Here is a 57,671-nt window from a genome sequence, read left to right as displayed (position 1 = left end):
TGTAGTTTGTTGATTCTCTTTTTAAGTTTTTTAAAGTTCGAAGATCCTTTTTTCTTTTTAGTTAATCGTTGTTGCAGCTTCGCTAAACGCGTTTGCCGCTTCTTAAAACTATTTTTGGCTTCGTATACTCGCCCATTCGAAAGAGTGGCGAATTTTGTAACTCCCAAATCAACGCCCACTATGGAAGTTGAGTCATGGACCGGTTTTGCCACTTCTTGTTCAGTTTAAATTGAAACAAACCAATGCTCACCTTTTTTCGATACAGTGGCATTTTTGATGGTGCCTAAAATATCCCGGCTTTTAAAAAATCCCACCCAACCGATTTTAGGCAAAAATACTCGATTGTCACTAACTTTGATGCCCTGCGGATATCTAAAACTATCGCATTGGCCTTTCTTTTTGAACTGAGGAAATTTCTTAGCGCTCTTTTTATTGAATGCGTCTTTAATGTCCCGGTCTTGAGCCATTAAAGTTTCCTGAAGGCTCTGCGATGGGCAATCACCTAGGAAAGTATGCTCTTTTTTCCATTCAAGCAAAAGCGGCGCCATTTTGTAATATGAAAGCGTATACTCTTTGTTCTCTAAACGTTCCTTTTGATATGCCAAAGCTTTATTCCAAACTAAGCGATTGCAACCAGCAATGCTTGCCAACTGCACCGAGGTGATACTATTGGTCTTAAGTCTGAATTTAAAAGCTTTTTAAATATTCATAGCTTTTATTTTTCAATAGGTCTGGTCTAATGTCAAGCGAAGTTCGTACTGGAAGACATGTTGTTTTTAATCTTCACGCTCATTTGGTTTTTGTGACAAAATATCGAAGAAAAGTGCTTAATAAAAATATACTTGATGATATGAAAAGAATTTTCGAAAAAATTACCAATGAACATCAGGTGATTTTGAAAGAATTTAATGGTGAAGAGGATCATGTGCACATGCTCATTCATTATCCACCAAAAGTCTCAATCGCTAAGCTAGTAAATAGCCTAAAAGGTGTTTCGTCACGGAGACTTAGGCAAAACTGGCCTGAGCTAGAAAAAAGATATTACAAAGGTGTGTTGTGGTCACCGAGCTATTTTGCTGGCTCTTGCGGTGGGGCGCCGGTCGAAATCGTGCGCAAATATATTGAAGCACAAAATTCTCCAGGCTAGAAACACTGTCGGTAAACGCGCATATTATCCTCTTCATAAATGAAGAGATTTTGATGCGCTAAGGGATAAAATTCCGCTTTGCTAGCAGCTTAAGCTAAGAAGGCAGATGAAGATGAATAAATTCCTTCCATTTTTCAAAAAATTTTCTATCCAGCCCATCTAAAAGAGCTCCTTTTCTGCCCATGATTTCTCCTACGAGCAAAAAATAGTGGCAGTTATTTTCGTTGTCCAATAATAGTTGAGCTTTTTTTTTCGCCATACAAAAATCTCTGACCTCAGATAAAATATCTTGAATTTTTTTCATATTTTTAATTTCTTTTTTAATTTTTTTGCCAAAGATATTTCTTAGAAACTTCAATTTATATAAATAATTTTTACTAATGATTCTTAGTTTATGTTGTTGTTCCGTAGAGAGCCCCCACAATGAGCGACTTTTATCAAGAAATTTTATAAGCGTAGTTCGATCCTGTTCTAATATTCGCCTGCAAGCATCCTTTATTGCTCTATCGATATTTCTTGCACGATAAAAGATTGTAAGTGACTCTATGAGGCCAGATATTTTTTTCAAAATATTTTCAGAGTATTTTTCATCAAAAATTTTTCTGATTCTATCATACTCTTTTAGATAAATTTGATTAATATCGTCTTCGATTTTTTTATACCACTTCTTTTTTGATAGAGTAAGTATTGGCACTGGGAACAGCATCTGCTTAAACACATCCCAATCACGTACAATGCTTAGTTCAGATCTTAGTTTTTTGAGTTCGTGGGTTATATTTTTATAATGAGCAATCTCAGGAAAAATATCAGTTTGCATCTCTATCAAAACATAGAGTTTTCTCAGTGAAATTCTTATACAATGGAGATTTTTCGCATGGCCCTTACTTTCCTCTAAAAGCTCAGCAAAGTCCTTGATATCCTTGAGGCATTGCTGCATGGGCCAAACAAAGTTGCGAATTGCCTGATTCTGATCCATATGCACATATCACCAACATTTTAATGACGTGTAAACGAGCACCTACTCAAAAAATTGAAACGGGCTTAGACGCACAATGAAATCCATGCTGTTTATTTTTAAAACATTATGCGCCCTGAAAATTTTTTACAAAACTAAAGATTCTTTTTTTCAAACCAAGAAAACAAGTAAATGACAACAAACCAGAAGGCTCCTATCATCAACCATTGAGAGATACCAAAAAATTCAGGAATGCTTATTTTTCCTAGATCTTTTATGCTTAAAATATTTGTTTTCACCCAAGGATAAATTTCGGCATAGATAGCTGCTCCCAAAATCATCCCTAAAACGGCAAAAATCGCATGCCACCGTCCTTCCCCTAACGCTCCGACTGAAGTTCCAGGGCAATAGCCCATAATTCCCCAACCAATACCAAAAAGCCCTCCGCCTATAATGATTCCTCCCACATTCATGGGTTTATGACTCAATGAAATAAGATTTAAATCGGAAAGGAGGGTTACGCCTACCATCCCCACCAAAATGGCCGATAACATAAATTTAAAAATGGTCATGTCTCGAAATAGTAATGCGCCAATCTGCTTTTCAAAGCGCAAGACGCGTCCTTTTTGCAACAAAAACCCAAAAATTATTCCAGTAATAAGTCCCAAAATAAGTTCTGTACTCATGAGGATTTTCTCCTATACACTAGGTGAGCAACTACCACACCACCCAAAAAGAACATGATGAGCGCAAGCAGGCCGCTCATCGATAGCTGCATAAGCCCGCTCAATCCGTGACCACTGGGGCATCCTCCAGCCATCCGTGCACCTATCATAGCAATGGCACCACCTACAATTGCCCATAGGGCGCGACGACTAACAGAATTTCCAAACCGTTCTTGCCAAATGGGAGGCACTTTTTCCCACTTAAAACTTTTATCTGACTTTGCTGAAATAAGCGCACCCAAAAAAATACCAATTACAAATATGAACTGCCAGTCAAACTTGACATGCTCTTCACTGTAATATTTATTGTTCTCGACATGTTCACCCGCAACACTCGATTCAAGTAGTCCTGCAGCTCTCACAAAAGTGGTAGAAGCTCCAAGGTAGTGCGTCTTTCCAAGCAGTTGGGTTGTAAAATAAGCAGACGCTATCGCCAAAAACCCAACGAGAGCTCCGGCTATGTAAGGACTATAGCCCCCTGCTTTTTTGTTAAAAGTTTGCATGTGCATCCCCTCTATGTAAACGGCACTGACAGTATGTCTATATTTGAGTTAAAAACCTAATTTATAACACTAGCGACCAGCCCGTGAGTCTTGAACCTTTTTCAATGCAGCGTTAAGGTCGTTTTTGTCCACATACTGAGCATTCCTGATGGTTGCATGTATTCTCGCTTCGTTAACAAAGGCTTTAATTTCTGCAGCAGACCAGTTACGCGTTGCTCTCACATAGTCTTGAGCTTTTGCATGGGTTATGGCTGGAGCCAGAGAAAAGTAATGTCCTAAAATTGCTTTTCGAGCAATCTCATCCGGAAATCCAATTTTTATTTTTCGATCAATACGTCCCGGCCTAATTACCGCAGGATCAATGCTACTTAACAAATTAGTAGCGGCAATAATAAAAATATCGTTTCTATCCTCTTTGCTAAATCCATCAAGCTCTGTGAGCAATTGATTAACGACCTGTGCATTTTTTTTCTCTTCGCTTCGAACACCTGCTACAGCATCAAATTCATCAATAAAAATAATTGCTGGTTTATTTTTCCTGGCAAGCTCAAAGAGTTTACGAACATTATCTGCCCCTACACCAACATATTTATTTTCAAAGCTAGCACCAGATGCAACAATAAAAGACACCTCTTTTTCCTTTCCAACTTCTCCAGCCAAGGCACGCGCCATGGCAGTTTTTCCCGTTCCAGGGGGCCCATAAAAGATAACACCGCTCGGAGGCTCTGCCCCCAAACGTCTAAAATCAGCAGGGTCTTTGAGATATTTTATGATATCTTTCAAAGACTCTTTGGGCTTTTCAAGTCCGGCAATATCGGCAAATGAACTTTTAATCTCTCCGCTTTTATAAATTTCAAAAATATTAGCTTCTTTAGGGAAATTCAAAAGTGGTATGTCAGAACCACTGTTGTTACTGAAAAGATCAAAAATATCTTTGCCTTCTGAATTATTTTTAAATTCAAATGGCTTACTTACTTCATGATTTGGTGATGAACCCCCGTATAAATCAAGTTTATCTGCAAGCCTATTGCTAGATTCTGGGATCGAATCACACGAAAATAGAACCAGTGCCCCAAAAAAACACGTAATTTTAATAATTTTTTGTAATAAATTACTTAATCTCATAATTAACCTTGAAAAACAATGTTAAAATATCTCATTTCAAAATATATCATCTTATCCATCTTTCACAATAGGAACACCTACATATAACAAAGAAATATACATCATAATTCTTTTCGCTTTAAATAAACCAAGGTTTCAATGTGTGTGGTTTGGGGAAACATGTCAAAGCTCTGACAATACTCCACCCGATAAAAACACGATAATGCACTGATATCACGGGCCAAAGTAGCAGGCATACAGGAGATGTAAATAATATGCTCTGGTAAATATTCAAGAATTTCTCGACAAACAACTGAGGCAAGGCCTGTTCTTGGCGGGTTAACTAAAACACAATCGGGCTGAAATTCGTTAAAGGCACTCCCTGCTAACTTTTCTACATCGCCCGCGATCCATCTTATGCCATAAAGCTTATTAGTTTTTTCATTTAGGCGGGCAAGACGAATAGATTCTGGGTTTACTTCAATACCGCAGAGCTCAATTCCCATGCTTCTTAATAAAATTGATGACGCACCGAAACCACAATACAAATCTAAAATTTTATTCATTTTATTTTTCTTGGCAAGCAAACTTATCTCATTATAAATGCCTTCGCTCTGCTGTGGATTCGCCTGCACAAAAACTTTTGGATTATAACTAAAAATTAAATTTCCCAAGGGAAATTGAATCACAACATTACCCAATTCAAAAAATTGATTACCTACTTTCCAAATGACTCCCTTAATAAGTTCGTTGTTTTCAATTTCCTTAGCAAAAATCTTTTTATAACTCCCCCGTGACCGCGAAAATTCAAAAAATAAAATAAATTGTTCACCAGATTTATGCACGGAAATTTCATAAGGAAGCTCTTCGCCCAATGAATGACATAACTTCCTAATTTTTGGTATTATCTCCCTTTCGCTAAAAATATGACAATTGCTAGCCTCAACAAGCGCATGGGACTTATTTTGCATAAATCCTAATCGCCCATTGTGCCAATGCAAACGAATATGGCGACGATAGTACCATTGTTCCTTTGAACTTTGAGGACCGTGCACACTAACATCTATTCTTCCAATTCTTTTTAAAGCATCCTCAACGAAATTCTTTTTAATATCGAGCTGAGAGCTATAATCAAGGTGCTGAAAGTGACATCCGCCACACTGAGCGAAAAATTCACATAAAGGTTGTATGCGCTTGGGTGAGGGGTTAACAACCTCAAGCAGTTGAGCACGGGCATAGGACTTTTTTTGTTGGACTAGTCTGATATTGATTCGCTCACCCTCAAGAGCCCCTGGTACAAAAACAACTTTTCCATCACAGCGCGCAATACCCTCCCCTCCAAAAGCCGTGGATTGCACAACACACTCTATCTGTCCTTTATTATTTATTGCCATCAAAAGAGTCTAATTTATTAAAATTTATGGTCAATCACCGATTATGCTTCCTAATTAAGCTGTTTTTTACTGCATCCACACGCTTAGTTGTTAGCATCAATTAATACAATAATATAAAACCAGTAAACACTGATAAATCATAGCGTTACTGTGTTTTTTAAATAAATTAGGTTGGAGAATTATTATGAAATATTTTATTTTTGCCTGCACTTTCAGCTGCTTGGCAGCAAATTTTGCTCTTTCAGCAAATAGCGATGAAGTGAATTACAATCAAGATAATATTGAACAATACGGCAACTACGATCAAGAAAATCTTAATTTACAAGATGGCAATAGCTCAAATATGGGTTGGTGGAATTTTGGCCGCCATAGAACAAATTTTTATAATGTTGGCTATGGTCATGGTTGCTGCCATCATCAATATACCAATTGTGGCTGCCCAAACTATCGCCGATACCACAGCTGCGGATTCAATAATTATAGCTGGGGATACTACAACCCAATGTATCTCTACAGAGTTCCTCCAATGGTAGAATAGTCTTTAGACTGTCTCTTCAAGCTGGAGCCCCAAGGGTTCCAGTTTTTTTTGCCATTTTTCAGCCATTCTCTTTAAAGAACTGGTAAACCGGGGCTCAACAATCACGTCTTTGATCTTTACCCAAGCTAGATTATGCGACTCCTCTGAAACCCAAAATTCTTTTTTTGGAGCTCTGAGCAAAAAACGCACATCATAATGCAAATGTTTAGGAACATCTTGATGTCGATCTATCGAATGTATTTCTAGATCAAAGATTCCTCCTTCAAGCGCTATGATTCCATCGATGCCGGACTCTTCATGCGCTTCTTTAAGCGCTACTTGCAAAACATCGCTCTCGCCATCTGCATGCCCACCAAGTTGTAACCACAATCCTATTTTTTTGTGATGAGTTATCAAAACTTCTTTATAGTCTGGACTTAATAGCCAACAAGATGCTGTTATATGGCCTTCTAGATTGCTGCGCAAAAAACAATCTCGATTGCTTTGAACAAAAGCAACAATAGCTTCTTGATCTTGTTGTTCTTTCTTATCGAGCGTTTTGTATTTCGCTAAAAGCTCTAGCAGTGCTTGGCGATGTGGCATGCATTTCATCCTTATCTTGAAAATTGTGTTAATAATCAACTTTGGTTCAATAAAAATGACCAAAGCTAACAAAAACACCACATCTGACAAGAAGCTCGAAGGCTCATAAGCAAATATGAGATAAAGCTAAGAGCTGTTCTTTGCGCTTTGAAAGCATAGTTTCATCTAGTTCCAAAACGCGATCAAAAGAGAACTTTTCAATGGCAAAACTAGACATTACGGTCCCTGCAACCATTGCTTCTTTAAGATGATTAATAGAAAAGCCATCTTTTGTATCGAGATATCCTAAAAATCCACCCGCAAAACTGTCACCAGCTCCGGTTGGATCAAAAACTTCTTCCACCAAAAATGCAGGCACATGAGCGACATGTGTGTCAAAAAATAAAAGCGCACCATATTCGCCACGTTTTATGACAATAATTTTTGCCCCAATTGCCAATGCGGCTTTTGCTGCTTTAATAATGTTATGTTCGCCAGTAAGACTTCTTATTTCGGCATCATTTACAAACAAAATATCTACCATTGAAATAGCTTGCTTAAGCTGATTTAATTTACGCTCAATCCAGAAATTCATGGTATCCAGAGCTTTTATTTTTGGCTTTGTCATTTGCTGTAAAACGTGAATTTGTAATTCAGGGTCAATATTTGCCAAGAAAACTGTTTCCGCATGACGGTAAGATTGTGGCAGCTGCGGCAAGAAGTCCTCAAATACATTGAGCTCTGTTTTAAGCGTTTGAGCTGAATTTAAATCAAAACCGTACTCGCCTTGCCAATGAAAAGAATATCCAGCTTTTTGAGCGATACCAGAAATATCAATATTTTTTTGTTTGAGCAGTTCTAAGTGGCTTTTTGGAAAGTCTTCTCCCACTACTCCAACCATGCAAATTTTTGTGTAAAATTGCGCGGCAATGGCAAAATAGTTAGCAGCTCCTCCAAGCGATTTCTCACGTTTTCCATGGGGAGTACTTACCGAATCAAAAGCAATCGATCCAACAACAACGATACTCATACTAGCTCCTACAACTCGTATAGCTTTCTTTGCCATGCTTTGGTGCAATCTGAGTTTTTTTATGAGGCTCAGTTGTCCTAATGCACTTTTTTTGCCATGGATGAGCTGATTTTCCTCTAACACACTGGACACCAAACCCATATGACATCTCGATTATTTGGTACAGATGGAATACGTGGGCCTATCACCTCTGCAAAGCTCGCCCCTGAAAACATGTGCAGGATTGGCAGAATATTAGGAGGATTGGCCCTAAAATCAGGAAAAAATTCCATCTTGATTGGGAGAGACACTCGTGCCTCAGGAAACTACATTGAATTGGCTTTAAGTTCAGGGATTACCTCGACAGGTATCAACTGCCAACTTTTGGGCATCATTCCTAGTGCAGCTGTTGCCCATGCAACTCAGGCGCAAGGTGCTGCCTTTGGCCTTGTTATCTCTGCTAGCCACAATCCAGCATGCGATAATGGAATCAAATTTTTTGGACCAGATGGATTTAAGATAGAGCTGCAACTCGAGCAACTTATAGAAGAGCAATACAATAATTCAAGTATCCTGCTTGCTCCTCCATCACCTTCCCCAGGCTTATGCATACAGAATGAAAGTGCTCAACAAAATTATTTAGAAGCATTGCTCTCTGGCATTGATCGTTGTGTATTAAGAGATAAACGAATCGTTATTGACTGCGCCCATGGGGCGGCATCATTTGTTGCTCCTCAACTTTTCTCATCACTGGGTTTAGATGTAAAAATTATCGGTGCTTCTCCCGATGGATACAATATTAATCAAGACGTTGGCAGCGAACACCCAAAAAACTTAGAGGAAGCCGTCATCGACTTCAGAGCAGATTTGGGCATTGCTTTTGATGGCGACGCTGATCGCGTTGTCTTTGCCAATGAAAAAGGAACTTTAATTAACGGTGATGCGATACTTGCATTGTTTGCAATATTTCTGCAAAAAAAATCAATGCTCGAAAATAACACCCTGGTGAGCACTATCATGAGCAGCGTAGCCTTAGATCAGGCGCTCCTACCTTTTAATATTAAAGTTGAAAAAACTCCTGTTGGCGATAAATATGTGGCTCGCCACATGCGTCAAAACAATTTTACTTTGGGCGGAGAAAATTCTGGGCATCTCATTATGTTCCCCCATACCTACACAGGAGATGGAATTTATTTTGCTCTTCAGCTCATAGAAATTATCTGTTCATCTGCTAGAACAATCTCTGAACTTACAAATTTTTATCAGCCTGTCCCAAGTATTTTAAAAAACCTCGACGTCTCAAAAAAAATTCCTTTAAGTGAATTGCCGTCAACTTCTAGACTCATAGCCGATTCCAATGAGAGCCTAGAAAATTTAGGCAGAGTGGTTGTGCGTTATAGCGGCACCGAAAATAAACTAAGAATCCTTGTTGAAGCTTCTTCTAGTCAAAAATGCAAAAATATCGCCCAAGACATTGCGGCTGAATATGAGCGGGAAGCTCGCCATTTTTTGAAAGAGTCTCTGATCTAGCGCTAGCAAAAAAATCAATCAACTAGCGCCCTAAGGTTAAGGTTAGTTATCAAGTAAAAACTGCTATATAAATACTCGAAAATGAGAAAAATGGTTAAAAAAAGCAAATAAGAGAATCTTAATAACACACCAATCACTCACTTGTTAAATTTTTGTTCCTTATAAAAAGATGAAAATTTAACAACTTGAATTGATTTTTAATCCCACTCTATCTTTTCTTGAATTTTAAATTGTTTATTTAGTGGCGCTAATGGTGCACGAACATCGTCTGGTTTTCGTTTTCTAATATTCTCTTCAATTATTTTTAAATACATTTTCTCTATTTTCTTTCCACTATACCCTTTTGCTTTATTATTTTTATTCCTTAGGCAATAATTAAAAATCTCTTCTATAAAAGATTTTTTTTCAGCACTCTCCATTTCCATATCAAATGCCCTTTGGGCAATTAATCTTAAATCTGATTCAAATTCATTTAAGTCATAACATGAACGATGCTTATGATTTATTAAAACACATATTTTTATAATTTTTAATGTTTCAAAATCAACAACTTCTATCAATAAATTAAAAAAAAACGAATTATTAAAAAACAAATCAGTTATTTGTTCAAGACTAAATTTGCCATATTTTTGCGGTGATGATTTCAATAGTTTATAGACTTCTTCATATCGCTCCTTACGATAATTCTCTCTGTTCTCAGGGTTTTCTATGAATTTAGACTGCAAAATAAGATTCCTAATTTCATTTATGTTTACTATTAGACTTTGAAAATCTGAATCACTCATGCATTGAGCATCAATTTTGCTTTCAGATAATTCAATTATTTCGGCAGCCCTTCCCTCAATGTTAATTAATGCAATTAAAATACCTGCCAATAATCCAAATAATTTCATGCAAATTTCCTTTTTTTTGAGTAAGCACATAAATTATTGATGTTTTTTGGCTCATAATAACCATGACAGCAATCTTCTCTTTTACCCATGTACAAGCTCCCCCTAAAAATTGCTACGAGGAGGTTTAGAGGGAGTAATGGAACCGGCAAGTCACTTAAGGGTTTACAAGACTCTTAACGGCCTTAATTCTTCTCAACATGCTTAGCGCAACTTTTCGCTTCAATGCGCAAAAAATAGGCTAAGACGAAGAAATATCTTTTTTGGCCTTTGATGAAAATAGAAAAATTATTGGCGGATTGATTCTATTCGCTGAAAAGCAGTCCATCTTCATTTATATACTCTGGGTTTATAAAAACCATAGAGGAAGAGGAATCGGATCTAAATTAATGAGAGCGGCTGAAAAAGAAGGTCGTCAAAGAGGAGTGGCCTATTCTACAACAGACACATTAGCTTTCCAGGCTGCCAATTTCTGCCAAAAGCTTGGATACCATGAAATAGGTATAATGAAAGACTACATAGAAGGCCATGACCGCATTTTTTTCCGTAAACTGCTCACAACAAAGTAGCTCACCTTCCCCAATGAATTGGGGCATTTCTTGGTCATTCCACATTTTATTGGGAACAGGCGAGAGGATAAGCAAGCAGTCTAGCTTAATTGGGAGTGTCTGTCAGTTCAAGTTTGAACCGTTACATTTTATAGCTTAAACATGCAAAACCTTACACTTCATAGATGTCTTTGTCAGAAACTTTAAAATTGACCTTCACTAAGCACAGGCCATGGGCGGGCGCCATAATACCAGCAGCCTGGCGATCTTTGGCATCAAGAATATTTTTTACATCAACGGGGTTTCTTAAGCCCGTGCCAACTTCTACCAAAGTGCCAACTATGTTGCGTATCATGTAGCGTAAAAAACCATTACCCTCTACTTCGATAACGACAAAGCACTGTGAAACTCGTGCAATGGTAATTTTTTTTAGATATTTGACAGGATTTTTAGCTCCACACCTTCTCCCTCTAAAAGATGAAAAATCATGCTCACCAATTAGATTGAGTACTGCTTTTTTCATGGCATCAATATCTATGCTTGGAGCGATATGCCAAGCTAAGTTCTGAGTTTCGGTATCAGCGCAATTATCCAAAATAGTGTAGCGGTATAGTTTGCCATGAGCATTTGCTCTTGCATGGACATGGGGCGAGACTCTTTTCACAAATTTAATAAAAAGACCTGGCTCCTGAGTTCTTAATAATCCTTCAATTGTTGAACTGGCATCACAAGGATTTCTAAGATAAAAGGTTACAAAATTATCTAAAGCCTGCACTCCTCTATCGGTACGGGCAGCTACACACATTGCACATGCTTTTTGCCCAGCCAATTGTTCAATGCGTTCGCGCAACGCACCCAAAACAGTTCTCAGACCAGGCTGTTCTTGTACTCCTAAGAAACCTTCTCCCAAATAAGAAAAACTCAGTAAAAAGCAGGTGCGTTCTTTAAATTTTTTGCTGTCCATTATCTAAACTTCGTTGCTGATGCTCAATGGGAACTTGGGTGCGAATATTTTTTAAATACTCTAAATCTATTTCTGCACAGGCTATATCGTTGTTATTGCCACATTGAGCAATAAGGGTTCCCCAAGGATCCACAATCACGGCATGACCGTAAGTAACTCTATTATTTTCATGATATCCACTTTGAGCTGCAGCTAGGACATAGCTTTGTGTTTCAATGGCCCGCGCTCTACACAAAATCTCCCAGTGGGCTTTACCAGTCGTATCGGTAAATGCTGCAGGCACAAGAATGACCTGAGCTCCCATGTTTCTAAGAGCCCAATACAAATAAGAAAAACGTATATCGTAGCAAATTGATAAGGCAACTTTAAAAAAAGGCGTTTGATGGCAAACTATAGCCTTCCCTGGGCGTACAGAACTATCTTCACGATAAGTACTTCCATCAGGTAGGCTCACTGAGAAAAGATGTATTTTTCTATAAACTTCAACAATGATGCCTTTGTCATCTATGAGCACATGCGAATTATAAAATTTTTTTTCACCAGCTATTTGCTCCTGAAATCCTCCTACAGAAATCCACATTTTATTTTTTTGAGCTAAATCACTTATGAACTTTATGCTCTCTCCGTTAAGAGGCTCTGCCATTCTAAAAGCATCGTGATTATTGCCAAAATAAACACAATTTTCTGGCAGGCTTAAAAATTTTGCCTGCCGTGCTCGAGCTTTTGCCACAATTTTCTCGATCTTTGACAGATTAACTTCCTTATCAGAACCTGAGGTCATTTGCCCTACAGCAACAATAACAGCCATATATTCTCCCTTCGTTTCACAAAGCACTGTCTAAAAATAATGACGTCTTTTCATAAAGGCCAGCTTCGAACAATAAAACTGTTTCATATGTGATGTTTTTTTGAGCCCATACCCAGGCTTGAGCAAGTTAGGTTGGAATAATTTTATCAAGCTTATTATTCTTATTGAGCTGTTCTTAATCCCTCACGAGAAAAAAATGATATTGAAATGGCGTTTTTTGCTTCTCTTGTTTGCATATCTTTTATCAATAAGTAGTTTTTCAGGACCCACTTTCTCATTAAAACCCCAAGGCCTGGGCCAACTAATAAAGCAAGCTCAGCTCAAAAACCCTCAAGCTCAGTATCTTTTGGGCACTTATTATATGACTCAAGTTTCGAATAAATATAGTCGCATGAAAACAAAATTTTGGTTTCAAAAAGCTCTGGAGAATAATTATGCTCCTGCGGGCTATTCGCTTGGTTTGTATTTACTGAAACAAGGTCCTAAAAAAAATAAACAGGCTATTGAGATTCTTTTAGTAAGTGCAAAACTTGATTGTCCCTTCTCTCAATATCTTTTGGGTACCTTAGATTCAAGTTATTCAAGCTTGCAAGAACAAGCCCAGAAGCAAGGAATTGACTGGGAAGCTTATATAAGGCACGAGGATTACATTCTTCATATGAATAGTGTTTTTCTAGAAAAAGAATAACGTACATTCTCTGCCAGCTGTGCGACGGTTCTTTTATTAAGCTCTAAAATTTTTCTGGAAGTTTGCATCCGCTAATTTTGTTAGCAGTGCATGGATAACCTTGAAAGGCTAAGAATGTTTCTTAGCAACCCGATCGAATTATTAGATAGCTTGGCTCGTTCGGGGCCAGGTATTCAACGATCTCACATCGGCCACAAAGCATTTATATTTGTATTTAACGCTCAAGCTGCTCGTGAAATTTTAGTCACCTATGCAGATGCTTTTGGTAAAAACGATACTATTTTGAAAAAAATAACTCCTATTACCGGTGAGCATGGACTGGTACAACTCGAGGGAAAAGCTTCACAGGAAGTACGAAAAAAATCTCGCGCAATTTTTAGCCAAGATAATTTGGCTCATCTGCAAGCTGTCATCGAAGAAATTGCTTTATCCTATGTCAGCTCAATCCCTAATGATAGAGCAATTGCTATCGATGAACTCATGACCGAACTTATTCTTAATACGGCTTTTCGCATTTTTTTGGGTGTGAACTATAAAGATTCTTCTAAAAAAGTTGGACAAGAGTTTTTACGGCTCAACCATATTTGTGGCAATCGCATCAATCAGCTCATATCACTACCGCTTTGGTTACCATCAAGACAGAACAAAGAAATAATTGCGCTTAAAAATTCCATCAGAGGCTTTATTCTCTCAACGCTCAAGCAAGAGACATCCAAACAAGAAAAAAACATTGTAAATTTATTTTCAAAGAGCCCTCATATTATTGATCAATGCATGACCTTTTTATTTGCAGGACATGAGACTACAGCTTCATCTTTGGCTTTTACTTTTTTGCTGTTGACCCGGTATGCGCATTATCAAGACCGTATCGCCAATGATTTTATTTTCACCAAAGCTATCTATCAAGAAAGCCTTAGGCTCTATCCTCCGGCCTACATGGTGACAAAAAAAGCTAAAAAAAATACTTCTATACAAGGATTAAACATTTACAAAGGCGATCAAATAATCATTGCTATTAAGCAAATTCATAACAGCCACACTTATTTTAAAGACCCTCATATTTTTGATCCCAACAGATTTATTGATTGCCACCATAATCCAGCTTTTATGCCATTTAGCCTAGGAAACAAATCATGTGTTGGAGAAAGACTCGCCTATCTTGAGGCATGCATTATCTTACAAATTTTTTGTAAAAATTTTTACATTGAGCCGGTCGGCCACTCAATAGAAACAGAGCAGCTCATCACGCTTCACCCCAAAAGTGGTCAAAAGATAAAATTTAGCAAGAGATGATTAATGTCCAAAGCAAACAAACAAAAAATCGATACTATAGAAGTCGATATGCTCATCGATCATTATGTGTCGGTCATAGATAACCGTCCAAAAGCTCTGTTTTCTCGATTTCTTGTCAAGGGTTATACCTATACAACACTAGATACTGTTAATGAGAGCTATTTTAAATCAGCACTCAAGGCTAAAATTTTATTGGGCATGCTCATCACTTTGCTCGACGATATGGCCGACAATCCACATTATTTTAATCCGAGCTTATTAAAAATTTTATACAAAGTTGGCGGTCCATGTCAGTGCGGATACCAGGAAGTACAAAGTGAAAAAGAAAAACAAATTATTGAGCTTACTCAACTTCTCATCAAAAACATTCAAAATATTCTGCACGGTTTGCCCAATTGGCAAGCATGCCAAGAAATTTTTCTCTTTGATGTGTGGCAGATTTATCTTGCTAATCGTTATTCCGAACTTATGACAGCCTTTCCCTCGATCAGAAACATGACCGAAGCCAAAATCTATGGTCCTTTCAATATGGGTATGGTTGCCGCTGGCATGATCGATCTTATGGCGCTCAATAAATTTAACGAAAAAGAACTGGGAGTATGCCGTGAGATTTTTTTAATAGGTCAAAGGCTCGGCCGTATCGGCAATCTTATCGCCACCTTTGAAAGAGAAAAAAAAGAATGTGATGGCACTAATGAAATGGCTCTTTATCTAGAAAAATTTCCTCACACTCAGCACAAATATTTATCTACGCTCAAAAAAGAGCACCATAAAGGCATAAAAAAAATCAAAAAGAAAAAAGCATTGCTCCGCAGTTTTAATACAAAACGCTACAGTCGCGGTCTAGAAAAATTATTTAAACTTCATCTTTCTATGATGGGCACTATTTGAATTCTATTTTTGCGCACAGATAAGATCCAGCTTCATGAGAGCGCTTACAAGTCTTTCTATGGCAAATTTATAATTGGTTTTGAATTGTTCATGGGTAGAAATATTTGAATCTACAAAATCTGAAATAGCTTTGAGGGCAAACATAGGTGTATGACACAGAGAAGCAACTTCAGCGACAGCAGCAGCTTCCATATCCTTAGCATCGGTATTAAAGAGCTGCATTTTTTTATGGTCATCAATCGATGCAAAAACAGCATCTCCACTTGAAACAATGCCCGCTTTAATAGCAGGAGGAACTTTTATATCTGCAGACAAAAATGCCCCTTTCTCAAATTCATGATAAGCCTCAACAGGAATGTGCCGCCCGTGGTAATAAATTGGGCCGCAACTTAAAAAAACATCCCCTATGTGAGCTCCCTTAGATTTAAAACCACCAGCTGTGCCAACACTCGCCAAAGCTTTAGGGTTTATCACTTTGATGGTTTCCCACGCGGCAAGAGTTGCAAATTGAGTGCCGATTCTATCGACTTTATACTTTGGGCACTTACCAAAAAGCACCAAAGCGGTTTTTGAGTCTTCTGATAGAAAAATTCTCAGCCCAAGCCTCGCATCAAAAACGTCGAACGATTCCCGCATATCAAGAGCATCTATGATCGGCTCTGCCTCTAATGAAAGTGCACACAAGATAGCAAGAGAAATATCCATTTCACCCTCTATAAAGGGAGCTTCAGCTTTTTTTTAGCAAACCATCAATTTTAAAGGCATGCTCGGTATTTTTATCAAAGAAAAATTCAATCTTGGGCGTCTTTCTTAGATTCAGCTTTTGAGAAACTTCATGACGAAATTCAGAGCGATGAGTTTTCATTACCTGCTGCGCACCGTTTTCATCAATATTACCAAACACTGAATAGAAAATTTTGGCCAAACCATAATCTGGTGTTACCTCAACTCGGTTGATGGTAAGCACGCAAGATGGAATAAGCGAATGATGCCGTGACATTTTTTCACACACAACTTTCCTAATGGCTTCACCCATTCTTTCTTTTCTAAACGTCGGCATCATTACTCCCCAAACTATGCTGAGTGGCTATTCTCAACATCTTTATTCTTTCCTTCGGAAGCTGAAATAGATTCCGATAATTTTGCTTCAACTTCCTTAAGCTCAAAGCATTCCAAGATATCGCCTTCTTGGAAGTCACTGAAACCATCCAAAACAATTCCGCACTCATAGCCTGAACCAACTTCTTTGACATCATCTTTAAAGCGCTTAAGACCAGCAATGCTGCCAACAAAAAGCTCATCATTCTTACGTTTGAGACGTATTTTTGCAGAGCGAACAATCTTGCCATCAAGCACATAGCTTCCGGCAATCTTGCCATGTTTGGATACAGAAATAATCATTCTCACTTCGGCTTTACCCAAATAGCGTTCTTCAACTACAGGAGCTAGTAATCCGGCCATTGCTTTTCTAACATCATCGATTGCTTCATAGATAACAGAATAATAGCGAACATCTATTTTCTCTTGAGCGGCCAAGGCCTGGGCTTTTCCATCGGCCTTAATATTGAAACCGATAATAATGGCTTGCGATGCCATCGCCAAATTCACATTACTTTCCGTAATCGTGCCAACACCAGAGTGAACAATTTCTACTTTAACTTCTTTGGTTGATAAATTTTCTAGGGAAGCGGTCAAAGCCTCTGCTGAACCGTATACGTCGGCTTTTACAATCAAGCGCAAAGTCTTAGCTTCTTCTCCCGGAGCCTGTGCCAAAAAGTTTTCCAAAGAAAAGTTTTTAGTTTTAAGCAATTCCTTCTCTCTGTTTTTCTGAGCACGATGATTAGCAATGGTTTTTGCAGTCTTATCATCTAAAACAGCATTCACCTGATCACCTGCGGTTGGCACACTCGAAAGCCCCAACACCTGCACAGGAATCGATGGACCAGCTTCTTTAAGCAACATACCATTGGAGTCATACATAGCACGCACACGTCCCATGCATTCACCAGCTACAACATAATCACCTTGTTTTAGGGTGCCTGACTGAGTCAGAATTGTTGCCACAGGACCTCGACCTTTATCGAGTTTTGCTTCTACTACGCATCCGGATGCTGGCTTATTTGGATTTGCTTTTAATTCCAATACTTCAGCTAAAGCGGCCAAACCAGCAATCAGATCATCCAAACCTGTTTTCTTTAGAGCTGATACTTTAAAAAACTGGGTATCACCGCCCCACTCTTCTGGTTGAAGACCAAGTTCTGATAACTGTTGCATAACCCGCTCAGGTTTAGCATCTGGTAGATCCATTTTATTAATGGCAACCACAACTGGCACTTTAGCGGCTTTGGCGTGATCAATAGCTTCCCTTGTTTGAGGCATCACTCCGTCGTCTGCTGCAACAACAAGCACCACAATGTCGGTAACTTCAGCTCCGCGGGCTCTCATAGAAGTAAAAGCTTCATGTCCAGGAGTATCCAAAAACGTTACAGCACCGTGTTCAGTCTCAACAGAATAAGCACCTATGTGCTGGGTAATTCCCCCTGCTTCGCCCTTAACAACGGAAGTCTGTCTCAATGCATCGAGCACACTTGTTTTTCCGTGATCGACGTGCCCCATAACCGTTACAATCGGTGCTCGTGGCAATAGGTTTTCGGGCGAATCCTCACTCTCTTTAATCAGGTTCGCCTCTTCAAAGGCTACGTTTTTGATTTCGAAACCAAATTCGCTGGCAACAATGGATGCTGTATCGAAATCGATCGCCTCATTGATAGTAACCATCATTCCCATGGAAAGAAGTTTACTTACAACCTGACCAGCCTTGATCGCCATTGCATGAGCAAGATCATGAACCGTAATCGCATCGGTCATTTCAATAACGCGTTTATGAGCAGCAGCCTGAGTAAGAGTAGTTGCTTTGCCCTGAGTTTTTAAAGCTGATGATTTTTTCTTACGTCCAGGGGCAAGCCATAATTCTCTGCCGCCAGAGGACGTATCTCTCATTTCACGCGAATAGTTGGTTGACCCCTTTTTCTTTTTAGAAGGCCTGCCTCCGGGTTTTTGTGATGCGTCAGGCCCCGCCGGAGGTTGAGGAGAAACTGCTTGCGGGACATAAGGCTCACGTTCTGTCGCGCCGCCAAAATTTCTACCAGCACCGGCAGCTCCTGAACGAGGACTACCTCCGGATCGTGCGTGAGCTCCTCCGCTATACCCCCGTCGCTGAAAAGAGCGACCTTCTGAGGCGAGTCGTGCCTTAATAGCATCCGCATCGATTACACGCACAACATTACTCGGAGGAGTTTCCTTTGTTGCACTGGTTGCATTGGAGGGTTTGTCAGTTTTCACAACTTCAGGACGGAAACCAGCATCGAATCGTGCTTCTTTTTGCGCTGGGGCCACTTTTTCTTCCTTATCAAGCGTTGGTTTACTAACAACCTCTTTTTCGCTTGCGGATGTAGTAGGTTGTAACTCGATCTGTTTTTCAACAGGTTCACTTTCTTCAGAATTTTCTACTACTGCTAAGTTTTTCTTTTCTTCAGCAGCCGTCTTCAATTCATCGACGGGAGATGAAGCTGGCGAAGCATTAAGCTCCTCCGGCAGGTTTTCTTCAGCTTGATCTCTACGTCTTCTTAATACGGTTCTTGGCCTACTTGTCACAGCTACTGCGTCTCCACTAGGTGATAGTCCCAAAGCTTTGTATGCCTTCTGCTCATCGACACTGCTTGAATGGGTACGAACTTCGACACCATTGGCAATGAGCTTGGCAATAACTTCCTGGTTGGACATATTTAATTTTTTTGCCAATTCATGCACTCGTAATTTACCCATTCAACATCCCCTTACCACTGCTCGTCAGCGCTTTGTCGATGAAAATAAACAACTCAACAAAACTCGCAGTTTTGCGATACAGCATATTGTCCGTTTCCTTATTGGCTCACAGACGCCAACTTATTCAATTTCATCAAAATTTCTTCCGTTATACGACTTTTATTCAGGGCTACAACACCCGTTTTCTCACGCCCTAAACAATTTCCTAACTCGTCCATTGAAACAGGTACCTTCACAATTGGCACCTGCCAATCAAACCTTCTAGAGTTTTCTTGAATTTCCTTCAATGAACGCTGAGAAAAATCAGAAGCGTATAAAACCATAGCCATATTCTGAGAAAGCATCGAACTTTTCACAGCATCTCGACCGACTTCACAGTGGCCAAAACGCCTTAACATACCCAGATTTCCCAACAAGCTTAGTTTTAATCGTTTCGTCACCTGCTCTAAAATTTCTTTAGAGTTTATCGGTAAAACTTTTTCTTTCCGAAATAACAACCTCTTATCAAAAGCTTTTGTTAAACACAGTCTGGTGGCACAAATCCAAGCGCCACGTGAAGGCGCTATTGCTTTTTCATCAAAAGCAATCTCCCCATCAAGAGCGCGCACGAATCTCAGCAAGCTCTGCCTGCTCGCCTTTTTCCTACACACTAAACAACTGCGAACACTTTCCATACGATTTTCACTTAGCAGCTAATGCGGGAATCAAGAGCAGCCAATTTCTTCTTAGCCACTTCAAAAATCACCTTTGCAGTATCTAAATCAAGATCAGCACTTTTAGCCAAGCCTTGCGCATCTTTGCACAGGAAGACATCTACTAGATCGCTAAAACCTACAGCTTCCAATTTTTCTTTTGATTCTATCCCTAGGCTGTCGAGAGCTAATTCAGACTGACGATCTTCCTCGGCAAGTTTGCTACAAACTTCATCAATAACCAACAAAACCTTAGCAAAAATACGTACTAATTTTCCCTGCTCAACTTTTCGTTCTTCTTCTGACTTTTTCACATTTTCAGCTTCCGCTTTTAAGGCAACAAAGTCAGATTCTTCAAACCCAGGAATTGTTTCTAAGGTATCGTTATCAGTTTCCAAAAAATCTGTGACGCTCTTAATTCCATAGTTAAACAAGGTTTGGAATTGAAGCTCAGATAACGATTTAATTTGGGAAAGTGATACCCAGGCCTCTTCTTTTTCAGCAGCCGCCTTCGACTCAGCCTGAATGTCAATTTTCCACCCTGTCAACTGTGAAGCCAAGCGCACATTTTGCCCTCTTCGTCCAATCGCCAATGACAATTGTTCATCAGGAACAACAATTTGCATACTGCGTTCTTCTTCATTGATCAAAACACGAGTTGCCTCAGCTGGAGCAAGCGCATTACAAACAAAACGAGCTTCGTCCAAGTCGTAAGGAACAATATCGATCTTTTCTCCACGCAACTCTTGCACAACCGCCTGGACCCGAGCTCCCTTCATCCCGACACACGCTCCAACAGGATCAACATCCTGATCTTTGGATCGGACAGAGATTTTGGTTCTAAACCCTGCTTCTCGTGCAGCGCTCTCTATGCTGACGATTCCCTCGGCAATTTCGGGTACTTCTTGTTCAAACAATTTCACTACCAGATTTGGATGTGTCCGAGAAAGAATAATCTGCGCTCCTCTTGCTACCTCAAGCACATCCACAACGTACGCAACAATACGATCGTGAATACGAATATTCTCTTTAGAAATCTGTTCTGAGGTCGGCAATATGGCTTCTGCTCTACCCAAATCAACGATCACATCACCACGTTCAAAACGCCTCACGGTACCTGTAGCAATCTCACCCTTACGATCTTTATACTCGTTATAAACCATCATTCGTTCTGCTTCACGCACTCTTTGAACAATGATCTGTTTGGCATTCTGAGCAGCTATTCGACCGAACTCACTAGACTCAAGTTTCACACCAAGATCTTCACCAAGAGCTTCCTCAGTTAGATCAGGATCCAGTTTTTTTGCATCTTTGAAAAAAATTTCCCCAGACTTTTTTACTTCGCCATCTTTTATGATACGCAGAAATTCATAAACTTCGACCTCGCCGATTTCTTCGTTATAGCGAGCTTCAAGGTCAGCATCCAAACCAAGCTTTTTGCGAGCGGCGCTCAGCATAGCATCTTCAAGCGCAGAAACGAGAACCTCTTTACCAATATTTTTTTCTCGACCAACTTGCTCGAGCACTGCACCTAAATCTAATTGTTCCAGCTTCATTCTCTTCTCCCAAATTGGTTAATTGAGCTTCTTTTTGGGCTTACTCATATTCGTAAAATCAAAAACTATATGGGCTTCAGCTATTTCTTCGAAAGAAATCTTAAGAAGCTCATTTTTTCCTTCAACTTTCAAAACAATAAAACCTTCTAAAGCCTCTTGAAGATTTCCTAACAATCCTCGTGTCCCATGCCGTTCAGCAGAATGCAGGCGGATTTTCACACGCTCTCCAACAGCCTCACTAAAATGGCGAGCTTTGGTTAATGGTCTATCAACTCCAGGAGTAGATACTTCAAGATCATAGCGACTATTTAAAATAGTTTTTGCTTCATCTTTGGCATCAAGCACATCAGACAAAAAACGAGAGATAAACTCAAGATTCTCTAAAATAATGCCGTTCTTCTGAGCTTTAGTATCAACAAAAAGAGCAAGCAACGATTTTGCCTGTGAACGTTTCAAAGTCAAACGTATAAGTTCAAAACCTTCACTATCGAGCAATGGCTCTATAATATTTTTAAGCTCTTCTTCATCCAAGCTTAGTCTAACAACAAAATTTTCCATTTAACCTACCAAATTTTCGATAAATTCCAAACCACCAAGTCCAAAAGCAATAAGCTCTCAAACCGGTACCAAGGCAAATAATGCAAAGGCAACTTAGCGCTTGTGAAAATATCGAAAGATTAAGCTGTTGTGCGCAAAGACGTACTCTAGCCGGTACCAAACAACTAAAGCTATAACAAGCTAAAATTAGCTTGTAAAGCGCGGTTCACCCCTTGAAGCGTCCATCGAATTCCACATTTATACTAGGCTCCCCAAGAGACTTTTTACCCTCTCTTGCGCTCATTTTTTTGATAAAAACCAGAGAGTTAAGACATGCATCAATCAAATCAGAAAGCCCACTTCTGTCTGTAGCAGAAATTTTTATAACGTCTTTAATTCCAATACGTTTCCCAAGAGTGAGTTCATCTAATTTGTCTATCTTATTAAAAATGAGAATGCGTTTTTTGTCTTTTAAGTTTAGTTCTAGCAAAACCTTCTCAACTACAGAAATTTGGAGTTGATAATTTTCATCAGAACAATCCACCACATGCAAAAGAATATCTGCATCTTCTAATTCTTCGAGCGTTGCCATAAAGGCTTTCATCAAACTTTCCGGCAAATGGTTAATAAAACCAACAGTATCGGTCACCACCACTTCTTGCTCATGAGGAAAACGCAGGCGCCGCGAATATGGGTCGAGAGTGGCAAATAATTCATCTTTTGCGTATATCTCGGCATTGCATAGTGCGTTAAGCAACGTGGATTTTCCAGCATTGGTGTAGCCAACAATAGCAAAAGTAGGAAGCTCATGATTTTTGCGCGACTGCCTACGCAAAGCTCGCTGTTTTTTAATGCGCTCAAGCTCTGTACTTAGCTTCGCTAAGCGATCCTTTACTCGCCGCTTATCAACCTCAAGCTTGGTTTCCCCTGGACCGCGCCCACCAATTCCCCCGGTAAGGCGGGATAATCCACTTTGCTTTTTAGCTAATCGTGGCAACGAATAGCTCAACTGCGCCATTTCAACCTGCAGTTTACCTTCTCTGGTAACGGCGCGTTGAGCAAATATGTCAAGAATAAGCATGCTGCGATCAAGGATTTTCAGGTCGGTGAGATCAGTAATATTATTCAACTGCGATGGTGAAAGATCGTGGTCGAATATCAACATCTCAACCCCTAAAGCCAAAGCTCTTAAACAAATTTCTTCAAGCTTACCCGTACCAATAAAAGTTTTCGGATAAAAACGAGCCCTAAACTGGTACACGCTTTCCACTACTTGAACACGAGCAGAGCGAGCCAATTCCTTAAGCTCTACCATTGAGCTCAAGCCTTCTTTTTTGCTGCAGTTATAAACACCGATAAGCAAAGCTTTTTCTAAATATTTTTGAGTTTCCCCTGAACTTTTTATCAAGCCTGATAGGGCAAGATCTTTGACTATCTCATCTATCAAGTGCGAAAAATTTATATCGAGCTGATGAATAGAACGAAACGACTCTTCTTTGACAGTGATAACATTAGCTTCGTTTGAACGCTGTGTTGCTAAATGGGCTACGATCAAGGGACCATCTATATTATCGCGACTTGCATCAATCTCTACCACGGCATCAAGGCGCAATTTTTCCAAGTCTGTTTTGAAGTCGCTCGTCAAACAATATTTTTTTTCACCACCACTCGAAATCATAAAATGTGGCGGTGTAGGTCTGGCAACGATTAACCGCAGTCCACGCAAACGATCTTCAGTACCTCGTAAGCGGCCTATATTTGGCAAATAGAGTCGAGTAACATCGCCCACCATCACCGAACGCACTTCACCTTTGCGATCCAAAAAAACAGCTACCATACGGCGGGTTAAGAAGGCCGCTTTGGCAAGCTTACGTGCAAGCTGTAGAGTAAGAATATCTACACTTCCTGCATGTGTATCTTTGAGTGATTGTACAGCTTTAAGCTGGTGCTGCTTGAGATCTTTTATATTGCCAAATATTTCGCTCATAATTTCTCAATTGCTTGTAGATAATCAAACTTTATTCAGGACTTGCGATAACATCTTGAAGGTTCAAAAATCCAATCATTTCTTCAAACAAGCGCATTTGAGATCTCTCTTCACTTAGATCTAAACGCTCTTCATTGATGATTTTCATTTCGGCTTCAACCCAATCGAGCCACGCTTCTTCACTAATATGTTCTTTGATCAACTGCCCGAGGGGCCCTTCTAGAGGGGCTTGTTCTAAGCCTTTGAGTTCTCTCGCTAATTTTTTGCAAACTACCATTTTTTTCTCGTTATAATTTATTCATTAGTATCTGACTTTGCAGATAAACAAGCTGTGGATAAGAAGCAAATTGCCAGTATCAATCTAAAATGTCGACACCGGTAATTTTTCTATTTTTAAGAAGCTACTATTTTCAGTTAGTTATCGCTTTGCTGCGTGTACTCAGAAATTAAAGACTCGGTTAATTTTTGGGATTGGTATAAATCTAAAGGTTTTTTGCCATATTTTTTACCTATCGAGCTGCTCCTAATATTTTCAATTTCTTCTAAGCCTTGTTTATAGCAACGATTACCTAGACCTAGTTGCCCATAAGCATTAGATCCGCAGACCAAAATTTTTCCACTCCTGTCTACAAATAGACTTTGAAAACTTCCCGCACAGGCATTACTTATTTCTGACAAATTATTAATTTTTTCTGGTGTTTGCCTACTTGCAGTTCCCCTTAACCCTAGCTGGCCATAATAGTTATTTCCACAAGCCCAAGCCTTATAATTTTCATCTATAAACAAAGTGTGTTCATATCCCGCACTCATGGCGATTATTTTAGGCATATTAATTTTTTCTGGTGTCTGTCTACCTGCGGTATTTCCCAGTCCCAGTTGGCCATGATAGTTATTTCCACAAACAAAAACTTCACCATTTTGATTTGCAAACAGACTGTGATAGCTCCCAGCACAAACAGTAGTTATTTCAGACAAATTATTAATTTTTTCTGGCGTCCATCTATCTATAATATCACCTAATCCTAGCTCGCCATAGTAGTTATATCCACAAGCCCAAACATCATAATTTTCATCTATAAATAAACTGTGACCACATCCCGCACTAAGAGCAATTATTTTAGGCACATTAATTTTTTCTGGTGCACATCTATTTCTAGTATCACCTAAGCCAAGCTGGCCAGAATGGTTATTTCCACAAGCCCACACTTGACCACTTTGGTCTAGAAATAGACTGTAAAAATTTCCTGCATAAACACCAACTATTCCTGACAAATTATCATTTTTCTTTAGTATCTTTCTATCTATAGTATCTCCTAATCCCAGCTGGCCATACTCGTTACCTCCACAAACCCAAACATCATAATTTTCATCTATAAATAAACTGTGACCACATCCCGCACTAAGGGCAATTATTTTAGGCGCATTATTAATTTTCTCAAATATTGGCCTAGGAGTTCTATCTTTCAAACCCAGTTGACATTTATTGTTGTTTCCACAAACTAAAAGATCATCATTTTCACTTATAAACATGCTGTGAAAAAATCCTGCCGTGATATTATTTTTTGGTGATATAGCCTTTAAGTTAAAAGATAAGACTAAGAGGATAACCGCAAAACATAGTTTCATATATATTTTCCTTTTATATGTATCCGTGAAAACTTAAAAACATCCACCATCGCTTCAGAGCGCTGCGCTCTAAAACACAAAGAAGATTGCTATGATTCCTAGCATATGATTTTTTTCTCTTTCGTAAGAGAGTGAACTTAGACCCTCTTTTCAGGTCTAGGAAATCTGTATAATTATGAAACATGAATATAAGTCAAGAAAATGATGCGTTTAGAAATTCACAACACTTCAAAAATGATAGGTGTAAGCATGCTTATCTTTCATGTTTGCGGCAATTTCAATCTACCATATGGCAAAGCTTGCCAAGGCGCATCTTCATTTCACTATGGCTATTAGCAAATATCTTTGTTGTGGGAATCTTTGCATGGGCTTACTTCGTTCTTTAATTCATGCCTAGCCATATTATGTGCAAATAATTTAACCTAGGTAGAATTTATTTTCATTGTTGTTAGAGCTCAAACTGTTATTTCAAATTTATTACGGACTGAGCATGAGTAGAAAAAAAAATTATCTCTTTTGGTCTATTGTTCCGCTATCACTGATTATCTTTGGATGCATAAGCACCGGTATTCCCTATTTTCAACTGAAAGACCGGGTTAATAAACAAATAGAAGCTATAAGAGCCTCAAAAAACACTTATAAAATTTCACCAGGCCAGGCTTCATATATAAAATTTCCTTACTACGGCCCCTTTAAAAATGAAAAACTCATCTGCGATAAGATAGAAATTCCCTTTGTGGTTGACAAAAAAAATTTGGAAGCCTTTGCATTTTTGTCTCAATCATATTTTTCTTCAGATAAAAATTTTCATTGTGTCTTTCAATTTGAAAATTCCTATGCACAGAATCTAGAAAAAATTATCGTTGAGGATTTTGAATACCCCAAAGAAACTCTCAACGTGGATAAAAAACGAGTTGTATTATCAAATGAAGATATGCAACAAGTTCAAAAAGAAAATGAATTTTTAAGCAAAATTTTTGCCAACTCCAGTACTACCCCTTTCTTTAACCAAGCCTTTATCGCCCCCTTAAATTCAAAAATTACCAGTATTTTTGGCACACAAAGAATATTTAATAAGCTTAAGAAAACGCAACACTTAGGAACAGATTTTAGAGCTCGCATTGGCACACAGATAAGACCTGCCAACACCGGAAAGGTAGTGTTTGTGGGAGAGCTTTTCTTCGGAGGAAACACCATCATTATTGACCATGGTCTTGGAGTTTTCACCCTTTATTGCCACCTCTCTAAACCCATTGTTTTAGAGGGCATGATGGTCGATAAAGACACCATCATCGGCGAGTCCGGCGCAACAGGAAGAGTAAATGGGCCACATCTCCATTGGGGAGTAAAGATTCACGGAAACGACGTAGATGGATTTTCTCTGATCAATGCTTCTGAAAATTTATTTTAATTACAGCTTTATTTAGTTTGTGTTTTGATTGGCAAGCAGTGGCACCACTGTCTACCCCAATATGAAAGCATTTTTAAATTAAGCTATTGCCGCAGTTGAGTCTCCAGCTCTGCTATTCGTTGTTCTATCTTGCCTTTTGTTTCTTCAATACTACTTTTTAGTCGCGAGATTTTTTTTGGATTTGGGGCTGGCTTAGCTTATTTTGCTTTCAGAGAAAGCTTGTAAGCTGCAAGATTATCGCGAAGAAAGCTGACCTTGTAAAACATAAAGTCTTTTTCACTCTAAGCTACCTGAATAAGGAAACTTCTAAAGATGTGGTGCTGGCGAAAAATAACAAATTTAGCAACATAGTTTATTTTTTTGACCAGAAGCTCTCTTATGCAAGCTTCACCATCTGCTAATCAAAAAATCCAGAGCCAATTTTTTTATTTGTGGAAAAAATTCATGAGAGTGAGATTTTTATTTTGCAGCTTTTTCCTAGCAAATCTAATCACTATAATGCCAGCTTGGGCGAGTAATTTTGGACTCTATTCCTCAATCCCAATGCCCAAAAAAAACAGCATCGAAATTATTGATAAGGATTTGGAAAAAATATGTTGTTATGTGCAAGCAATTTTAGCTCAAAGAAATGAGGATAAAATTTCTGTAGAACACCAACATTTTTTTAAAGAAGAGTTAGACACTGCTCAAAATTTTTTTCGCCCTCTAATAGAGGAAGCTCCTCAATATTTAACATTTCAGGAATATTGGCAGAAATTACAAATTGATATTGAAAATATTATTGCCGAAGAGCGTCAAGACATTCCGCTTATGCACCTGATCGGATTAAAACTCATCATCATATCTGATCTTTGCCAGTTTTCTTGCCCCGATAAAGCTCAAAAATTTCTACATACAAATATTGATTCATGCGATGACATTATCTTAAATATTTTCCGTAAACTAATTGAATCAGTTGTACTTCTACCGCCTAACAAATCAATAAAAGAAGTTTTATTACTCGATCCACTTAACAGCTGTCACCTGTTAAACCAACCTTACCTAAAAAATACGATCCCATTTTTAAGCAAAAATGGCCTCTTTGGTTTTAGCGGTTTTTTATATGCTTTGCTTAATAAAGTATTTATCCAACCCTATCCTAGCGTGGGTAACAATGAAATTCATGGAGGAAAATGGGGCAGCTTTGCTACATATATGCTCTTTATTCAGATTCAAAGAGAAAGCCCAAATGATTTTTCTAACTATGCCAACCAGAATTTTGTTTCTTGCATGCTGATGGCTGCACACGACAAGCTTCACCAAGATAGGCATCAGTGCTATATCAATAGATCCTTGCCGTCCTTCAAAAAATGGTATTTGTTTATTCAAAACACCGAAAGCAATCACACCGAATTAGCATTAGACATATGCGCGCTATTTTACGTCGCTCACGAAATCACCTACCCCACATCTAGTAATGGCATCTGCAGGGCAATTAGCGACGGATTTGAAGACTACGAATATTATTCCTCTCACTTTGAACGTAAATCTGAAAAAGATCGCCGCCTCCTGGCCTTAAAAGACATTGATGATTATGCAAAAGCTCTAAAAGAGATTGGTGCCGATATAGATTATTCTGACAACGAACCTTGGACCAACGGCCCTCAAGTACGAAAAATTCTTCAAAGCTGCGTTCAAAACATTACTCGAAAGATTTATGCATCGGAGCCTTGTCAGAAATAATTTTCTACATGACAAACGTGCCCTCCTGTGTCTTTTTGAAACGCACACAAGATACTTAGGGTGAGCTCAAAACCATTATTGAGCTAGAGTGTTTTTTGTTCGTATATTTATGCTAAAGGGGAGTAGAAATTGTTTTTTTAATAATACATAAAAAACAAATCATTAAAGGATATAAAATCATGAAAAAACTTGTAACATTTTTTACTTTATTTTCAATAAGTTACACTGTTCAAGCAGAAATATCTCCCAAATTCATTAACAATATTTTAAATCTAAACGATCTAACACAAGAGGAATTCGATGTTTTTTTGGCCGAATTCAATGAGGACAAAGAAAAGGAATTAGTAATAGAAATTATTAATAAAATTATCGAAACATGCAAAAAAACACATCAGCTTGAAAGTAAAAATTGGCTTGGTAGAAAAAAATCACATGCGAAACAATTATTTGATTTAAATAGCGGAAAACATCTCTTTGCATTGTTTCATTTTTACAATGTAAAATTTTTCTTAGAATCAAGACATACAATACTTAACATTACAAACAATATTAACAGTGAATTTATCACCTCAGCTGAAGAATTATGCAAGTTTATTAATTACTACAGTAATAACGGTGAATACTCTGCAATTTCAACATCTTTAAACGACAAATATAACGCAACAACAAATGACAATCGCACCATTTTAAACTCTGCAACTGAATTCCGTAATGCCTTAAATAAACACAACAATTACAATGAAGTTGATAGGTATAAATTAGCATTAATGTACAGATTAGGAATATTTTATTGGTACATAAATTCTGAAAGCTTTATCCAAAATTTAAAAAACATAAATAACGCGCTTAAAAATATCGACTTCACCCCTGAAAAAGATACCGTTTTAATTTTTATAGGCGATAATACATGGAATAAAGACGATTTATCAGAAAATATTTACATTCATACTCTACTGCCACTTTTAGAGGGAAATACTATAAATCCCGTCGAAAAAGTAAAAAATGCTCAAACCATCATACGATAACAGCAAGAATATCAGCGCAATGCAGTGTGAATTAAACCACACTGCATTCGTCCAAGAGACTGCTTTGAAAGTATTGACCAAAAAGTCTTCGTTGAATAATTTCAAACAGTTTCTAAACATCGCGCTCTAGTGACAAAAATCTCTGGAGCTTTTTTTACACTCAGAAATTCCACCATTCGGAAGAAAATATTTTCTTTGCTTTCACTAGCATTAAATTTCCTGAGTTGAAAAAGTTCTTTAAGATCTTTTGAAATGGCAATTATTTCATCGACAAAAGCTTCGTGATAACAAAGATTAAGCAATGCATTTTCTGGATAAAATTTGTCCTCAATAATTTTTTGGGGAGCTAAAGGCCAACGCACCATCCATGAGCGATATTTTTTTAATACCAGTGCGCGCTCTTCGCCGAGTGTACCTGGATCCGCATCACCAGGATCGCATTCAAAAAATATAATGGCCTTATTTAGAGACTGTAAAAATATTTTTGTCCACTATCACGTGTCATTCACGTTTTGACCACCATTTATGTGTCATCCCCGTTTTAAACACTACCACGTGTCATCCCCGCGCAGGCGGGGATCCAAATAGAGCACGATGAGGTCCCTTTAAGTTAAAAAAACGGCATACTCTGTGTCGGGGGGTAGCTATGATATGTCTCAATGAATTTACAGCAAGCGAAGAAGTTCTTAACATGGAAATATTTTTCATCTTAATAATGGATATGTTTGGCTTATTCAACATCAGATAGTTAGATTATCAGAAAACCATAAGACATTTTTTTACTTACAAGATAAGCCATATTTTACAAAACAAAATTAAAAAGACATCAACTCTCCGTCGACAATCTTACTTGATTTTTAAAAAATTTAATATAGCAATAAATTTAGTTATTTCTTTTAATGCTGGATAATTATCTAACCAGCGCAGAGAAGAAATCATACATTGGAGTATATAGTGAAAAAAATGGTAACTCGATTGAGTTTTTTTGTCTTATTGTTCCACTTAACAGGCCGTGGCCAAGCAAATGCTGATGAAATTTTATCCCTAATAAACCCACAAATTAATGCTGCACAGGAACTCGTAAACAATTATGATGATACAGGTGATTCTATACTAAAAATTATAGATAATTATGACGAGATTAGGCAAAAATTTTTGATATCTTTGAGCTCAAAAATCATAGAAAGTGCCCAAGTTTTAATCAAAGATGACAACAATCCTCAGCAGATTCTAAATCACTTCCTTTCGATATATGGAACCATCATGCAAGGAAGTAAAGATTACATAGAAAAAGCAAGCGAAGATGTTGCAAAAGTAGCCATTTCTAGCCTTGCCAATAAACCTACATGGAGTAACGTGGCAAACTCTGAGACCTGGTTGCAGTCGATTCGAGAAACAGTGTATGTCGGCGCTAGCAAAATAAGTTCAACATTTGGTTTCGGATCACGTGCTTATCTTAATGCTATTTCCAAAGCCAATCATGAGGAAAACAAATGGTACGCAGCAATAGCAAAGGCTTGGAAATTAGACGGACCCGTCTTTGAAAAAGATAAGATCGAGCACTATTGCAACTATGCCGCAGAGTATAAAAATTTTGATGGCGCCAATTCACTCTGTAAACAATTTGAAGCAGCAGAACAGCTTAGACATACTCTCAAAATGAATCTCATCCATGCCTATGCCCAATACTCTCAAGAAAATGACCTTTCTAACATAAGAGAATCCCTGAAACAAATGACCATTCGACATAGTCTAAAAGATTTGGCCATTGTCCCTATAGATAGGTTGCAAAAAACGTTTCTAACTCAACTCCAACATAACTCTGCTCAGTGGGCAACTGCTGCAATAAAACAGCTCAAACTTGAAAATAGTCATGAAATAGGCCTAGCAAGTTACCGTTTAGTATCTCTCTACTTCTTAGTTTTTTTTAATACTGATGCCTTTGCTGAAAATATAAAGAATACTTATGAGAGCGTCTCGTTTAATGATCAATACTTTACTCTTACTGCCGATCATCTCAAAGTGATACTGCACGACAAAAACGATGTTCCCAGCCCTGATTCGCTCAAAGAAATGCTTATTGATTTTTATCAAAAACATTTACCAAGTAACCAAGATAAAATAATCATTATAAAATAAAATTAAAGACAGCAGATTTTTTCTGCTGTTTTTAGCTCTCTAAGTTTTCATACACATCCATAAAAAAATCGCCAAATTAGCATACAATTAATCAAAAAAATTATTAAAAATCATTATTCATAACTTGACTTATGTTTCTTTAAAGCTATACTGTTATCTAATAATTTTTATTTTTTCTATTTATTCTTGAGATTTACGCAATGAAAATATTATATTTTTTCACTTTATTCATCAGTTTTAACTTATTAGCAGTCCATATAAAAGGGCAAGTGACTGAAAAATATGACTATGAAAATTTCGGATTGATTCATCAAAACCTTGATCAATTGAGCTTGCTGGCTAAATCTTTGAAAGTTCTTGAGAATATACAAGATGGGCAATTGATAGAGATTTACGATAATACTCTTGCTATTAGTTCGGGAAGCACCCAAGGTGTGGGTTCAATCTTGCAAAGTGCCAGTAGATCTTTTAATAATTTGTTTAGCCATAGTAGAGCTAGTCGAGAAGATAGCGCTCAATTTGCCCTTGATATAACAAGCGATATAACCGCCTGTATAATGAGCATTACTAGTATCTTTGGTGAATTTAGTACCAGCAATGAAAACAAAGAACTTTTCTGGTCATTTCACTCCAAAACAATTCATGAATTATCTAAAAAATTAAGTAACATTTCCCTCGGGTGGAAAAAACTAGCAAATACATACCAAAAAAAACTTGTAGACGATAAAAAAAACAAAGAAATAATCAACACACTTAATAAAACTAGTGATAAATTTAATAATTTTGCAGATTTTCTGCAGAACATCTTAGAGTCTTGCCAACCAATTTACTTAAAAAATATTGTGCATAATTTTAATAAATTGGCAGAATCCATGGCAGTTCTTGACGTCATCGAGGATTCTAAGCTGATAGAAATTTATAATAATCAACTTACTATTAGTTATGGCAGTACTGATGGCTTGAGCAGAGTAGTGCAAGGGGTAAGTAGAAACTTCAATGATTATTTTTGTATTACTGAAGCGAATCGAAAAGCCACAGCAAATTTCGCTATAACTTCTAAACTCCAGTCAGAAGAATACATGAAGACACTTAATTATTTCCTTAGTAAAGGCTCTTTCTCTCAAGATGACCTTAACTACATAAAAACTCAAAAACTTAAAGAGCTCGCTACAAAGTTTTTAAACATCTCTAAAGGCTGGTTTAAATTAGCTAATACATATGAAAATAAACTCGAAGATAAGCATGATCACATAATTAAAATCCTCAAAGATGCAGGATTGTGTTTTAGAGTTCTCTCTAATAATCTTTTATATATTAATAACCTATCATCACTCTATATAGACATCTATTTATCAAAAACCAACAACAACATGCAACATTTTTCCACAATATCAAACCAAGAAATATCAACCATATTAAACAAACAAGTAGACAAAAATAAAATTACCGAAATTTATAACAATAAACACCATATAAAAATTTTAAATGATACTTTAACAAGGCTTGGTTCTTGTTTATATATTTGGGATAATAAGGACATCATAAAACCGAAAAACACTCACGAGTCTGCAGATGCCAGCAAAATGATCTCGACACAAGCCATTCAAATTTTTTACAACTATCTAAAAGACAAACTTGAAAACAAGCAAATACTGCTTGACGATAAAAAACTCTCCCTTCTTGTGCAAAATTTGATATCCCTTGCCTCCATTGAATCGGCGACTTACAGTGGGAAACTTGCTGATCAGATTCATGCCAATGATTTAAATCTATTTTTAAAATCTTCCCAGAAGTATGCTGTTTTTAACTTTGATATTAGCCATGACTCAGGCAATAAAATCAATCTAACAGGATTTTTTCCTGCTCAAATTTTAAGTACCGATGCCGATGCTGATAATTTTTCAAACGCGCATAATTTTTTAGTGATTCAGCAAAAAATTACATTTGATCTTAATAAGTTAAACTCTTTTGACTTCAACTCAGATGAAATTAACCAAGAGTGGATAGAAGGTAGAATAGAATTTAGCAGTTTATATAAAAGTGAGGAAGAAGCCCTCAAAGCCTTTGTTTCTGAGAATCTTTTTGATAATTTTTGAAAATAATTTTCTTTAACTACATAAGAAATTAATGATTCACGAAGCCTTCAGAAATACATCTAAAGGCTTATTAGAAAGTAAGCGTTATAGCTGGCTCACTTTAATGATGAAGCCAGAGTTTATCGCTCATGGGGCAAGAATCTAGAGCTTTAGCAGTTTCAGCAATAGTATTAAATTTTTCTAACACAGAATTAAACTCTGCATTCTCTGCTACGTCATAGCAAACTTTGTAAGCCCCACCACAAACAGGGTGCTTTGGTGAATATTCATGAGTTTGCACTATAGTACTATTTTGAACATACATGCTGGCTTCCATTTTTACTGCATCAATAAGCGGACGAGAGGATCCATTACCAATATCCCAAATCTCTATCACAATGCTTTTGGCAAAAACGCCAGAACAAAGAGTACATACAAGAAGAGCTATAATTTTTTGCATGGCATCAACCTTATGCTTGAACTCATGATTGATCACATCTTTTTGTTGACAAGATAGATTCGGCGATTTGGTAACCTTTATACATAGCATAAAGTTCTCTAAGCCCTCGCCATAAGACGAGCCATCCAGGAGGACCGTTATATTTAATGTGTCCTCCCAACCTTGCTATTTGCCTTAAAACTTCATCGACAGTAAGCAATGATTCCGCGGTATAATTTTGCAGCATAGCTAATAATGGAGGCGGTATATAAAGTTCTGGTGAGCTATTTGCTTCATTTGCTTTATTGCGTAGCCGCAGGAGAAACCAGGCTATTGGTATAAAGACTCCCAAACAATTTTTCAGGCTGTGAAAGCTTTCTAACTGTCTTTTTTCATATGAGCATCCAGTTTTAAGGACTTTAAAGTATTCTTCTATGACCCAACGTGAGCAATAGCATTCGATAATCTTTTCGATATCTTGGCGCGAAGCGATTGGTTCTTGAGTGAGTAAAATCCATTCAATAGGCTTTTCATCTTTAGGCGGATTTCGCTCTAGAATAAGAACAGCATTTATATCTAAAGATAATGCATATTTTTTATCTACACAGTTTGATCTTTTTAATGTAATTTGTTTTGCTTTAATATCTACTATCGTATTGCGGGCATCTCTTTTAACAAGCCTTTTATTATTAGCCCCGCCGGATTTTTTATTTCTTCTAGAAAGATGTATTTCTTTAGAAAACAATCTGCTTTCTTCTGCAAATTCCTCGCGTAAATGCTTGCCGTTTACAAGGGCGCGGTCATAGCAGCCCCTAACAATAAATCGATGTTCTTTGTTCGATAAGAGGCTGTAAAAAAAATCAAATCTCAGGTGGTAAGCCAATTTTCCAATCGTCTGATACATAATCTTGCATTAGCGATGTAGTTCATTGATTCCTGATGCTTTGTATTCTTCTCATAGTTACGCACCAGACGCCTATTTCGATTCAGCCAAGCAAAAGTTCGTTCTACGGCCCAACGAAATATTTGTGGTACAAACCCCTTTTGCCCTTTTAAACGTTCCGCAGTTTCTGTGCTTACGCCTACTCTCAAGCCTGAAGACAAATTCTTATATGCGTTATCTCCAAGAATCTTCGCTAATCTGGGAAACTTCTCGCGCTTATTGAGCTCAGTAACCAATTCCTCGCCGGCAACCCTATCAGATACATTTGCTGCGGTACAAATGCATAGGAGCATCAATCCCATCGTATCAACAACGATGTGGCGCTTTCTTCCATTAATCTTCTTTCCCCCATCCAAACCACGCTCATCTACTCCTGGTTCCGCTGTCTGTGATTGGGAGTCGATGGAAACAAGTGAGGGGCTTGCATCTCTGCCAGCACAGGTTCTGACTATTGCCACGAGAATGCAGTTTAAGACCGCCCACAAACCAGAAACAGACCAGGTGCGAAAATAGTGATAGACAATACCGTGAGGAGGAAAGTCATTGGGTAAACAACGCCACACACAGCCGTTCTTTAAAACATAGAATATGGCATCAACTATGCTCCGAAAGCTATAGACACGACGTCTGCCTCGTTTGGCGTTAGCAGGAAAAAGTGGCTCAATCACTTCCCAGGCACAATCTGACAAACAGGTCTCATACAAGCACGACATGATATTTCCTTTCAAAAAGGTTTTCACGTCATACTTTCGTCACAGCGACATTTATTGAACCAGAATTGCCAAATTGATTTTTTTTACAGCCTCTAAGGACTGATTTTTTCACCGCGCTTAAAACAATGCAACCCCAATGTACCTAATGGTTCTCTATCTGACGCAGAAATAGCTAAACTGAAATGGCCAAAGAAGCTTGCACTTTTACCTAGTGAGGTTGTTCCAAGGTCTCGTCTCTTTCCTGAAAATACAAACTCACTCGAATCATGCGCAATAATAATATCATTATTCTTATTGCACATACGCTTTAAAGTAGCTTGCTTGTGCGGTTCTAAAATGTCTTTTATTTCTATGTAAGGATTTTCCACAAACCGATAGAACCCCTCTAATTCTGCCGAACTCCCAAATGCCTCAGGAAAAGATTTCTCTGGACTTTCAATAACCGAGCTAACAATTGATAAAAGGCGCTTAGTTAAGCGCTTATCACCAAGATTTGATTCTATAAATTCTGTTCTTATATGATTCATTGAAAAACTTGATCACATCAAATTAAACTTGAAAATGCTTAAACGACTTTGTCAACAAAAAGATGTGATCAATCATGAGTGCTTGAATAAACACTATAAGCACAACAAATAATTTCCCTTTGCTGTTTCGATATAAATCTAAGAAACTGTACATTTCTAAACCTTAGGAGCTGCTTGGTACCAGCTGAGTGTTCTCATAGGGAAAGGTATAGAAATTCCTTCTTGCTTAAAACGTTTATGTAAACGTTTTACAAACTCATGGCGCACCATGAATTGGCTTTCAAAATTTTCGCAACCTAAGGCCACAATCAAATTGATAGAAGAATCAGCAAACTCCTGATACCGCAGCCTTGGCTCGAAATTATAAGTTGCCTCTTTAACATTTTTTTGCACTTCATTGGCAATCTCTAATGTGACCTTCTCCACGTGTTCCAAATCGCTGCTATAATCGACTCCAACAGTAAAAAAAATGATAAATTCTTTAATGGGCCTATCATAGATAGTTAATATTGCTTTGGTTAACCTGCTGTTTGGTATACGAATAATATTATTCTCTCGCATTTTTAAACTTGTTTCACGCCAAGAAATATCAGTGATTGAGCCTATTTCACCAGTATCAAGCTTTATGTAATCGCCCTTTTGAATTTCGCCGCCCATGGTAATATTTATACCAGCGACCAAATTTGAAAGAGTTTCTTGCAACGCGAGAGCCACCGCCACACCACCTACCCCTACAGCCGTAAGAAAAGGCGCAATGGAAACACCGAACTGATGAAGAATAAACAAAAATCCAAGTATAATAACCAAAATACTAATGATATTTTTGCCGAGCGTTGCCGCTGGCAGGGCTGTTTTTTTTATGCCTCCATAAGCTGTGACCGCTTGGGAAAAAAATAAAATTAAAAAATGTGAAATTATTATTATGAATACAGACCAAACTATATCACTCGCTAACTCTAAAGACTTTCCTTCTAAATTCCAAAATTGAATTGAAATGACAAAGCTTAAAGACAATAAGAAAGGAGTCAGAACTTTTTTCACCGAGGTAAAAAATGCTTCACTGAATCGCCATCGCCTACTCTGAGAGAGATTAATAAATCTCTTCAATAAACTAAGACTAAAAATTTTACCGATAATATAAAAGCTGGCAACTACACAAACAGTTATTAAAAATGCCTTCGTTGTAGCCCAGGAGACTTGTGAAAATAAATGAGACACCAACAGACCCCTGCTTAAATAATATGCATATAGTTTTGAACAATCTACAAAAACTCTCAACCTTTGATTTCTTAAAAACTATTTCAAGCATAATAAACCAAAGGCTGACACGCTATCAATTATTTAAGCATGAGCTTATGCTGTAGAGCCAAAAATGCTCCAAGAGGTTTGAAGCCCAGTGGTACAAAAACGTACGCTAAGGAATTTAAATCTCCGTAGATCGATTTGATGCCACGATGCTATCTTCTAAGCTATAAATTGTTTTTTGCTAGCTTAGTAGACAAAAGATCGTGCAACTTTTCGGGTATGCTCAGGTATCCACGCCAACAATCGCTTGACGTCAAAATCAAGGCGCTCAAAGAGTGGGCTTAATGGAACAAGAATATTTAGCGATATCGAAACATGACAACATAGCAATCGAGCAGGCTTAAAACTCTTGCCCATGAAGGTTGAAACAGCTGATGTCATTCTTGTAAAAAAGCTTGATCGTCTGGGGCTAGTTGGCACGTATTGTTAGCATAGAGTGGGTACATACCATGGCCACAATAAACACCATTTAAAAATACTCTCTATAACCTATTGACACCACCATCCGCAACAATACAATATAAAATTATATTATTTAATCGGAATTTTAACTTATTAAATTAATTACTTACTTGTTTTCTTTTATTTCTCTTAATATTTTCTCTCTAAATTTTCCTGATAATCATGAGCATTCTCAGCAAGTTGAGTTCGCTAATTCTCAGGAAAACAGCACTACTAATTTTATTGAGGAAGAAGTTAAAAAGTTGGACCTTCGCCGAGAGCAGTTTCAGTTAAAAGTCAGCGACCATGATCCAGGCCTGCGTCCACTATACGATCGAAATATCTCAATTCTAAGACGTGCATTTGCATCAAAATCTTCTGATTTAAAAAATAGTTTTAAAAATATTGAAATGACTGCAGAAGAAATGTTTGCACAACATAGTATGAGCAATACTGAATTTGCTTTTATTCATCATGCATTTGCCAAAGCCCTGTCTGGGCAGTCAAATGTCTTATCAAGGCATTTGAATATAAACAGACTAATGAAATATAAGATTTTTGCTCTCCCAATAGTTTCCCAAAATGGAATTTTGCAAATTAGTGAGATTAATTTTGCTCTGTCTAAAAAAATTACTTTGCTTGGAGTTCCCACCCAAAGATCAGGTTATGATGGAGCAGTCAATCGACCTCAGGATGAATTTCTTAGGCACGATATGGGCCATGCATTAGCCTTCTTTGATTTTAGCGATGAAAACATGTCATTTTACACCAAATACATTCAAAAAATAATTCATACAATAAACCCACTAATTTTGACTATTGACAACCTGCATCAACGCAATAAATTAGCGTTAATCTTATTTATATTAACCCATGAAAATTATGGGGTAAATATAATATCGGGTAGCTATGAAGACCTTTGCCGTCTTGATTTAGCTTTTTCTAAGGACATCAATGACTCTCTAACCAAAATTACAAGTCCAGAATCAAAAGACCATGAGCGACAAAATCGTGTAATTGCTGACTATGAGGGATATGTTATCCAAATGATTGATCCAAGTATAGATTTTAATAACCCAGAAAGTTCACTAGCTATCACCCTCATCAAATATGCTGATGAATTTTTTTCCACCTACCAGCAACAGTTGCAAGAAATTCTTGATGAAATCTTTGGGAGAAACTCAAATCACTAATGATTTTTTACATTTAGATAGGTCCTATTTACGACTTGCAACCATGTTTTTAGAAGACAATATTGGTGGGCCAGAAGATAAGAAGCATAAACTAACTTTTTCAAGACTACCCATCTTGAATATAAGTAATTTAAACCGCTTTTTTTGAAAATGCCCACCTACTCTTCCCCAACATTTGGACCTAAAATCTCATCTCAACTTGCGGCAGGTGCCACGCATTATTAGCTATTACCATGTGATGGGGATTTTTAATATGTTCGGTAACTACCTATTTTCGCTTGTTTTTGCCTTTTTTTCTTTAGTTTCATTCGCGGGAACAAAAGATGATGTCACAAAAGCTCTCGCTGGCACAACCTGGAAGGGCCGCCTGTTAGACGCAGAGAGAAAAATTACACCTATTGCAATCGAGGTCAATTTTGAAAGAATTCTCGGCTCCAATGCACTTAGTACCTATGAAATTTCAGGAACTGGAAATGATCAGGGTTCGAAAAAGCTTTCTTGGCAGGTCTTTAAGGAAGCGACAAATAATACATTCTATGTGGAAATGACTTTTTATGACTCGCGCCTAAAATCAAGAGAGCTATTGAAAGCGAAATTGCCGATTAATCAGCAAAACTTTCATATTTTTCCAACACAATCTGAGCAGGCTATTTTCAAAGAAAATTATATTTCGACTACAGCGGATTTTCCAAGAAGTCAATTTGACTGGATTGGTGGCCTTCATATTGGTGGCTTCGTTCTCACCTACTCACCGGAAGCGTAATTTTCGAAAAGCGCTCTTTTACCTGATATCAGCTTATAAGTAATCGTAACCAGAATGAGTCTACCTTTTACCTCTCCAAAGCTGTAATCTCGCCGATACCGGGGATTCCCAATAAGATTTCTTTTTTGCCTGCTAAAGATTCAGAAACTATTTTATTGATGGACGCTTCAAGTTTTGCAATTTCTCTTTCCAAACAGAGCGTATAACTGATGGTATACGCACATTAATCTCTTTGTTTAACGGGGCTTGATAACGGTTCTTTTCCTGAACAAGCATTTTCTTAAGGTCCTGCTTTCTTTCTATTAGCAATTTTAACCTTCGCTGACTTTTTATCAGGAGCATGAAAAACAGGCAAGATTTTCCCCTCTTTCAAAAGCAGAAAGCGAAAGCACTTTTGCATCTAAGGCGCCTGTTTTTGCATTTTGGCCAAACGAGCGAATAAAATTCTTCAGCTTTCGTGTATTGGCTCTATGCAGAGAGACTTTCTTGTTAATAAGAAAGTCTACGCACTCACTTTCATAACCTCAGGTGGTTTCCAATACACATAAAGCACTTGGTAACTACTCTTTATGATCACTAAAAAAAAGCCAAGATCGCTATTGGCCTGAAAATGAGCATAGTTTTACCGGAAACCAGATGAAGGATAAAAGCTTTTTGGTTCTAATATTCCGCAAAGGGACGTTTTTCTTCTGCTTGGATCTTGTATGAATGAGATCCTTTGCATGCGTGATTTACAGCGTAGGCTTTCTATATGATATTGATTGGTCTAAAGCTAAAGATCTAGTATGCTCCAATACATTACCGCCATGCTTTAGATTATTGTGTTCAGCAACTAAATAAAAACCCAAAAAATTATGACCCGATAATAAAGTCTGAAAAAATGTCAGATGATAATGTACAAGCTCCCTAAAAAATTGTTACTCAGGCAAGATTTTAGGGATTAGGGCCAAGAACCGGGCAAACTAAAAATATTTTGAAGGCTTTGAAAAATCTTTGGTATCTATTAAATGAATAAGCTCGGATTAAGATTAATCCGAGCTCTCTTTGCCCAATTATGATAGTTCAGGCAGAAGCTAACAGATACTGCTCGTCATTCAATGTCCGTCAGATTAAGTCTGAACCATTACTGAGTTCAGATTTCTTAGAATTTAGGTCAGCTATAAATAATTTTTCCCACAAAGTTTTAGCTTTTTTAGCGAAACTTTCTTGTAACTCTCCACTGGTTTCAGGTGAATCAATAATGACTTTGAGAACATCATAAACCTCGTCCTGTAAACAGCAATTCGCGAGACTCTCGTCAACATTATTGCCTAAAAATTTCTTCATATACTTCATTACTTTTTCTTTTTTTCCTGGATAGTTGCATATGTTTTTGGCAGCCAAAAGTTCGTATGGCACCCATTGTTGGTAATCAAACTCTTCGTCTTCGTCGTATTCTAAAAACTTTGACAATAACTCTACGCCCTTACCCCTAATGTCATCTTCCGAGCTATTATACAAAATTTCTGCGGCTTCATAACTAAGCGATGCCTCACTATAAAGCTCGTTTTCGCTAATATTTTCTAAAGCCTCTACTCCTTTTTTCCGATATTCGAGATTGTCAAATAAGATTTTTGCGCAAGAGAGTCTATTTTCATCAGAATTCCAATAACTACCGCATATAGCAATACTGTAAAAAGCATCGGCACCGACATTTTTATATTCCGAGTCTGTAAATAGAATTTCTGCGCATTTTTTCCGAACTTCTTCAGTATTAATTTCGTCTTTATCTTTTGCTATATAGACCAAAGAATCAACTCCTATTTGTTTGTACATTGAGTCTTCAAATAAAGCCTTGGCGCTTAGCATACGAATCTCCGAATCACGTTCATCCAAATATTTTGTATAGTTTATGAGGCCAAGCAAAACCTGCGCGCCCATTTCTTTAAGCTCTAAATCTTGCATATAAAATAATGTCTTGGCGCTTTCCATTAATTCATCTGAATCGCCTTCTTTTCGATCATTAATCATTATATCACTTAAAGCGTTGACAACTTTTGTTTTAAGTTCTTTTTCACAATTTCCCTCTAAGATTTCTCTTAAAGTTTTAATGTGCTCAGATGGTTGATTTCGTGAGAATTTCCATTTCAAGTGCCATGCAATTTGATTATTAAACTCTGCATTAGAATTAAGAAAACCAAAAGGTGCCAAACAAGGTTCGACATCCTTTAAAAGATTGTAAGCAATTATTGACTTATTATAGTCTGATTCTTCACTTTTCACGATATTTCCAAAAAATTCTCGAGCACTCCAAGAATAATCTGCATCGGTAAGTAAATTAATAGCAACTTTCTTTAAATTTGGATTGTTTTGTATGTCATCAAACCCTTTAATATCGCCGGAATTAATAAGACATCGTAGATGGTTTTTTAAGCGACTTAATGAGTTTGTTTTGACTTCATTGCCGGAAAAATGGCGTTTCTGTCCTTGGCTGGGAAACAATAGCTCTTCGTCGCCCATTCCAAATAAAATTGATGATGTTGTAATGAAAACACATGCTATACTAATAAATATTTTATTTAAAACCATAAATATTATCCTTGCACCATTAATGCTTATTTAATAACTGCACTATGCTATATATTCACCATGCGTCAATACGGGTTCACTTATATAGTTTTATCATGCGTAATATTGGCTTAATTTTGCGCATTATAAGTGCACAATTGCCTGAAAAATAATGATTTTTTTGAGAAAAAATATATTTTTAAGCATGATGCTGCCTTATGTAATTACCAAGAACATCTGTTTTTATTGCCATTTTCTTAAATTTTATTTTAAAAGGGCTTAGAAATGGCAAGCCGCACTACTTATTGATGGTGAAGAATATTAGCTAAGGCTCTAAAAAACGTAAAAAACGACTGAAAAGGAAAAGCTTAAAGCCCATAATATTCCTATAAAAATCAATGAGACTTGATCCATTGATTTTATGCATGATGGGCTTAATGATGGCTAAAGTTATAGCTTTTTAAATATGAAAGAAAATCGCAAGAAATAAGTATGGAACTTTCCCATAATGAATATCCATATTGTGTACATTTGGTAGATTCTCCACATTGCCAGACATTACTGTGTAAATTTGATTTTCAATGCAACGAGCTTGGGCACAATAGTGGACGCGTTGCTAACTTTGCCCTTCATCAGTTAACAAAGGCACGAACAACAAATTAATACCCTGATTTACCAAGTGACACGATAACTCTGAAAATTCCACGTCATAGCAGCTTATAAGCAGGATAAAGCCCAATTTTCCCTTTAGCCAATGTACAAGCTCCTTAGAAATTACTACTCTGGCTCTTGTCGACTAGGGATTACACCTAAATCAGCAGAAAAAATAACGGAGGATAATAAAAGGCACAAAGAAAAGAAAGATAATACCGCCTAATTTCATATTCAGCATTATCCTTAGCATTTTCGTTTGTGCTGGGCCCTATTACAGAATATTTGGGAGATTGGAAGTATTAAAAAAAATGATGTGCATCTGACCTGCTTAATCCACCTACTATTCTCCCCTTCAGCAAATGTTATTCTTCAATTTCATTTTCATAGTTTTCATCTGTCGATGCATTAAAAGTGAACCAAATGACTTTTGCATTAATTTCAGGCGAGCTTTCCCAAAGAAAGACCTCTGTTTCATTTGCTCCAATAATATAGCTCACCTTCAATACTACTATTGGCACGCAACTAATCGAGAGGACTCACGCGGATAATATGCCCATCTGGATCCTTCACCAAAAAGGTTAGCCCAAATACTTCACTCACTGGTTCTTGAATAATATTTATGGCGGAATTTTTTCGCCATTTCTGAAAAAGTTTTTCGACTTCGTCATTTGAAGACACCATGATTCCAATTTCATGAAAACGGGGTGCCTGAGGATCTGGTGCTTGTTTACCAGTCCAAAGAGCAAATAAAACTTTCTCATCACCTGCAGAAAAGGCTACATAGCGCGGACTAGTAAAAACAGGCTCTGTTTCGAAGAGCATAGTGTAATAGGAGGTTGATTTCTTGATGTCTGAAACAAAAATTAGTTGAAGATTTGCTCTAATGGGTGGATTGCTGTTAGTTGCCATCATCTTTCCGGTTATCTATATTAAGCTTTGGCAAAATATTGTAAGGACCCTGATATGTCAACAACTAAGCGAAATAAGCACGTTGAACTTGCTTATAAATTGAAGCAGGCTCAGCATAGTTTACGGAATTCTATGGATGAAACTCTCAAAAGTTTGGAACTTACCACTCCACAATATGCAGTTCTCAGTCAACTCGAAACAAGTCCGGGAATTTCAAATGCACAATTAGCGCGGTCATCGTTTGTTACCGCACAAACCATGCATGGCATCGTTTTAAATTTGGAAAAAAATAATTTGGTAAGGCGAAAACGCGATCTGAATCATGGCCGTATTCTTTGCACCGAGTTAACGAAAAAAGGAAAACGTACCATTGAAGTTGCCCATGCACACGTGTACGAAACACAAAAGCTCATGACACGTACTTTAAGTAAAAAAAATATTCAGCTATTTGAAGAAATTTTGAACGAGTGCATAAAAAATCTTCAATAATTGAAGTTGACCAAAAGTTGAACGAATCAAAATGCTAAGCTAAGTTTTTTTCTAAATACAAAGTTGTTTCAAACTTCTTTTCTGGCTTGCTAACAAAATGAAATCAAAGATCTCTATAAAATTTCCATTCATGATCGACCGCTACGATTTGTCTATCCAGCAAGCTCTGCCACAAGTCCTTTTGTGCGACAGGCTCAGAGCTAATTAAAAGATGACTAATAGAACACCCCTCAATATAATTCGGCACACATTTGTTGGCCAACAAAGCTCCAGTGCACGATGATTCATCATCCCTGAAGCAACTATAATTAAGCTCACGCCCGTGACGGTAGGCAAGCAACAGCGTTCCATTACTTAAAACAATATTTAGAGAGGTTTTTTTTTCTATATCGTAACGGCCTGCTAAGAACTCAATTTTTTTTACTGCAGCACGAACAGCTCGTGCAACCAATTGAACAGCTGGAGCAGGACTGTCAAGCACACGCAACTGATATAATTCCTGCATGATCAAGGCACAGTAAATTTCGCTATCGGTAGCCCCTAAAATGTTAACTAAAAATTGCGGGGAAATTGCTGCCATCAAATCTCCGCGAATCTTTTTGAAATTTGGAATTTCTCCATTATGCGCCATTACCCATCTTCCTTGCTGAAAAGGATGACAGTTAGCAATAGAAATACTTCCGAAAGTTGCCTTGCGCACATGGGCTATAACGGTATCTGAAAACAAAGCGTGACTCACATGATGAAACATTTCACTTTTATAGGCTGGATCCGAACATTTAATGAGATGTGGAACCCCCTGTTGATAATAGGCTATACCCCAGCCATCAGGATGCTTCCTACTCTGTTCCATCAAGGCATTTTCCGCAGCCACCAAGGAATGATGGACTTTGCTTTTATTCCGGGCTTTAACAGAAAACAACCTACACATAACCCACCATTTTGATTAATATTTACAATATAATACAAAACAGATTTTTAGTGTATTTAAATTACTTAATCACCTGACGAAGCACATTTTGTAAACCTTGTAATTTTACTAAGGCCTGAACTGGCGTGATACGATTAATATCCAAACCAGCTATGCGTTCGAGCTCGGGAAAGCTCGTCCTCCTTTCACTTTGATTAAATAAATCCCCTTGAGACAGAGCTTGCACCGGTAGCAATACTTCATTGGGTTTTTCAAAGTTGTTTTTTTCTTTATTTTCAAGTAAATGCAAAATTTCTCGAGCCCGCTCAACAACATGCCTTGGTAATCCTGCCAGCTGAGCAACTTGAATACCAAAACTTTCTAAGGCAGGACCTGGAGCCAGTGTGTATAGGAATTGAACTTTTGCATTATTCTCACTCACTTCAACATGGAAATTTTTAAACTTTGCTAGTTTTTCTTCTAACTCGGTGAGCTCATGATAATGAGTAGCAAATAAAGTCCGTGTTTTGAGTTCATCATGAATATACTCAGCTACCGACTGCGCGATTGACATACCATCGTAAGTACTTGTGCCGCGACCAATCTCATCAAGCAGTATCAACGAAAACTCCGTTGCATGCTCTAGAATATATGAAGTTTCGCTCATTTCCACCATGAAGGTCGATCGGCCAGTCGATAAATCATCGGAAGCTCCCACGCGAGCAAAAATATAATCGCACACACTAAGTTGAGCCGAGTCTGCAGGCACAAATGATCCAATTTGCGCCATAATTTGTATAAGAGCCACTTGGCGCATAATGGTGCTTTTACCGGCCATATTTGGCCCAGTGATCAAAGCCAAACTGCAATCACTATGGTTAAGCTCTAAACTATTGGGAACAAAAAATGAACCTTCGCGCTGAGTAATATGTTCAACAACCGGATGTCTCCCGGAAACAATCGAAATAATTCTTTCTTCTTTAGCAAGTACTTTTGGACACACCCAGCTGTTAACGAAAGCTGCCTCTGCCAAAGCTGCCACCATATCAATTTCGCTCATAATATTGGCCATTTCTATGAGCATTCGAGCGTTTTTTGCAACCTTTGCCCGCAAAGCCTCAAAAAGTTCATATTCTCGAGCAGCAAGGCGCTCCTTAGCAGTGTTGAGTTTAATCTCTAGCTCGCTCAGTTCTTCGGTAATATATCGTTCACCATTGGCAATAGTTTGTTTTCGCTGATAATGAGCGGGAACTTTTGAAAGATTGCTTTTGGTTATTTCAATATAGTACCCAAACACACGAGTGTATTTTATTTTCAGTGAGGAAATACCTGTTGATTCACGCTCCTTATTTTCAATCCTTAAGAGCATATCGTGACTATTACTATGCAGTTCTAAAAGTTGATCGAGCTCTTGATCATAACCAGACTTAAAAAGAGCTCCATCTTTAAGCAGTATGGGAGGGCTTTCCACTAAGGCACAGTCAAGTTGTGCCTTCAAGTGTTCAAAGTCAGGAAGCAAACTTGCAAAATCCCTTAACTCACAGACTGAACTCTTGAGAATTTCCTCTCTCACCTGCTCAACAATGAACAAACAATCTCTTAGGCGTGCCATCCCTCGGGGACCGATTTTATTTGAAGAAGCCAGAGCTGTGAGCTTACTGATATCGTGGCAACCACCTAATTGTTCTCGCACAAAATCTCTCAAGCTATTTTCTTCTAAAAATTCCTTAACTCTCACTTGGCGTTCAATAATTGATTGCAAATTGGTAGAGGGGGCAGACAATTCTTTAGCTAGCAAGCGTTTAGCCATGACGGTTTTAGAAAAATCCAGCACCGAGTATAAATTTGCTTTATCCCCTTTCTTTTTCGGTAAAAGATCAAGATTGAGCCGAGTAGCCTCATCCATTAAAAGTTGATCCTCAATTGAGTAATGAACAGCCTTGCCAACATGACAAGGCATCTGCCCAGATAACTCCATAACATAGCCGATCAGCAAGAATTGCGCTTTGTCTTCCAAGGAGTCTGCTCTGCTCTCATTCAATTTTTTTTCAGCTTTTCTTTCGATTCTAAAACGAAAACGAGAATTTTTTTGTACCTCGCTTAGCGTTTGATAGGCCTGTTCATCATCTTTAAAAATTATGAGTTCTTTAGGATTGAGACGACTAATTTCATCAATCACGTTGTCAAAGTTATCAGAACTTGAAACTAAAAAAGTTGCACTTGATAAATCCAAGGCAGCCAGTGCCCATCTGTTCTTGTCTTTAATAAGACTCATAAGAAAGTTGTGAGCTGAACCCGAGCTTTCTTCTTCTAAAAGTGTTCCAGGACTAACAACTTCAACAACTCCTCTTTCTACAATACCTTTGCCAGCTTTGGGATCACTAAGTTGCTCACAAATGGCAACCTTATAGCCTTGCTCAACCAATTTATTGATGTAATTTGGAGCACTATGGCAAGGAAATCCTGCCATTTTCATTCCGCTCTTATCTTTATCGCGGCATGTAAGAGCAAGTTCTAGTATCGGTGCGCTTAAAACTGCATCATCTCCAAAGAGTTCATAGAAATCTCCCATTCTAAAGAGCAATATTGCATCGGGATGCTTTTCTTTAGCATCCATCCATTGCCTCATCATTGGAGTTAGTTTTTGTTTAGTCATTGAAATTACTCATCTTATTTAATTAAAGCTTTATTGCTAAATGCCATTGGAAGGAGATTGCCTATGGAAGTTATCGTGGACTCTCCCTGGTCATTAGCCAAGATAATTGGTGCGTCATAAGATAAAAATTCACTTAAAACCTGTCTACAAATACCACAGGGGGCAGCTACAGGAGAAGACTGCGTAACAATAGCCAAGGCCTGAATATCTTTTTGTAAACCTGCACTCACCACCGTGCTCAAAGCAGAACGTTCAGCGCATATTGTGGCTCCAAAACTGGCGTTTTCAATATTTGCACCAGTGATAATAGTGCTATTTCTAAGCAAAATGGCACACCCTACATGGTAATCGGAATAGGGAGCATAAGCCTTGAGGCGAACTTCATTGGCAGCATTCAAAAGCTTTCGTAATTGAGCCTTATCCATTGTTTTCCTTTTGATTTCATCGCACCGGGTTCGAATTTTCACTCAGTACTAGACCTTTTGGGCAAGTGACATATACTAGTGCGGATTTTTTTAAAAACATTCGAGTGGATTTGTGAAGTACCCTCCTTATTCTTGGTTACGCCTAAGTGATGAAATTAGACAATCTCCCAGCAGGATATGGTTTGCACTCAATAAACTTCCTACTAAAACGGAAATGTGCACTATAAAAATTCATATTGGTGGCAACAACAGTTCCATTACAGATCCCTATGAAGCCATAAATAACCTGAGCATTCTACTACCAAGACAACGAAAAGTTTTGGAACGATTTTTAAAACTCGCTAAGCCAACAAAAAACAAAAGCGAATTTACTCTTGATCATGCCTCATTAAGCACTGTTTTGCCTTACTGTTCAGCTATACCTTTTGAAGTCAGTGGTGAGGGCGTTATCAGTATTGGGAAATTGAATGCTCGCATCAAGGCCCACCTTAAGGGCAGCCCAAAAGATCCTCAAATTCATTTTTCACTGCTACAACCAAATGGGACTCAATTGCAAAACCCACGATTTTTTGGTGACGTCAATGCTTATGTCATTGATGAGCGGCTTAAGCTCCAAATAATTGTCCCCAATATTACCCAAGCTGAAGCGGAAATGATTCTTGAATCTCCGCCATTACCGCTCTTGGGCTTGTGCCAAGTTGAGTCCAGACAAATGTTTTATGCTCTATCGAGACTTGGCATTGATTTTAGCTGTCTCAATGAACTTGCAATACAGCCAGAAGAAAGTCAGATATGTCTTAGACTTCTTCTTAATATTGACGATGTAACCCAAAAAATGTGTGCTCGCGCCCATTTAGTCACAAAAATTAAGCACGAGTCTTTCCAAGACGAAGTAGAAATCAAAGCCACAGGTTCTATTCCCTCCGTTCATATTAGCGCCACTAAAGATATGGATGAGGAAAAATATGTCAGTGAAGTAAAAATCCCTCAACTGCTTCGACGCCCTGCTGCAAACGAAGAAAATGCCCGTTCATTTTTGTACCATTTAGGCGCAGGTCCTGCTCGGCTTCATGATGGTTTTGAACTTTCTGGTGATGACGCTTTTGAACTTTTAAAGAGTATCAGTCACAAAGATCGTTTACCTTCTTACATCAAACTTGATGAAAATGCACATCCGAGCATCATAGAACTCCCATCAAAAGTTACGATTAAGATTAAAACCGATAATGAAAAGCCATCTCGAGTTGAAATTGCGCTAAGTTTGTCGCCAGAGTTCGATGCAACTCAAGCTGAGTTCTCGCTATTTTCCAAAGCACGCGACAATATTCTTGTTCTTGATGAAGACACCTTAGTCATTCTCAATGAAGACGCCTATCTGAGCGTTCGTTACTTATGCGATACCTTTGGTTTTGAAAAACCTAATCAATTCAAAAATAAATCAGTAGCGCAGGTTGCGCTTTTAATGAATGCTCTCAAGGATCAAATCACCATTGATGCTGATGGCGCACTTCAGCACTACTTGGATAATTTTTCTATCCAACAAAATGAAGAAGACAGGGTATTGCCTCAATCTCTCACTGCAACACTAAGACCCTATCAACATGATGCTGTTGCATGGCTTTCATCTCTTCAGCGCTCAGGTCTTGGCGGACTTTTGGGTGATGAAATGGGGCTAGGAAAAACGCTCATGATTTTGACTCACCTTGCCCGCCTGAAAGAGAAGGGACTCAGTGCTAAGCCTGCAATAGTGATTTGCCCTACAAGCGTGATCGATGTATGGAAGGGCGAAGCCCACAGACATATTCCTGATTTGAGAGTCACCAAGTGGCACGGTCCAGATCGCCATCTGCTTGGCGATAATATAAACGACTGCGATATCATTATCACAAGCTACGCTATTTTGCGCCGTGATATAAATGCACGATTAGGCGCAATGGAATTTTCAACATTGGTTCTTGATGAGGCTCAATACGTGAGAAATCAGCAAACCGATAGTTTTAAGGCGGCGAAGTCACTTAATTGTACCCATCGCATCGCTCTTACTGGTACTCCCATCGAAAATCATGTTGGTGATCTCTTTAATATTTTAGATTGTGTTGAAGATGGTATTTTAGGATCGCGCAGCCAGTTCGAAAAACAATTTGGAAGCCCCATTGAATCTGGCAATATATATTCTAATGCTTTTACCTTAAAAATGCTTTTGGCTCCTATTGTAATGAGGCGAAGAAAATCTGAAGTCGAAAACGAGCTTCCACCTAAGATTGAAAACATTGTCCACTGTGCCCTAAGCTTTGAGCAAAAGAAACTTTATCGCCAATACGTAGGACAGCTAAGCGGATCACTTGCTAAAAATCTGTCTTTTGATCAACCAAGCAATAGCCAAACTCACTTTACTTTGCTTTCGGCGCTCACCAGGCTGCGGCAAATATGTTGTCACCCTTCCCTTATTCTAGGAAAAGAGGCCCACGATCATAGTTCAGGCAAATTAAAAGCACTCAAGGAGATCATGATCGAATGTCTAGAAATGGGACGTAAGATGATTATCTATTCTCAATTTCTAAAAATGCAGGAATTGATCGTTGATATTGCCAAAGAAATCGATGAGAAAGGTGCCCTATGGCTTCATGGCAGTACAATCAATCGCGATGAAATTATCAATACTTTTCAGAGTGAAGACGGCCCAAGAATTATTGTGGTAAGTCTCAAAGCCGGTGGTACAGGTATCACGCTCACCCAAGCTGACACTGTTATCTTTGCTGATCCTTGGTGGAACCCTGCGGTAGAAGATCAAGCAGTCGATCGCGCTCACCGTATTGGCCAGAAAAAAACTGTTCACGTTATCAGGTTGATAGCTGAAGACAGTATTGAATGTGAGGTTGTAGCGCTTGCTCAGAAAAAACGAATTGCGGCACAGTCGGTTCTCCATGATGGCTTTAAAAATGCTACTAATCTCAGCCGCGATGAAGTCCGCTGTTTGCTTTTGCGTGAAATCGATCGTGTAAAACCAACACAAGATCTCAAAGAAAACGAAGAAGAAACAGACGATGATTAATAGCAAAACTCAGCTTCTTTGCTTTTTATTGTGATAATCATCGATTAGCCAGATGGCTCGATAATTTTGATTTTTTCTCCAATCGTTGGATTTTATTTTCTGATGTGCCTGTATAAAAGAGCTCAAACTTTCTTTTATGTGTGAGAACAAGCCCCCCCAATCTTGGTTGATAAAAATTCCTGGCATGATTGCACCTGGCACAAAAGCCTTTAAAATATTCCCTTGAGCGTAAGAAACCATATAGGTATGCTCACCCAAGTTATAGGCCCGAACATTTTTTGGCACCAAGTTTGAAGTATCGACCGTAGATGATTCTGTGTTGTCCTGAAGCATAGGCTGATAGACTACCGAAGCATGGCCCGGTCCATCTAGGTCATGAGACTCCATACGCCCTCTTACCATGACATCAAACTCATTCATAAATGGGTAATAACCGGAAAATTTATTATCAGCTCGCAGCGTTGTCCCCCACAAGACTATGTATTCCTTTGGTGAACAATAAAGTATAAGTGTATTAGCATAGATGCCGCCTACGCTATTAAACATCCACTTTGATTCATCGTATATCAACCTCGGATAGTTCTCTTTGAACTCTTTTAATACAAAAGCGTTAGTAAGTTCGGTTTTATAGGACTCAACGAGATTAACGACTTGAGGATTTAATACATTGTAGGAAGCAATTTTATTGAGATAACTGGCAAAATATAACTGTGCAACTTCTTCAATTTCTTGCAATTCTGTTAACATATTAATTTCATCATTCGCCTTTATCAGTGCATTTCGTACAGTTTTTTGAATATCGGCGAGCGAAAACTGATAGTTTCCTCTCGGTGAATCTGGTTCACGATTATCTGCTTTAGTAAGTCCTGTCGTCGCCCCCAAAATGGCCAAAATAAGAAATATTTGTTTCATAACGAGAACCTCACGGTATTATCCGCTTGCTTCGTGCAAGTAGTTATTGTAGGTGTTATTTTTTTGTGAATAACTTTTTGGCTTAATTTTTTATTTTTTAAAAAATTAAAACTAGTATAACAATATGAAAATCTTAATATATTTATCATTTACAGTTTTATTGACGATACTTTTTTTAGTTAGCTGCAGTAGTGTAGATTTAAAAGATTTTTCTGCTTTGGATATCAAATATCAATTTATTAATTTAAAAACAGCTAAAGAACGCAGAGAAAACACTGAAAATCAACTTAAATTAGCCGGACTAAAATACCACATCGTTGATGCAGTGTATGGCAAAGATCTTTCTCCTAAAGATATTGATACGCTTGTTAAAAATGGCATCTATGCTGAAAAAGTAAAACAAAAATCTATTCTTAAACCTGGCGAGATAGGCGTATATTTATCAAATATAGAAAAAGCATTACCAAATGCTATAAAAAATAGAGATTCCATCACCGTTACATTTGAGGACGATGTGGTCATCCCGATTGATATCGAAACTCAATTTAAGCAGGCTCTCAAAGCCACTCCATCTGATTGGGATATCCTTTATCTCGGTTGTTATAACAACTACCGAGTCACTTTAACTGGCGAAATTATTGGACCATACATGCCAACCTCACTTAAGGATTCAAAAATATACAAATATTTATTGTGCGCAACCGATGATAAGTACCGAGTCGCATATACGCCTTGGCTGCAACTCGATGGTTCTTGTATTGCTGGAGCCTACGCCTATGCGGTGAGAGGAGATTCAGCCAAAAAAATTAAAGAGATGTTGACTCCTATTCGCCAACCTATCGATAACCAGCTTACAGAACTTATTGGCAAGGGAAAATTAAACGCCTACTGCTTAAACCCTGAGCTTGTCCGAGTAAATACAACCATTCCTTCAACTATCCGCTAGAGATAAAAATGAATCGAATTAAATTACTTCTCGTACCTTTGCTGTGTTGTTTTTCTCTATGCAGCTGGGCATCTGATATTAGGACTAAGCTCAATATTGCTCAAGGTAGTTTGTCATTAGGCGGACTAGTTAGCATTCCTATTGAGTGGGATCCTGTCCGCCAAACTTCCCTCTTACTCAATATTTTTCCTCACTTTGGCATCTTTGTAACGGACAATATTGAATTATTGTTTGAGCCACACTTAAAAACTCCTTTCTTTAACTACAGACTAAAGTTTGGAGAACGAGAAGCCCTCTGGCATTGGGGTCTGGGCACTAAGTTTCATTATTACTTTTCACCCGATTGGTCGGTCATACCAGTTCTTGGTTTTGGTATCAAATATGAAATGGCACAATCTGATATAACAACTGCTCATATGCTTATAGAGATTCCTTTTGCTCTGCTTCTTCCCTTAAATGAACATATTGCTTTAAGTTTTGGTATGTCGACCCAGATATCCATAGTAGGGCAATATAAAATATTTGATGGCCTCAGATTTGAACCAGGATTTTTTGGGGTCAGAGCCTATTTTTAATCAAGCACATGAACTACATCCCCCTAAGCTGCTAACGCAGCTGTAGGCGGAGTTTCGTGCTTCATCGAAGCGACCAACGCCACCTCTCCACACCCGGCCAGTTCCTGACCAGTGGCATTGCCAAACAATGCCCAATTCAAAATTACTTGAGCGGCATTTTCATCGCGAGTGCATCGCACACCGCAGACACATTCATGTATGCGCTCGGCAAGAGTTTTTTTCTCTTGCTTCCCACAACCATGACATGTCTGCGACGGCTTAACTTGCTTAGTTGGTATTTCTATCCACTCAGTACCAGCTTCTGCCGCTTTGTATTTGAGCATTTGATGAAACATCCCAGGAGCCGCACTTAAAATCTCTCGGTTTAATCCTTTTTTATGTGAGCCACCCTGAGCGCTCATATTTTTTACATTTAATTTTTCCACTGCGATTAAAGCTGAATCTTTAATTATTTTTGCCGTGGTTTGATGCAAGAATTCTTTGCGTTTATTAGCAATTTTGGCATGAACTTTAGCCACAATTTTGCAAGCTTTTTTCCGATTATTTGAGCCCCGCTTTTTTCGCGATAAATTTCTTTGTCTAGTTTTTATTTGTTTAAGTTCTTTTTTTAAGAATCGAGGGTTCGCTATCATACTGCTTGTGCCTTTATCATTGACCACGGTGGCAAAACTTTCTAAGCCCCAGTCAATTCCTATGGCGTTTTCACCGATGCTGCGAGTGACTGAACATTCAAGCGTAATGGACGCGTACCATTTACCGGCTTTGTGCTGGATTTCACAAGTTTTGGGCAATCCAACATGCTTACCTTGTCCGCGGATTTTTATATGACCCACACCGCTTAACCTCAAATAGCCGTTCTTAGATTTTTTACCAGCTAATAAACGCCAGCCATCGCCATGAGTAGCGTAGCCCCAGCCAGCATAACGATCGTACGATTTAAATCTGGGAAAACCGGCCCTAGCCGATTTATTTTTTACTCGACGAAAAAAATTCTTAAAAGCCAAATCTAAACGTTTTAAAGTAACTTGCGAGCTTTGAGCATTGAGCTTTTTATAATCCTCATCAAATTTGCGAAGTTCTGTAAGTTCTCTCGCTTGATCAAAATAACTAAGACTAATTTTTTTGGATTTATATACATTGATTCGTTGTTCTAAAGCAGCATTATAAAGCTTCTGGTGCAAAGAAAGAATTTGGCTCATCTCATGCCCCTGTTTTTTTGACGGATACAGTCGATAAGTGATTTTTCTCTTTACATTTTCCATGTAAAAAATATAACTTGGTTAATTATGACAATGCAAGCATTAAAACAACTTTTTCACTGCACTTACTCTCTTAACGTACATTTAGTACTTGTAACTAAATATCGAAGAAAATGTATCTCGCAGAAAATGCTTGATTACCTGCACACTGAGTTCTTTCGCATAATCGGACACTGGGGTTGTGAATTGATTGAATTTAACGGCGAAAAAGATCACGTTCACCTTTTAATAAGAATGAATCCTAAAGTTGCTCCCGCCACATTCGTCAACAATATTAAAACCGTAACATCAAGATTGATTCGTAGAGACTTTTCACAGGAATTAAAAAGCATATATCGAAAACCAGTTTTTTGGAGTCGTTCCTATTGCATATTAAGCTGCGGAGGAGCTCCTTTATCTGTGATAAAACAATATATTGAAAACCAAGCCCAAATCGATTGAGGCTTTGCCTCAGCCGCGCTACACCACCACCTAAATCGCTATGCGATTATAGGCGGAGTACTGCGCGGCGATTGGATAGACATTTTTTATTACCCAAAGATGTTTTTAACTCAAAATTTTGCTTAGATAAAAACAAACTAGAGATGTAATTCCTGTCAATAAAGCCCCCCAAATAATATCGATAATGCTCACAATATAGGGCCAATCTTTAAGGGTAGCATTGTTAGTGAGATCATAAGTTCCGTAAGCCACAGCGCCAAGAACGATTCCGCATATCAACGTTTTACTAAGCCCAGCTTCGGATTTGAGATTAGGAAGAACACACAAATAAACAATGCCAAAGTTATACAAAACATAGAAAACTGCAGCAGGAATGATTTTAAATCCATCAGCCATAAGATGCCCAATCAAAGGCTTATAAAGTCTATTGACGGCTAATCCAAGCCATATGGCGTCAAAAATGAGCATGGTTAGGAACGAAACAAAAAAATAAAAAGTAAAATGCAACACCCGATCCCCCTCTGACTGTTTATTTCTAACTATAAATGCCGCACCTCTATGCTGCACACTTAATGGAATAAATTCCTCCTAGTCTAACTATAGCAATCGCAAACTTTACTCAGGAGAAGCTCTTCGTGAAATTTGTGCTCTTTATATTATTTTGTGCAACTTGTTTTTCCCATAACTCTGATGGAATTGTAAACCACATGGAAAATTCATATCCCAGCTATGGAGAGTGGGGTATCGATACCGCAGGTATGGATACAGATATACACCCCGGTGATGATTTTTATGGCTATGTCAATGGTAAGTGGAACCAAAATACTCAAATACCGTCCGATGAAACAAGATTTGGCTCATTTAATATTGTCGATCGGATTTCTGATATGCGAGTCAAAGATATTGTTGAAGCTTGGACCGATCCAAAGACCCCTCTGGACCCTGAAAAATTAAAAGTAGTGTCTCTTTATCAAAGCTATTTAAATGAGGAAAAACTTGAAGAACTTGATATCCTCCCCATTAGGGCTTATCTAGAAGAGCTCAAACAAATACAAAGTAAAGAAAATCTTGTCGCCACGATGGCTCGTTCGATGGCAGATTTTGGTAAAACTTTTTTTAACCTAAGAGGCTGTAAAAAAAATCAATTTGGCAATTCTGGTTCAATAAATGTCGCTGTGACGAAAGTATGACGTGAAAACCTTTTTGAAAGGAAATATCATGTCGTGCTTGTATGAGACCTGTTTGTCAGATTGTGCCTGGGAAGTGATTGAGCCACTTTTTCCTGCTAACGCCAAACGAGGCAGACGTCGTGTCTATAGCTTTCGGAGCATAGTTGATGCCATATTCTATGTTTTAAAGAACGGCTGTGTGTGGCGTTGTTTACCCAATGACTTTCCTCCTCACGGTATTGTCTATCACTATTTTCGCA

At 38.0% G+C, this 57,671-nt stretch carries 54 protein-coding genes and 1 pseudogene (2 of these 55 cut by a window edge); 21 read left to right on the top strand and 34 right to left on the bottom strand.

The genetic code is table 11. From position 1 onward, the window contains the following. Window positions 1-710 (bottom strand): annotated as a pseudogene (gene tnpB / locus H6731_11185) (IS200/IS605 family element transposase accessory protein TnpB); it reaches 451 nt to the left of the window's first position. 29 nt (window positions 711-739) lie between these two features. On the opposite strand from tnpB (H6731_11185), the gene tnpA (H6731_11180) reads away from it, so the two are divergent. Then, a complete protein-coding gene (gene tnpA / locus H6731_11180) occupies window positions 740-1,147 on the top strand; it encodes an IS200/IS605 family transposase (GenBank protein USN50800.1) in 408 nt (135 codons plus the stop codon). A gap of 94 nt (window positions 1,148-1,241) precedes the next feature. Here tnpA (H6731_11180) and H6731_11175 read toward each other — a convergent pair whose 3' ends face one another. The 5 genes from H6731_11175 to H6731_11155 all read right to left on the bottom strand — a co-directional run bounded on the left by H6731_11175 (window position 1,242) and on the right by H6731_11155 (window position 5,828). Then, a complete protein-coding gene (locus H6731_11175) occupies window positions 1,242-2,123 on the bottom strand; it encodes a CHAD domain-containing protein (protein USN50799.1) in 882 nt (293 codons plus the stop codon). A gap of 134 nt (window positions 2,124-2,257) precedes the next feature. Then, window positions 2,258-2,788, bottom strand: coding sequence for a YeeE/YedE family protein (locus H6731_11170; protein ID USN50798.1), 531 nt, complete (start codon window positions 2,786-2,788; stop codon window positions 2,258-2,260). Beyond that, the gene (locus H6731_11165; GenBank protein ID USN50797.1) at window positions 2,785-3,336 is read right to left on the bottom strand and encodes a YeeE/YedE family protein; all 552 of its coding nucleotides are present in this window, start codon (window positions 3,334-3,336) and stop codon (window positions 2,785-2,787) included. Before H6731_11165 ends, H6731_11170 begins: the two co-directional genes overlap by 4 nt. 63 nt (window positions 3,337-3,399) lie before the next feature. Then, window positions 3,400-4,455 (bottom strand): AAA family ATPase, encoded by a 1,056-nt coding sequence (locus H6731_11160; protein ID USN50796.1) that lies wholly within the window; start codon window positions 4,453-4,455, stop codon window positions 3,400-3,402. 101 nt (window positions 4,456-4,556) lie between these two features. After that, on the bottom strand, window positions 4,557-5,828 hold the full coding sequence (locus H6731_11155; GenBank protein ID USN50795.1) for a class I SAM-dependent RNA methyltransferase: 1,272 nt from the start codon (window positions 5,826-5,828) through the stop codon (window positions 4,557-4,559). Window positions 5,829-6,012: 184 nt separating this feature from the next. Between H6731_11155 and H6731_11150 the strand changes: the two genes are divergently transcribed. Continuing rightward, window positions 6,013-6,366: a hypothetical protein gene (locus H6731_11150; protein USN50794.1), complete on the top strand. Its 354-nt coding sequence runs from the start codon at window positions 6,013-6,015 to the stop codon at window positions 6,364-6,366. A gap of 3 nt (window positions 6,367-6,369) precedes the next feature. Here H6731_11150 and H6731_11145 read toward each other — a convergent pair whose 3' ends face one another. Continuing rightward, on the bottom strand, window positions 6,370-6,948 hold the full coding sequence (locus tag H6731_11145) for an NUDIX hydrolase (GenBank protein ID USN50793.1): 579 nt from the start codon (window positions 6,946-6,948) through the stop codon (window positions 6,370-6,372). 103 nt (window positions 6,949-7,051) lie between these two features. Continuing rightward, window positions 7,052-7,957, bottom strand: a complete 906-nt coding sequence (locus tag H6731_11140; GenBank protein ID USN50792.1) for a sugar kinase — start codon at window positions 7,955-7,957, stop codon at window positions 7,052-7,054. Between the two features lie 141 nt (window positions 7,958-8,098). Here H6731_11140 and glmM point away from each other — a divergent pair, with 141 nt between their 5' ends. Next, window positions 8,099-9,466 (top strand): phosphoglucosamine mutase, encoded by a 1,368-nt coding sequence (gene glmM, locus H6731_11135; GenBank protein USN50791.1) that lies wholly within the window; start codon window positions 8,099-8,101, stop codon window positions 9,464-9,466. Window positions 9,467-9,663: 197 nt separating this feature from the next. On the opposite strand, the gene H6731_11130 is transcribed toward glmM, so the two are convergent. Continuing rightward, window positions 9,664-10,359 (bottom strand): hypothetical protein, encoded by a 696-nt coding sequence (locus tag H6731_11130; GenBank protein ID USN50790.1) that lies wholly within the window; start codon window positions 10,357-10,359, stop codon window positions 9,664-9,666. Between the two features lie 260 nt (window positions 10,360-10,619). Here H6731_11130 and H6731_11125 point away from each other — a divergent pair, with 260 nt between their 5' ends. Continuing rightward, entirely contained in the window at window positions 10,620-10,925 is a 306-nt protein-coding gene (locus tag H6731_11125; GenBank protein USN50789.1) for a GNAT family N-acetyltransferase, read from the top strand. A gap of 151 nt (window positions 10,926-11,076) precedes the next feature. Here H6731_11125 and truA read toward each other — a convergent pair whose 3' ends face one another. Both truA and H6731_11115 read right to left on the bottom strand, forming a co-directional pair. Continuing rightward, window positions 11,077-11,868, bottom strand: a complete 792-nt coding sequence (truA, locus tag H6731_11120) for a tRNA pseudouridine(38-40) synthase TruA (protein USN50788.1) — start codon at window positions 11,866-11,868, stop codon at window positions 11,077-11,079. Beyond that, window positions 11,849-12,676 (bottom strand): carbon-nitrogen hydrolase family protein, encoded by an 828-nt coding sequence (locus tag H6731_11115; protein ID USN50787.1) that lies wholly within the window; start codon window positions 12,674-12,676, stop codon window positions 11,849-11,851. The genes truA and H6731_11115 overlap by 20 nt, the downstream gene beginning before the upstream one ends. A gap of 361 nt (window positions 12,677-13,037) precedes the next feature. Between H6731_11115 and H6731_11110 the strand changes: the two genes are divergently transcribed. From H6731_11110 to H6731_11100, 3 genes are all read left to right on the top strand, one after another. Next, a complete protein-coding gene (locus H6731_11110; protein ID USN50786.1) occupies window positions 13,038-13,364 on the top strand; it encodes a hypothetical protein in 327 nt (108 codons plus the stop codon). Between the two features lie 114 nt (window positions 13,365-13,478). Then, on the top strand, window positions 13,479-14,657 hold the full coding sequence (locus H6731_11105; GenBank protein ID USN50785.1) for a cytochrome P450: 1,179 nt from the start codon (window positions 13,479-13,481) through the stop codon (window positions 14,655-14,657). Between the two features lie 3 nt (window positions 14,658-14,660). Beyond that, the gene (locus tag H6731_11100; GenBank protein ID USN50784.1) at window positions 14,661-15,548 is read left to right on the top strand and encodes a hypothetical protein; all 888 of its coding nucleotides are present in this window, start codon (window positions 14,661-14,663) and stop codon (window positions 15,546-15,548) included. 3 nt (window positions 15,549-15,551) lie between these two features. On the opposite strand, the gene H6731_11095 is transcribed toward H6731_11100, so the two are convergent. From H6731_11095 to H6731_11055, 9 genes are all read right to left on the bottom strand, one after another. Then, window positions 15,552-16,253, bottom strand: a complete 702-nt coding sequence (locus H6731_11095; GenBank protein ID USN50783.1) for a hypothetical protein — start codon at window positions 16,251-16,253, stop codon at window positions 15,552-15,554. 22 nt (window positions 16,254-16,275) lie between these two features. Then, window positions 16,276-16,611, bottom strand: coding sequence for a ribosome-binding factor A (locus H6731_11090; GenBank protein ID USN50782.1), 336 nt, complete (start codon window positions 16,609-16,611; stop codon window positions 16,276-16,278). An 11-nt stretch (window positions 16,612-16,622) separates the two neighbouring features. After that, a complete protein-coding gene (gene infB, locus H6731_11085; protein ID USN50781.1) occupies window positions 16,623-19,373 on the bottom strand; it encodes a translation initiation factor IF-2 in 2,751 nt (916 codons plus the stop codon). Window positions 19,374-19,471: 98 nt separating this feature from the next. Next, complete coding sequence (locus H6731_11080) at window positions 19,472-20,047, bottom strand: DUF448 domain-containing protein (GenBank protein USN50780.1); 576 nt, start codon at window positions 20,045-20,047, stop codon at window positions 19,472-19,474. Window positions 20,048-20,058: 11 nt separating this feature from the next. Next, complete coding sequence (gene nusA / locus H6731_11075; protein ID USN50779.1) at window positions 20,059-21,621, bottom strand: transcription termination/antitermination protein NusA; 1,563 nt, start codon at window positions 21,619-21,621, stop codon at window positions 20,059-20,061. Between the two features lie 18 nt (window positions 21,622-21,639). Then, window positions 21,640-22,179, bottom strand: a complete 540-nt coding sequence (locus H6731_11070; protein USN50778.1) for a ribosome maturation factor RimP — start codon at window positions 22,177-22,179, stop codon at window positions 21,640-21,642. Between the two features lie 205 nt (window positions 22,180-22,384). After that, window positions 22,385-24,145: a GTPase HflX gene (gene hflX, locus H6731_11065; GenBank protein ID USN50777.1), complete on the bottom strand. Its 1,761-nt coding sequence runs from the start codon at window positions 24,143-24,145 to the stop codon at window positions 22,385-22,387. Window positions 24,146-24,176: 31 nt separating this feature from the next. Then, window positions 24,177-24,422 (bottom strand): Fe(2+)-trafficking protein, encoded by a 246-nt coding sequence (locus tag H6731_11060; GenBank protein USN50776.1) that lies wholly within the window; start codon window positions 24,420-24,422, stop codon window positions 24,177-24,179. A 137-nt stretch (window positions 24,423-24,559) separates the two neighbouring features. After that, the gene (locus H6731_11055; GenBank protein USN50775.1) at window positions 24,560-25,675 is read right to left on the bottom strand and encodes a hypothetical protein; all 1,116 of its coding nucleotides are present in this window, start codon (window positions 25,673-25,675) and stop codon (window positions 24,560-24,562) included. 586 nt (window positions 25,676-26,261) lie between these two features. Here H6731_11055 and H6731_11050 point away from each other — a divergent pair. The 3 genes from H6731_11050 to H6731_11040 all read left to right on the top strand — a co-directional run bounded on the left by H6731_11050 (window position 26,262) and on the right by H6731_11040 (window position 29,929). After that, window positions 26,262-27,182: a M23 family metallopeptidase gene (locus H6731_11050; protein USN50774.1), complete on the top strand. Its 921-nt coding sequence runs from the start codon at window positions 26,262-26,264 to the stop codon at window positions 27,180-27,182. A gap of 444 nt (window positions 27,183-27,626) precedes the next feature. Next, window positions 27,627-28,904 carry a hypothetical protein gene (locus H6731_11045; protein USN50773.1) on the top strand — a complete coding sequence of 426 codons (1,278 nt, stop codon included), beginning with the start codon at window positions 27,627-27,629 and terminating at the stop codon, window positions 28,902-28,904. A 179-nt stretch (window positions 28,905-29,083) separates the two neighbouring features. After that, the gene (locus H6731_11040; protein ID USN50772.1) at window positions 29,084-29,929 is read left to right on the top strand and encodes a hypothetical protein; all 846 of its coding nucleotides are present in this window, start codon (window positions 29,084-29,086) and stop codon (window positions 29,927-29,929) included. A gap of 101 nt (window positions 29,930-30,030) precedes the next feature. Here the strand turns inward: H6731_11040 and H6731_11035 are convergent, their stop codons facing one another. Continuing rightward, window positions 30,031-30,294: a hypothetical protein gene (locus tag H6731_11035; protein ID USN50771.1), complete on the bottom strand. Its 264-nt coding sequence runs from the start codon at window positions 30,292-30,294 to the stop codon at window positions 30,031-30,033. Window positions 30,295-30,883: 589 nt separating this feature from the next. Here H6731_11035 and H6731_11030 point away from each other — a divergent pair. Further along, a complete protein-coding gene (locus H6731_11030; GenBank protein USN50770.1) occupies window positions 30,884-32,068 on the top strand; it encodes a hypothetical protein in 1,185 nt (394 codons plus the stop codon). A 200-nt stretch (window positions 32,069-32,268) separates the two neighbouring features. Next, a complete protein-coding gene (locus H6731_11025) occupies window positions 32,269-34,164 on the top strand; it encodes a hypothetical protein (protein ID USN50769.1) in 1,896 nt (631 codons plus the stop codon). Between the two features lie 100 nt (window positions 34,165-34,264). Here the strand turns inward: H6731_11025 and H6731_11020 are convergent, their stop codons facing one another. From H6731_11020 to H6731_11000, 5 genes are all read right to left on the bottom strand, one after another. Next, the gene (locus H6731_11020) at window positions 34,265-34,603 is read right to left on the bottom strand and encodes a hypothetical protein (protein ID USN50768.1); all 339 of its coding nucleotides are present in this window, start codon (window positions 34,601-34,603) and stop codon (window positions 34,265-34,267) included. A 22-nt stretch (window positions 34,604-34,625) separates the two neighbouring features. Continuing rightward, window positions 34,626-35,486 (bottom strand): IS4 family transposase, encoded by an 861-nt coding sequence (locus tag H6731_11015; GenBank protein ID USN50767.1) that lies wholly within the window; start codon window positions 35,484-35,486, stop codon window positions 34,626-34,628. Then, a complete protein-coding gene (locus tag H6731_11010) occupies window positions 35,450-36,265 on the bottom strand; it encodes an IS5 family transposase (protein USN50766.1) in 816 nt (271 codons plus the stop codon). Before H6731_11010 ends, H6731_11015 begins: the two co-directional genes overlap by 37 nt. A gap of 65 nt (window positions 36,266-36,330) precedes the next feature. Continuing rightward, on the bottom strand, window positions 36,331-36,765 hold the full coding sequence (locus tag H6731_11005) for a transposase (GenBank protein ID USN50765.1): 435 nt from the start codon (window positions 36,763-36,765) through the stop codon (window positions 36,331-36,333). Window positions 36,766-36,921: 156 nt separating this feature from the next. Continuing rightward, a complete protein-coding gene (locus tag H6731_11000) occupies window positions 36,922-37,983 on the bottom strand; it encodes a mechanosensitive ion channel family protein (protein ID USN50764.1) in 1,062 nt (353 codons plus the stop codon). Between the two features lie 659 nt (window positions 37,984-38,642). Between H6731_11000 and H6731_10995 the strand changes: the two genes are divergently transcribed. Together H6731_10995 and H6731_10990 are read left to right on the top strand one after the other, a co-directional pair. Further along, complete coding sequence (locus tag H6731_10995; protein USN50763.1) at window positions 38,643-39,704, top strand: hypothetical protein; 1,062 nt, start codon at window positions 38,643-38,645, stop codon at window positions 39,702-39,704. Window positions 39,705-39,957: 253 nt separating this feature from the next. Continuing rightward, window positions 39,958-40,467, top strand: a complete 510-nt coding sequence (locus H6731_10990) for a hypothetical protein (protein ID USN50762.1) — start codon at window positions 39,958-39,960, stop codon at window positions 40,465-40,467. A gap of 1,104 nt (window positions 40,468-41,571) precedes the next feature. Here H6731_10990 and H6731_10985 read toward each other — a convergent pair. Continuing rightward, window positions 41,572-43,035 (bottom strand): hypothetical protein, encoded by a 1,464-nt coding sequence (locus tag H6731_10985; GenBank protein ID USN50761.1) that lies wholly within the window; start codon window positions 43,033-43,035, stop codon window positions 41,572-41,574. A 1,155-nt stretch (window positions 43,036-44,190) separates the two neighbouring features. After that, window positions 44,191-44,577, bottom strand: a complete 387-nt coding sequence (locus H6731_10980; protein ID USN51987.1) for a VOC family protein — start codon at window positions 44,575-44,577, stop codon at window positions 44,191-44,193. Between the two features lie 54 nt (window positions 44,578-44,631). Between H6731_10980 and H6731_10975 the strand changes: the two genes are divergently transcribed. Further along, on the top strand, window positions 44,632-45,066 hold the full coding sequence (locus H6731_10975) for a MarR family transcriptional regulator (GenBank protein ID USN50760.1): 435 nt from the start codon (window positions 44,632-44,634) through the stop codon (window positions 45,064-45,066). Between the two features lie 103 nt (window positions 45,067-45,169). Here the strand turns inward: H6731_10975 and H6731_10970 are convergent, their stop codons facing one another. From H6731_10970 to cdd, 3 genes are all read right to left on the bottom strand, one after another. Then, a complete protein-coding gene (locus H6731_10970) occupies window positions 45,170-45,997 on the bottom strand; it encodes a class II glutamine amidotransferase (GenBank protein USN50759.1) in 828 nt (275 codons plus the stop codon). A gap of 61 nt (window positions 45,998-46,058) precedes the next feature. Further along, a complete protein-coding gene (mutS, locus tag H6731_10965) occupies window positions 46,059-48,632 on the bottom strand; it encodes a DNA mismatch repair protein MutS (GenBank protein USN50758.1) in 2,574 nt (857 codons plus the stop codon). A gap of 14 nt (window positions 48,633-48,646) precedes the next feature. Next, window positions 48,647-49,057, bottom strand: coding sequence for a cytidine deaminase (gene cdd / locus H6731_10960; protein ID USN50757.1), 411 nt, complete (start codon window positions 49,055-49,057; stop codon window positions 48,647-48,649). Between the two features lie 112 nt (window positions 49,058-49,169). On the opposite strand from cdd, the gene H6731_10955 reads away from it, so the two are divergent. Further along, window positions 49,170-52,109: a DEAD/DEAH box helicase gene (locus tag H6731_10955; protein ID USN50756.1), complete on the top strand. Its 2,940-nt coding sequence runs from the start codon at window positions 49,170-49,172 to the stop codon at window positions 52,107-52,109. A 9-nt stretch (window positions 52,110-52,118) separates the two neighbouring features. Here the strand turns inward: H6731_10955 and H6731_10950 are convergent, their stop codons facing one another. Continuing rightward, window positions 52,119-53,021 (bottom strand): hypothetical protein, encoded by a 903-nt coding sequence (locus tag H6731_10950; GenBank protein ID USN50755.1) that lies wholly within the window; start codon window positions 53,019-53,021, stop codon window positions 52,119-52,121. Between the two features lie 124 nt (window positions 53,022-53,145). Between H6731_10950 and H6731_10945 the strand changes: the two genes are divergently transcribed. Both H6731_10945 and H6731_10940 read left to right on the top strand, forming a co-directional pair. Beyond that, window positions 53,146-53,967 carry a glycosyltransferase family 25 protein gene (locus H6731_10945; GenBank protein USN50754.1) on the top strand — a complete coding sequence of 274 codons (822 nt, stop codon included), beginning with the start codon at window positions 53,146-53,148 and terminating at the stop codon, window positions 53,965-53,967. A gap of 8 nt (window positions 53,968-53,975) precedes the next feature. Beyond that, complete coding sequence (locus tag H6731_10940) at window positions 53,976-54,542, top strand: hypothetical protein (protein USN50753.1); 567 nt, start codon at window positions 53,976-53,978, stop codon at window positions 54,540-54,542. A gap of 23 nt (window positions 54,543-54,565) precedes the next feature. Here H6731_10940 and tnpB (H6731_10935) read toward each other — a convergent pair whose 3' ends face one another. Then, complete coding sequence (gene tnpB, locus H6731_10935) at window positions 54,566-55,804, bottom strand: IS200/IS605 family element transposase accessory protein TnpB (protein USN50752.1); 1,239 nt, start codon at window positions 55,802-55,804, stop codon at window positions 54,566-54,568. 30 nt (window positions 55,805-55,834) lie between these two features. Here tnpB (H6731_10935) and tnpA (H6731_10930) point away from each other — a divergent pair, with 30 nt between their 5' ends. Then, on the top strand, window positions 55,835-56,242 hold the full coding sequence (gene tnpA, locus H6731_10930) for an IS200/IS605 family transposase (GenBank protein ID USN51986.1): 408 nt from the start codon (window positions 55,835-55,837) through the stop codon (window positions 56,240-56,242). A gap of 105 nt (window positions 56,243-56,347) precedes the next feature. On the opposite strand, the gene H6731_10925 is transcribed toward tnpA (H6731_10930), so the two are convergent. Beyond that, complete coding sequence (locus H6731_10925; protein USN51985.1) at window positions 56,348-56,710, bottom strand: DUF2177 family protein; 363 nt, start codon at window positions 56,708-56,710, stop codon at window positions 56,348-56,350. Between the two features lie 167 nt (window positions 56,711-56,877). Between H6731_10925 and H6731_10920 the strand changes: the two genes are divergently transcribed. After that, the gene (locus tag H6731_10920) at window positions 56,878-57,432 is read left to right on the top strand and encodes a hypothetical protein (protein USN50751.1); all 555 of its coding nucleotides are present in this window, start codon (window positions 56,878-56,880) and stop codon (window positions 57,430-57,432) included. 1 nt (window position 57,433) lies between these two features. Next, window positions 57,434-57,671, top strand: partial view of an IS5 family transposase gene (locus H6731_10915; GenBank protein USN50750.1) — the 5' end (the start) only. The gene runs 578 nt beyond the window's last position; only the first 238 of its 816 coding nucleotides appear in the window; it begins with the start codon at window positions 57,434-57,436; its stop codon lies off the right edge, out of view.

The sequence above is a fragment of the Myxococcales bacterium genome (assembly GCA_023898405.1).
Classification (GTDB): Bacteria; Myxococcota; UBA727; order UBA727; family JABDBI01.
This window is presented reverse-complemented; position numbering and strand designations above follow the sequence as displayed.

Coding starts and splice junctions, on each gene's coding strand:
- H6731_11175 (USN50799.1), bottom strand. CDS start 2,123: ATGGATCAGAATCAGGCAATTCGCAACTTTGTTTGGCCCATGCAGCAA.
- H6731_11110 (USN50786.1), top strand. CDS start 13,038: ATGACTCAAGTTTCGAATAAATATAGTCGCATGAAAACAAAATTTTGG.
- H6731_11165 (USN50797.1), bottom strand. CDS start 3,336: ATGCACATGCAAACTTTTAACAAAAAAGCAGGGGGCTATAGTCCTTAC.
- H6731_10945 (USN50754.1), top strand. CDS start 53,146: ATGAAAATCTTAATATATTTATCATTTACAGTTTTATTGACGATACTT.
- H6731_11155 (USN50795.1), bottom strand. CDS start 5,828: ATGGCAATAAATAATAAAGGACAGATAGAGTGTGTTGTGCAATCCACG.
- H6731_10940 (USN50753.1), top strand. CDS start 53,976: ATGAATCGAATTAAATTACTTCTCGTACCTTTGCTGTGTTGTTTTTCT.
- glmM (USN50791.1), top strand. CDS start 8,099: ATGACATCTCGATTATTTGGTACAGATGGAATACGTGGGCCTATCACC.
- H6731_11025 (USN50769.1), top strand. CDS start 32,269: ATGAAAATATTATATTTTTTCACTTTATTCATCAGTTTTAACTTATTA.
- H6731_10975 (USN50760.1), top strand. CDS start 44,632: ATGTCAACAACTAAGCGAAATAAGCACGTTGAACTTGCTTATAAATTG.
- H6731_11045 (USN50773.1), top strand. CDS start 27,627: ATGAGAGTGAGATTTTTATTTTGCAGCTTTTTCCTAGCAAATCTAATC.
- H6731_11100 (USN50784.1), top strand. CDS start 14,661: ATGTCCAAAGCAAACAAACAAAAAATCGATACTATAGAAGTCGATATG.
- H6731_11050 (USN50774.1), top strand. CDS start 26,262: ATGAGTAGAAAAAAAAATTATCTCTTTTGGTCTATTGTTCCGCTATCA.
- H6731_10970 (USN50759.1), bottom strand. CDS start 45,997: ATGTGTAGGTTGTTTTCTGTTAAAGCCCGGAATAAAAGCAAAGTCCAT.
- nusA (USN50779.1), bottom strand. CDS start 21,621: ATGAAGCTGGAACAATTAGATTTAGGTGCAGTGCTCGAGCAAGTTGGT.
- H6731_11070 (USN50778.1), bottom strand. CDS start 22,179: ATGGAAAATTTTGTTGTTAGACTAAGCTTGGATGAAGAAGAGCTTAAA.
- H6731_11145 (USN50793.1), bottom strand. CDS start 6,948: ATGCCACATCGCCAAGCACTGCTAGAGCTTTTAGCGAAATACAAAACG.
- H6731_11060 (USN50776.1), bottom strand. CDS start 24,422: ATGGTAGTTTGCAAAAAATTAGCGAGAGAACTCAAAGGCTTAGAACAA.
- H6731_11040 (USN50772.1), top strand. CDS start 29,084: ATGAAAAAACTTGTAACATTTTTTACTTTATTTTCAATAAGTTACACT.
- H6731_11080 (USN50780.1), bottom strand. CDS start 20,047: ATGGAAAGTGTTCGCAGTTGTTTAGTGTGTAGGAAAAAGGCGAGCAGG.
- H6731_11115 (USN50787.1), bottom strand. CDS start 12,676: ATGGCTGTTATTGTTGCTGTAGGGCAAATGACCTCAGGTTCTGATAAG.
- H6731_11170 (USN50798.1), bottom strand. CDS start 2,788: ATGAGTACAGAACTTATTTTGGGACTTATTACTGGAATAATTTTTGGG.
- H6731_11035 (USN50771.1), bottom strand. CDS start 30,294: ATGGTGCGTTGGCCTTTAGCTCCCCAAAAAATTATTGAGGACAAATTT.
- truA (USN50788.1), bottom strand. CDS start 11,868: ATGGACAGCAAAAAATTTAAAGAACGCACCTGCTTTTTACTGAGTTTT.
- H6731_10980 (USN51987.1), bottom strand. CDS start 44,577: ATGGCAACTAACAGCAATCCACCCATTAGAGCAAATCTTCAACTAATT.
- H6731_11015 (USN50767.1), bottom strand. CDS start 35,486: ATGTATCAGACGATTGGAAAATTGGCTTACCACCTGAGATTTGATTTT.
- H6731_10990 (USN50762.1), top strand. CDS start 39,958: ATGTTCGGTAACTACCTATTTTCGCTTGTTTTTGCCTTTTTTTCTTTA.
- H6731_11150 (USN50794.1), top strand. CDS start 6,013: ATGAAATATTTTATTTTTGCCTGCACTTTCAGCTGCTTGGCAGCAAAT.
- H6731_11160 (USN50796.1), bottom strand. CDS start 4,455: ATGAGATTAAGTAATTTATTACAAAAAATTATTAAAATTACGTGTTTT.
- H6731_11105 (USN50785.1), top strand. CDS start 13,479: ATGTTTCTTAGCAACCCGATCGAATTATTAGATAGCTTGGCTCGTTCG.
- H6731_11005 (USN50765.1), bottom strand. CDS start 36,765: ATGAATCATATAAGAACAGAATTTATAGAATCAAATCTTGGTGATAAG.
- H6731_10985 (USN50761.1), bottom strand. CDS start 43,035: ATGGTTTTAAATAAAATATTTATTAGTATAGCATGTGTTTTCATTACA.
- tnpA (USN50800.1), top strand. CDS start 740: ATGTCAAGCGAAGTTCGTACTGGAAGACATGTTGTTTTTAATCTTCAC.
- tnpB (USN50752.1), bottom strand. CDS start 55,804: ATGGAAAATGTAAAGAGAAAAATCACTTATCGACTGTATCCGTCAAAA.
- infB (USN50781.1), bottom strand. CDS start 19,373: ATGGGTAAATTACGAGTGCATGAATTGGCAAAAAAATTAAATATGTCC.
- H6731_11130 (USN50790.1), bottom strand. CDS start 10,359: ATGAAATTATTTGGATTATTGGCAGGTATTTTAATTGCATTAATTAAC.
- H6731_11090 (USN50782.1), bottom strand. CDS start 16,611: ATGATGCCGACGTTTAGAAAAGAAAGAATGGGTGAAGCCATTAGGAAA.
- mutS (USN50758.1), bottom strand. CDS start 48,632: ATGACTAAACAAAAACTAACTCCAATGATGAGGCAATGGATGGATGCT.
- tnpA (USN51986.1), top strand. CDS start 55,835: ATGCAAGCATTAAAACAACTTTTTCACTGCACTTACTCTCTTAACGTA.
- H6731_11020 (USN50768.1), bottom strand. CDS start 34,603: ATGCAAAAAATTATAGCTCTTCTTGTATGTACTCTTTGTTCTGGCGTT.
- cdd (USN50757.1), bottom strand. CDS start 49,057: ATGGATAAGGCTCAATTACGAAAGCTTTTGAATGCTGCCAATGAAGTT.
- H6731_11055 (USN50775.1), bottom strand. CDS start 25,675: ATGTTTATAAGTGAAAATGATGATCTTTTAGTTTGTGGAAACAACAAT.
- H6731_10950 (USN50755.1), bottom strand. CDS start 53,021: ATGAAACAAATATTTCTTATTTTGGCCATTTTGGGGGCGACGACAGGA.
- H6731_11140 (USN50792.1), bottom strand. CDS start 7,957: ATGAGTATCGTTGTTGTTGGATCGATTGCTTTTGATTCGGTAAGTACT.
- hflX (USN50777.1), bottom strand. CDS start 24,145: ATGAGCGAAATATTTGGCAATATAAAAGATCTCAAGCAGCACCAGCTT.
- H6731_11095 (USN50783.1), bottom strand. CDS start 16,253: ATGGATATTTCTCTTGCTATCTTGTGTGCACTTTCATTAGAGGCAGAG.
- H6731_10925 (USN51985.1), bottom strand. CDS start 56,710: ATGCTCATTTTTGACGCCATATGGCTTGGATTAGCCGTCAATAGACTT.